The organism is Streptomyces sp. P9-A4, assembly GCF_036634195.1.
Classification (GTDB): Bacteria; Actinomycetota; Actinomycetes; order Streptomycetales; family Streptomycetaceae; genus Streptomyces.
Genome location: NZ_JAZIFY010000001.1, coordinates 2593928 through 2650395, shown reverse-complemented (window position 1 = coordinate 2650395; position 56468 = coordinate 2593928). Strand labels below are relative to the sequence as shown.

At 72.8% G+C, this 56468-nt stretch carries 52 protein-coding genes, 3 tRNA genes and 1 pseudogene (2 of these 56 running past the window's edge); 37 read left to right on the top strand and 19 right to left on the bottom strand.

What is annotated here, in order from left to right:
• Nucleotides 1-204: the 5' portion of a hypothetical protein gene (locus V4Y03_RS11900; RefSeq protein WP_332434900.1), read on the bottom strand. Its footprint begins 483 nt before the window's first position; only the first 204 of its 687 coding nucleotides appear in the window; it begins with the start codon at nt 202-204; the stop codon falls past the left edge of the window.
• Between the two features lie 394 nt (nt 205-598).
• Between V4Y03_RS11900 and V4Y03_RS11895 the strand changes: the two genes are divergently transcribed.
• From V4Y03_RS11895 to V4Y03_RS11885, 3 genes are all read left to right on the top strand, one after another.
• A complete protein-coding gene (locus V4Y03_RS11895) occupies nt 599-1267 on the top strand; it encodes a hypothetical protein (protein ID WP_332434899.1) in 669 nt (222 codons plus the stop codon).
• 144 nt (nt 1268-1411) lie between these two features.
• Nucleotides 1412-1615: a hypothetical protein gene (locus V4Y03_RS11890; protein WP_332434898.1), complete on the top strand. Its 204-nt coding sequence runs from the start codon at nt 1412-1414 to the stop codon at nt 1613-1615.
• 178 nt (nt 1616-1793) lie between these two features.
• Nucleotides 1794-2981 (top strand): DNA cytosine methyltransferase, encoded by a 1188-nt coding sequence (locus V4Y03_RS11885; RefSeq protein ID WP_332434897.1) that lies wholly within the window; start codon nt 1794-1796, stop codon nt 2979-2981.
• On the opposite strand, the gene V4Y03_RS11880 is transcribed toward V4Y03_RS11885, so the two are convergent.
• The 3 genes from V4Y03_RS11880 to V4Y03_RS11870 form a co-directional block, all read right to left on the bottom strand.
• A complete protein-coding gene (locus V4Y03_RS11880) occupies nt 2982-3473 on the bottom strand; it encodes a very short patch repair endonuclease (RefSeq protein ID WP_332434896.1) in 492 nt (163 codons plus the stop codon).
• Nucleotides 3474-3542: 69 nt separating this feature from the next.
• The gene (locus tag V4Y03_RS11875) at nt 3543-4502 is read right to left on the bottom strand and encodes a NaeI family type II restriction endonuclease (protein WP_332434895.1); all 960 of its coding nucleotides are present in this window, start codon (nt 4500-4502) and stop codon (nt 3543-3545) included.
• Between the two features lie 127 nt (nt 4503-4629).
• A complete protein-coding gene (locus V4Y03_RS11870; RefSeq protein ID WP_332434894.1) occupies nt 4630-5634 on the bottom strand; it encodes a hypothetical protein in 1005 nt (334 codons plus the stop codon).
• 63 nt (nt 5635-5697) lie between these two features.
• Between V4Y03_RS11870 and V4Y03_RS11865 the strand changes: the two genes are divergently transcribed.
• From V4Y03_RS11865 to V4Y03_RS11855, 3 genes are read left to right on the top strand one after another with little or no spacing between them, the layout of a single operon-like run.
• Nucleotides 5698-6516 (top strand): class E sortase, encoded by an 819-nt coding sequence (locus V4Y03_RS11865; protein WP_332434893.1) that lies wholly within the window; start codon nt 5698-5700, stop codon nt 6514-6516.
• 50 nt (nt 6517-6566) lie between these two features.
• Nucleotides 6567-6734 (top strand): hypothetical protein, encoded by a 168-nt coding sequence (locus tag V4Y03_RS11860; protein ID WP_317874370.1) that lies wholly within the window; start codon nt 6567-6569, stop codon nt 6732-6734.
• A 38-nt stretch (nt 6735-6772) separates the two neighbouring features.
• Entirely contained in the window at nt 6773-8239 is a 1467-nt protein-coding gene (locus V4Y03_RS11855; RefSeq protein ID WP_317874388.1) for a sodium:solute symporter family protein, read from the top strand.
• 163 nt (nt 8240-8402) lie between these two features.
• On the opposite strand, the gene V4Y03_RS11850 is transcribed toward V4Y03_RS11855, so the two are convergent.
• A complete protein-coding gene (locus tag V4Y03_RS11850) occupies nt 8403-9782 on the bottom strand; it encodes an MFS transporter (RefSeq protein WP_332434892.1) in 1380 nt (459 codons plus the stop codon).
• 84 nt (nt 9783-9866) lie between these two features.
• On the opposite strand from V4Y03_RS11850, the gene V4Y03_RS11845 reads away from it, so the two are divergent.
• The 5 genes from V4Y03_RS11845 (at nt 9867) to V4Y03_RS11825 (ending at nt 14190) form a co-directional block, all read left to right on the top strand.
• Nucleotides 9867-10400, top strand: a complete 534-nt coding sequence (locus V4Y03_RS11845) for a winged helix-turn-helix transcriptional regulator (RefSeq protein ID WP_332434891.1) — start codon at nt 9867-9869, stop codon at nt 10398-10400.
• A gap of 131 nt (nt 10401-10531) precedes the next feature.
• Nucleotides 10532-10828, top strand: coding sequence for a DUF6412 domain-containing protein (locus V4Y03_RS11840; protein WP_332434890.1), 297 nt, complete (start codon nt 10532-10534; stop codon nt 10826-10828).
• Nucleotides 10829-10931: 103 nt separating this feature from the next.
• A complete protein-coding gene (locus V4Y03_RS11835) occupies nt 10932-11651 on the top strand; it encodes a YidC/Oxa1 family membrane protein insertase (RefSeq protein WP_317874366.1) in 720 nt (239 codons plus the stop codon).
• A 137-nt stretch (nt 11652-11788) separates the two neighbouring features.
• The gene (locus V4Y03_RS11830) at nt 11789-12646 is read left to right on the top strand and encodes a fumarylacetoacetate hydrolase family protein (protein WP_332434889.1); all 858 of its coding nucleotides are present in this window, start codon (nt 11789-11791) and stop codon (nt 12644-12646) included.
• 80 nt (nt 12647-12726) lie between these two features.
• On the top strand, nt 12727-14190 hold the full coding sequence (locus tag V4Y03_RS11825) for a choice-of-anchor A family protein (protein WP_332434888.1): 1464 nt from the start codon (nt 12727-12729) through the stop codon (nt 14188-14190).
• Nucleotides 14191-14277: 87 nt separating this feature from the next.
• Here V4Y03_RS11825 and V4Y03_RS11820 read toward each other — a convergent pair whose 3' ends face one another.
• Entirely contained in the window at nt 14278-15423 is a 1146-nt protein-coding gene (locus tag V4Y03_RS11820; RefSeq protein ID WP_317874363.1) for a Gfo/Idh/MocA family protein, read from the bottom strand.
• Nucleotides 15424-15479: 56 nt separating this feature from the next.
• Here V4Y03_RS11820 and V4Y03_RS11815 point away from each other — a divergent pair, with 56 nt between their 5' ends.
• The 13 genes and pseudogenes from V4Y03_RS11815 (at nt 15480) to V4Y03_RS11755 (ending at nt 28495) form a co-directional block, all read left to right on the top strand.
• Nucleotides 15480-16541: an ROK family transcriptional regulator gene (locus V4Y03_RS11815; protein WP_332434887.1), complete on the top strand. Its 1062-nt coding sequence runs from the start codon at nt 15480-15482 to the stop codon at nt 16539-16541.
• 388 nt (nt 16542-16929) lie between these two features.
• Entirely contained in the window at nt 16930-17943 is a 1014-nt protein-coding gene (locus V4Y03_RS11810; RefSeq protein ID WP_332434886.1) for a hypothetical protein, read from the top strand.
• Nucleotides 17944-17993: 50 nt separating this feature from the next.
• Nucleotides 17994-18761: a GntR family transcriptional regulator gene (locus V4Y03_RS11805; RefSeq protein WP_317877001.1), complete on the top strand. Its 768-nt coding sequence runs from the start codon at nt 17994-17996 to the stop codon at nt 18759-18761.
• A gap of 147 nt (nt 18762-18908) precedes the next feature.
• A complete protein-coding gene (locus V4Y03_RS11800) occupies nt 18909-20030 on the top strand; it encodes a TIGR03364 family FAD-dependent oxidoreductase (protein WP_332434885.1) in 1122 nt (373 codons plus the stop codon).
• Entirely contained in the window at nt 20027-20722 is a 696-nt protein-coding gene (locus V4Y03_RS11795) for a phosphonatase-like hydrolase (RefSeq protein ID WP_332434884.1), read from the top strand. Before V4Y03_RS11800 ends, V4Y03_RS11795 begins: the two co-directional genes overlap by 4 nt.
• Nucleotides 20719-21780 carry an ABC transporter ATP-binding protein gene (locus tag V4Y03_RS11790; RefSeq protein WP_317877004.1) on the top strand — a complete coding sequence of 354 codons (1062 nt, stop codon included), beginning with the start codon at nt 20719-20721 and terminating at the stop codon, nt 21778-21780. The genes V4Y03_RS11795 and V4Y03_RS11790 overlap by 4 nt, the downstream gene beginning before the upstream one ends.
• 16 nt (nt 21781-21796) lie before the next feature.
• A pseudogene (locus V4Y03_RS11785) lies at nt 21797-22659 on the top strand (2-aminoethylphosphonate ABC transporter permease subunit).
• Nucleotides 22646-23461 carry an ABC transporter permease gene (locus V4Y03_RS11780; protein ID WP_332434883.1) on the top strand — a complete coding sequence of 272 codons (816 nt, stop codon included), beginning with the start codon at nt 22646-22648 and terminating at the stop codon, nt 23459-23461. The pseudogene V4Y03_RS11785 and the gene V4Y03_RS11780 overlap by 14 nt, the downstream one beginning before the upstream one ends.
• 24 nt (nt 23462-23485) lie before the next feature.
• Nucleotides 23486-24544: a 2-aminoethylphosphonate ABC transporter substrate-binding protein gene (locus V4Y03_RS11775; protein ID WP_317877007.1), complete on the top strand. Its 1059-nt coding sequence runs from the start codon at nt 23486-23488 to the stop codon at nt 24542-24544.
• Between the two features lie 151 nt (nt 24545-24695).
• Nucleotides 24696-26234, top strand: a complete 1539-nt coding sequence (locus V4Y03_RS11770; protein ID WP_332434882.1) for an alkaline phosphatase family protein — start codon at nt 24696-24698, stop codon at nt 26232-26234.
• Between the two features lie 79 nt (nt 26235-26313).
• Nucleotides 26314-27093: an HAD-IIA family hydrolase gene (locus V4Y03_RS11765; RefSeq protein WP_317877009.1), complete on the top strand. Its 780-nt coding sequence runs from the start codon at nt 26314-26316 to the stop codon at nt 27091-27093.
• Nucleotides 27094-27209: 116 nt separating this feature from the next.
• Nucleotides 27210-27824, top strand: a complete 615-nt coding sequence (locus tag V4Y03_RS11760; RefSeq protein WP_332434881.1) for a PT domain-containing protein — start codon at nt 27210-27212, stop codon at nt 27822-27824.
• The gene (locus tag V4Y03_RS11755; RefSeq protein ID WP_443079776.1) at nt 27821-28495 is read left to right on the top strand and encodes a class F sortase; all 675 of its coding nucleotides are present in this window, start codon (nt 27821-27823) and stop codon (nt 28493-28495) included. The genes V4Y03_RS11760 and V4Y03_RS11755 overlap by 4 nt, the downstream gene beginning before the upstream one ends.
• Before the next feature lie 54 nt (nt 28496-28549).
• Here the strand turns inward: V4Y03_RS11755 and V4Y03_RS11750 are convergent.
• Nucleotides 28550-28623 (bottom strand) — tRNA-Lys (locus tag V4Y03_RS11750).
• Nucleotides 28624-28808: 185 nt separating this feature from the next.
• Here V4Y03_RS11750 and V4Y03_RS11745 point away from each other — a divergent pair.
• The 4 genes from V4Y03_RS11745 to V4Y03_RS11730 all read left to right on the top strand — a co-directional run bounded on the left by V4Y03_RS11745 (nt 28809) and on the right by V4Y03_RS11730 (nt 34969).
• The gene (locus tag V4Y03_RS11745) at nt 28809-30164 is read left to right on the top strand and encodes a peptidoglycan-binding protein (protein ID WP_332434879.1); all 1356 of its coding nucleotides are present in this window, start codon (nt 28809-28811) and stop codon (nt 30162-30164) included.
• Nucleotides 30165-30189: 25 nt separating this feature from the next.
• Entirely contained in the window at nt 30190-32487 is a 2298-nt protein-coding gene (locus V4Y03_RS11740) for an SPFH domain-containing protein (protein ID WP_332434878.1), read from the top strand.
• A gap of 120 nt (nt 32488-32607) precedes the next feature.
• Entirely contained in the window at nt 32608-33201 is a 594-nt protein-coding gene (locus V4Y03_RS11735) for a lytic polysaccharide monooxygenase auxiliary activity family 9 protein (RefSeq protein ID WP_332434877.1), read from the top strand.
• A gap of 91 nt (nt 33202-33292) precedes the next feature.
• A complete protein-coding gene (locus V4Y03_RS11730; RefSeq protein WP_332434876.1) occupies nt 33293-34969 on the top strand; it encodes an AMP-binding protein in 1677 nt (558 codons plus the stop codon).
• An 86-nt stretch (nt 34970-35055) separates the two neighbouring features.
• Here V4Y03_RS11730 and V4Y03_RS11725 read toward each other — a convergent pair whose 3' ends face one another.
• Complete coding sequence (locus tag V4Y03_RS11725; RefSeq protein ID WP_317877948.1) at nt 35056-35691, bottom strand: TetR/AcrR family transcriptional regulator; 636 nt, start codon at nt 35689-35691, stop codon at nt 35056-35058.
• A 98-nt stretch (nt 35692-35789) separates the two neighbouring features.
• Here V4Y03_RS11725 and V4Y03_RS11720 point away from each other — a divergent pair, with 98 nt between their 5' ends.
• From V4Y03_RS11720 to V4Y03_RS11710, 3 genes are all read left to right on the top strand, one after another.
• Nucleotides 35790-36443 carry a CatB-related O-acetyltransferase gene (locus V4Y03_RS11720; RefSeq protein WP_332434875.1) on the top strand — a complete coding sequence of 218 codons (654 nt, stop codon included), beginning with the start codon at nt 35790-35792 and terminating at the stop codon, nt 36441-36443.
• Nucleotides 36444-36555: 112 nt separating this feature from the next.
• Entirely contained in the window at nt 36556-37857 is a 1302-nt protein-coding gene (locus tag V4Y03_RS11715) for a sensor histidine kinase (RefSeq protein ID WP_332434874.1), read from the top strand.
• On the top strand, nt 37794-38450 hold the full coding sequence (locus tag V4Y03_RS11710) for a response regulator transcription factor (protein ID WP_332437160.1): 657 nt from the start codon (nt 37794-37796) through the stop codon (nt 38448-38450). The genes V4Y03_RS11715 and V4Y03_RS11710 overlap by 64 nt, the downstream gene beginning before the upstream one ends.
• 60 nt (nt 38451-38510) lie before the next feature.
• On the opposite strand, the gene V4Y03_RS11705 is transcribed toward V4Y03_RS11710, so the two are convergent.
• Together V4Y03_RS11705 and V4Y03_RS11700 are read right to left on the bottom strand one after the other, a co-directional pair.
• Nucleotides 38511-38584: transfer RNA gene (locus V4Y03_RS11705), tRNA-Lys, on the bottom strand.
• 65 nt (nt 38585-38649) lie between these two features.
• Nucleotides 38650-39408: an IclR family transcriptional regulator gene (locus V4Y03_RS11700; RefSeq protein ID WP_317876878.1), complete on the bottom strand. Its 759-nt coding sequence runs from the start codon at nt 39406-39408 to the stop codon at nt 38650-38652.
• A gap of 393 nt (nt 39409-39801) precedes the next feature.
• Between V4Y03_RS11700 and V4Y03_RS11695 the strand changes: the two genes are divergently transcribed.
• On the top strand, nt 39802-40884 hold the full coding sequence (locus tag V4Y03_RS11695; RefSeq protein WP_332434873.1) for an LLM class flavin-dependent oxidoreductase: 1083 nt from the start codon (nt 39802-39804) through the stop codon (nt 40882-40884).
• Nucleotides 40885-41169: 285 nt separating this feature from the next.
• Nucleotides 41170-42876, top strand: coding sequence for a glycosyl hydrolase family 18 protein (locus V4Y03_RS11690; protein ID WP_332434872.1), 1707 nt, complete (start codon nt 41170-41172; stop codon nt 42874-42876).
• Between the two features lie 105 nt (nt 42877-42981).
• Here V4Y03_RS11690 and V4Y03_RS11685 read toward each other — a convergent pair whose 3' ends face one another.
• Nucleotides 42982-44997, bottom strand: coding sequence for a putative bifunctional diguanylate cyclase/phosphodiesterase (locus V4Y03_RS11685; protein WP_443079775.1), 2016 nt, complete (start codon nt 44995-44997; stop codon nt 42982-42984).
• Between the two features lie 326 nt (nt 44998-45323).
• Between V4Y03_RS11685 and V4Y03_RS11680 the strand changes: the two genes are divergently transcribed.
• Nucleotides 45324-46604: a M6 family metalloprotease domain-containing protein gene (locus V4Y03_RS11680; protein ID WP_443079774.1), complete on the top strand. Its 1281-nt coding sequence runs from the start codon at nt 45324-45326 to the stop codon at nt 46602-46604.
• A 68-nt stretch (nt 46605-46672) separates the two neighbouring features.
• Here V4Y03_RS11680 and V4Y03_RS11675 read toward each other — a convergent pair.
• The 7 genes from V4Y03_RS11675 to V4Y03_RS11645 form a co-directional block, all read right to left on the bottom strand.
• Nucleotides 46673-46746 (bottom strand) — tRNA-Lys (locus V4Y03_RS11675).
• Nucleotides 46737-47396 (bottom strand): hypothetical protein, encoded by a 660-nt coding sequence (locus V4Y03_RS11670; RefSeq protein ID WP_332434871.1) that lies wholly within the window; start codon nt 47394-47396, stop codon nt 46737-46739. The genes V4Y03_RS11675 and V4Y03_RS11670 overlap by 10 nt, the downstream gene beginning before the upstream one ends.
• 194 nt (nt 47397-47590) lie before the next feature.
• Nucleotides 47591-47947 carry a hypothetical protein gene (locus V4Y03_RS11665; RefSeq protein WP_317878833.1) on the bottom strand — a complete coding sequence of 119 codons (357 nt, stop codon included), beginning with the start codon at nt 47945-47947 and terminating at the stop codon, nt 47591-47593.
• Nucleotides 47948-48119: 172 nt separating this feature from the next.
• Entirely contained in the window at nt 48120-49457 is a 1338-nt protein-coding gene (locus V4Y03_RS11660) for an AAA domain-containing protein (protein ID WP_332434870.1), read from the bottom strand.
• The gene (locus V4Y03_RS11655) at nt 49454-51067 is read right to left on the bottom strand and encodes a hypothetical protein (RefSeq protein ID WP_332434869.1); all 1614 of its coding nucleotides are present in this window, start codon (nt 51065-51067) and stop codon (nt 49454-49456) included. The genes V4Y03_RS11660 and V4Y03_RS11655 overlap by 4 nt, the downstream gene beginning before the upstream one ends.
• Complete coding sequence (locus tag V4Y03_RS11650) at nt 51058-52188, bottom strand: hypothetical protein (RefSeq protein ID WP_332434868.1); 1131 nt, start codon at nt 52186-52188, stop codon at nt 51058-51060. The genes V4Y03_RS11655 and V4Y03_RS11650 overlap by 10 nt, the downstream gene beginning before the upstream one ends.
• The gene (locus V4Y03_RS11645; RefSeq protein WP_317878611.1) at nt 52124-52960 is read right to left on the bottom strand and encodes a phosphatase PAP2 family protein; all 837 of its coding nucleotides are present in this window, start codon (nt 52958-52960) and stop codon (nt 52124-52126) included. The genes V4Y03_RS11650 and V4Y03_RS11645 overlap by 65 nt, the downstream gene beginning before the upstream one ends.
• Before the next feature lie 156 nt (nt 52961-53116).
• On the opposite strand from V4Y03_RS11645, the gene V4Y03_RS11640 reads away from it, so the two are divergent.
• The gene (locus tag V4Y03_RS11640) at nt 53117-53719 is read left to right on the top strand and encodes a histidine phosphatase family protein (protein WP_317878612.1); all 603 of its coding nucleotides are present in this window, start codon (nt 53117-53119) and stop codon (nt 53717-53719) included.
• A 103-nt stretch (nt 53720-53822) separates the two neighbouring features.
• Here the strand turns inward: V4Y03_RS11640 and V4Y03_RS11635 are convergent, their stop codons facing one another.
• Nucleotides 53823-55109 (bottom strand): tetratricopeptide repeat protein, encoded by a 1287-nt coding sequence (locus V4Y03_RS11635; RefSeq protein ID WP_332434867.1) that lies wholly within the window; start codon nt 55107-55109, stop codon nt 53823-53825.
• Between the two features lie 225 nt (nt 55110-55334).
• Here V4Y03_RS11635 and V4Y03_RS11630 point away from each other — a divergent pair, with 225 nt between their 5' ends.
• Nucleotides 55335-55805 (top strand): hypothetical protein, encoded by a 471-nt coding sequence (locus tag V4Y03_RS11630; protein ID WP_443079773.1) that lies wholly within the window; start codon nt 55335-55337, stop codon nt 55803-55805.
• Nucleotides 55806-55838: 33 nt separating this feature from the next.
• Nucleotides 55839-56468, top strand: partial view of a spermidine synthase gene (locus V4Y03_RS11625; protein ID WP_317878592.1) — the 5' portion only. Its footprint extends 240 nt past the window's final position; only the first 630 of its 870 coding nucleotides appear in the window; its start codon is at nt 55839-55841; the stop codon falls past the right edge of the window.

Here is a 56468-nt window from a genome sequence, read left to right as displayed (position 1 = left end):
ATCTTCCCGGTTCGTGGCGATATTCCAGCCATGTACGCGGAGGTCCCGCATGCGGCGGTCGATCTGCGAGGTCTCCGGGAAAGCCTCACGCAGCTGGGTCTTCGTGAAGATCTCCCCCACGCCGACTTCGGTGACGAGCCACAGCGCACAGCGGATCATCGTCCCCTGCTTGCTGTTCTGCCACGAGGGAATGTCAGCGTTCATCGAGATTCTCTCCTTATTACCTGATTCGCGGAAGATTGCCGCTTACGGCTGCCGACGCCCCGCGTCGGGGGCTTCCATTGGACAGGTACGGAACCGAAGAGATCAAGCTGTCACGGGTGTTTGCGGCCCAACGCAAACACCCGTGACAGGAGCGGCCCGAAAGCGCAAACACCGGAACCCAGAACCGCCGTAACGCAAACATCAACTCGGGCGGAATGATGCGTTCCTGGTTGCGCGCCCAGTACTTGATCACGTCAGACTGATTTCCTGTCACATCCGCACGCCTCTTGGAGGTTCGGTGGCCGCTTTGGGCCAGGTTCGTGAGACGTTTTGGACGGGGTGCAGCCCCGAGCGCAGGGCCTTCGCGGGGCAGTTCCGCGCCCTCATCCGGGCGATGGGCTCCGAGAAGCAGGGGGCCCGCGCAAGCCAGTTGGCGGTCCCGCTCAGCACGTTGTCCAACTACTGGAGCGGGCGCCGTATGCCGCGCGTGCACAAGCTCCGTGAGATCTACCACGTGGTGCGGCGGCACTCTGCTTCCGCGGAGCTGCCGGTCGGCCTTGCCGAGCTTGAGGGGCTTCGGGCGCGGGCGCTGACGAAGGGCGACCGTGACCAGCGGGCCGCGTCGGTCATCGCCGATTCCAGCCCCGTGAGGCCGGTTCCGCAGGAGCCCTTCCTGCTGCCCGGCACCGTTCCGGCAACGGGACCGGCGGGGGACCGGCACAGCGGCGAAAACGACAAGGCGAACGACAAGGCGAGCGACAGGACGAGGGAAGCGCTGGCGGTCCTGAGGGCGGCGCGGTCGTCCGGCGACCTGCGGCACCTCATCGGGACGGCCTGGTCTGCCAGCCGGACGCTGAGCGAGGCCGAGTTCTGTGACGCGGTGAGCGCGTTGCACGTCACCAGCGACCTGGACTTGGCCGAGACGCTTCTGCTCGCCGACGGTCAGCGCAGCGCTGACGGCACCATGCGGCTAGCCCTCGCCTTGATGGGCGCCGGTCTCGCGAGTTCGGCCGAGCTGATCATGCGGGCGAGCCTGCCCCGGGGAGGGGATGAGCGGGGGTAGCACCCCGTGCGGCCCTCGCGGCATGCCCGGGGAACAGCCGAAGAGAGCACCAGCACGGGGTGAGACGCGCCTGTCCGCCCCGGTTACCGTGGCGCCCGGCTGAGGGCTGCCTGCCATTCACCTCTCGCTTGGAGTCACTGCGTCATGCTGCACATCTCGCTGACCGTGGTCGTCGCGGCCTGTGTCGCCGTTCTCGTGGCACTCATCGCCGCCGCGGGTACTGTCGCGCTCGCACGGTGGGACCAGCGGTCCGCGCCGGCGTCGATCATGCTGGGGTTCGTCGCGTTCGCGGGCGCGCTCACGCTGATGATCGTGTTCCTGACGTTCCTGGCGGGGGCGGGAGACTAGCGGGACATTCCGGAGTCCGCCGGGAGCGGACGCGCCGCACTCCGCTTCTCACGCATGCGGGGTAAGGAGAAGCCCGCGGATGCCGCACACTTGTGGGGCGTTGTCAGTGGGGCATGTCACCCTCTGTGATGGCTGGTGGTACAGGATGCCAGCAGGGTTCGGGTTCGAAGGAGGGTGCATGGCCAGCACTGAGTCGGAGTTCACCTCGGTCGAGATCTGTGCTGGAGCCGGCGGGCAGGCCATCGGGCTGCACCAAGCGGGTTTCAGGCATCTGGCGCTCGTCGAGATCGACCCGCACGCGGCGGCGACGCTGCGGAAGAACATCGACACGCAGAAAGCGTGGCGATGGGAGAAGGAGAACTGCGATGTTCTCCATGCGGATGTAAAGAAGTTCGACCCGGCCAAGCACTTGGAAAAGGCTGGGGAGAAGTGGCTGCGCGATGGCCTTGACCTGTTGGCCGGAGGCGTGCCGTGCCCTCCTTTCTCGCATGCGGGCAAGCAGCTCGGCAAGGATGACGAGCGCGACCTCTTTCCTCGCATGCTGGAACTCGTCGAATTGCTCAACCCCAGGGCAGTCATGATCGAGAACGTGCGGGGGATCATGGATCCCAAGTTCTCGGACTACCGCGACTACATCAGGGCGCGGCTGCAGAGTGGTGATTACCGGGCAGAGAACGGGACAGTCACTTACGATCCGGGGCTCGGCTACAAGGTGTGCGCGTGGGATGTCCTGGAGGCGAGTGATTTCGGTGTCCCGCAGCTCCGCCCGCGAGCCATTCTCGTTGCTCTGCGTAATGACGTGGCTGAGGACCTGAAGTACGAATGGCCCACGGCTACGCACGAGGAGCCGGTCAGCATCGCGAAGGCGCTCCAGCCGACGATGCACGACCGCTACAAGCGCTACTTCGGCGGCGTTCACGGCCAGCGGGCGAAGGACGCCTATGCGGCCTGGCTGGACACGGCGACGCGCCGGGAAGCCGAGCTCAAGGGCAAGGGCGGAGGTATCGCGCCCACTCTTGTCGGCGGCTCGAAGAAGCATGGTGGCGCTGATCTCGGGCCTAGCCGAGCCAAGGCTGCCTGGAAGCAGCTCGGCGTTTCCGGCCTGGGTGTGGCCAACGACATGGAGACCTGCGAGACGAAGCAGTCCGAGGAGCGCGACCTCTTCGGCGCGGACGGCCCGATGCTCACGGTCCAGCAGGCGGCGATCGTCCAGGGCTTCCCTGAGGACTGGATTTTCGAGGGCGGCAAGACCGCGCAGTACCGGCAGGTGGGGAATGCATTCCCGCCGCCCGTCGCGGCCGCCGTGGGCAAGTCGATCATGGAGGTACTGAAGGCGGCGCGGGAGCGCGACGCCCAGCAGCGCTGATCAGCCCGGTTCGGCGTCCGTGCCCTCGCCGTGAGCGGGGGCACGGCGCTGTGCGACTTCGTGCGCGATCCGGGCGGCGCATGCCTCTGCGGATTCGTGCTCCCAGAACCGGAGCACCGTCCAGCCGGCGTCCTTGAGACGCTGGTCGGTGTCACCGTCACGGGCCATGTTCCGGGCGACTTTGCCGGACCAGTAGCCGGGGTTGGTCTTGGGGGCGACGTAATGCTCCGGGCATCCGTGCCAGTAGCAGCCATCGATGAACACAGCCACCTTCACCGGCCGGAAGACGATGTCCGCAGTGCGCCGGAGATCCGGCAGAGGCCGGGCCGAGACGCGGTAGCGCAGCCCCTGAGCGTGCAGGAGTCTTCGTACCAACTGCTCCGGCTTGGTGTCACGGCTGCGGATCGCTTGCATGTTCCGGCGCCGGGCGGCTGACGACGCCCACGAGCCTTCCGGCGGTGACCAGTCTGACGTGGGGCTCGGCTGAGGCATACGGCTATGGTCCTCCAGTTCGCCACCCCGTGGTCTGACTCCGGTCGTGCTCTTGCGGACGAGGTACCCCTAGGCGGTGTGAGCCGGGAGGGAAGGACCGGCTGCCGCGGCCTCGTCCGCCGTAGCGCATGCCCACAGACGGCCGTCCAGTGCGACGCTGCGGCGGTCCGTACCGGGCGGCACTTCGACAACGCGGGTGCTGACGAATTCGCCTTCCTGAGGGACGGGTACGCCAAGGCCGACAGCGATGCGCCGGTGGCTCTCGTAGTCCCCCATGATGAGGAACCCGTGCTCACGCAGTGCCGAGCGGGAACCGCCGTTCCCGCGGACGCGCTTCATGTAGTCCTTCTGCTGGGCAACGGTACGGATCACGTTCCGGCCGATCCTGCGGTTCTGTACGCGCCGGAAGAGTTCGTTGAGCTTGGACTGCCCGGACTTGTGAGCGAAGACGGCTGCTCGGTCGGCCGGATCCATGTGCAGCAGGACGTTCTCGGGCAGGTCCGCGTCACGCCAGAGCCAGACGATCTTGTCGCGGTGCTCGGCTTTCACGGTGAGCTTCAGATCGCGGTTGTTGCCCTGGTTCAGCCATTCGTCTCTGATCCGGATGACGCCCGCGCTCCACAGGCTCTTCTGGTCGTTGGCCCACACCAGGAGGCAGAGGTGGCCCCGGGCCTCCGGCGGAATCATCCACGCACCGAACTGCTGTGAGTACTTGCAGTCCACGTCGATGCCGGCGATGCGGTAGTCCATGTCGATGCCGTCGTCGAACCTGAACTCGCGCTGGAGCTTGATCTCCACCAGCGTGCCGGCGTGCGTCTTCTCGGTTTTGTAGAGCGACTTCCAGTCGTAGCGCCCCGTGTCCTCGCCGTTGAGCAGCTGGTCGATCGTGTCGCGGAGGGCACGGGCGAAACGCCGCTCGGCGGAGTCCATCTGGCGGAGATGGTTCCAGACGGCGGCGAGTTCGACGTCTTCATCTAGCTGGGTCTGTGCCTGGATGTTCAAGGCGGCGGTGACATCGAAGGGGAGCAAGCGCCAGGTCCTGTCTGCGAACAACTGATGAGGGAGGGAGCATGACGTGGCCGTTGCCGGATGTCATGGGGCCGGCAAGGACATTGTCATCTGCTGTGCTGACCCCCGGCTGTGCGACCTCGCTTCTCTACCCCTGCTCCGGACCTCCGTGGCACTCCCCATAACTCCGCGCAGCCCCGCACCAGCACTCCGCCCCCCACCCCGGCGGCCACGCCGTCGCTCGGCCCCTGGCCGCCAGTGTTGTTGCGTACTGGGGGAGGAGGTCCGGGTGGGAGGGGTGGGTGGATTCCGAGGCTGCGAAGGCTTCGTAGGAGGGGACCGTGGCTTTTACGATGCCCAGGTTCGGGGTGCCTGCCTGGGCGAGTTCTCGGAGGGAGGCTTCCAGGTCCGTGAGGTGGGCCGTGTATGTGGGGTATTCGGCTTCCAGTTCCGGGTACGCCGCCAGCAGCTCGTCCAGTTCGCGTTCCGGCCAGTGGAGGACCGCCACCGGGAACGGGCGGGAGAGGGCCGTGCGGTACGTGCCCAGTTCCGAGCGGAGGCGGGCGATCTCCGCCCGGAGTTCCGCCGGGTCCGAGGAGCCCAGTGACCACAGGCGCTTCGGGTCGTGGAGTTCGTCCAGGGGTACCGCCGCCGTGTGCAGCCGGTCCGCCAGCTCGTCCCAGTCGTCGTGCGGGAGCGCCAGCATCCTGCGGACCCGGTGGCGGGTCATCAACAGGGACTGCGTCGCGTGGGGGAGTTCCGCCGAGCCGGCCAGCAGCGTCGCCGCCTCCGTCAGGGTCGACTCCGCCGCCTCCAGCTCGTCGTGGGCCTCCAGCGTCTCCGCCGTGATCTCCCACGGCGCCGCGTCCGTCGGCCTGGCCCGCCGTACCCCGTCGATGATCGCGCGGGCCTCGGCCTCGTGGCCGTACTCCCACAGGTTCGCCGCCTTCAGCGCCCTGATCAGGAGCGGGTTCGCCGGCGTGCCGGACAGCAGGGCGTCGTAGAGGGCCGTCGCCGCGGGGCGGTCGCCCGCCAGTTCCAGGTGGGCCGCGGCCCGCAGGGACAGGGCTTCCCTGTCCCCGGGGTACTGCCCGGCGGTGCGCAGCAGGCGCTCGGCTTCGGTGGTGTGGGCGGCAGGCGTGTCGGGGCGCATGCTCTCCACCGTACTGCTGTACGGGCCTGGAGAGTTGGCGCCCCAGCGCATATCGTGCCCCGCGTGCGGGCCAGGGTGGGGCAGCGGATACCGGTCGTCGTCCAGTCGCGAGGACGGCGCCGTTCGGGTGCCCGCGTGCTGTTCGTGTGCGCCGAGACCGTCGTCACCTGTGGGGTTCTCGTCCTGCTCCTTGTCGTCCATCAGCTCTGGTGGACCAATCTGGAGGCCCGCGCCGAGGCCCTCGACCAGGTGCGCGCCCTGGAGCAGGAGTGGGCCGTGCCGCTGCCCGAGCAGACCCTGGGAGATCCGACCGTCGGCGGGCAGACACCCGGTGGGGATCCGGCCGACGAGGACTCGGTCGTCGGCGATCGTCCGGACGACGGTGCGTCGGCAGGCGCCTCCGCCGGATCCGCCGGCGAGCCCGCCTCTCCCGGCACCTCCCGCTCCGACGCCTTCGCCGTCCTCCGTATCCCCCGGCTCGGCCTCACCGTTCCCGTCGCCCACGGCGTCTCCAAGCGTTCCGTCCTCGACAAGGGGTACGTCGGGCACTACTCGGGCACCGGCGACCCCGGGCGCGTCGGGAACTTCGCGCTCGCCGGGCACCGGAACACCCATGGCGAGCCCTTCCGGTACATCAACCGGCTGGAGGAGGGGGACGAGATCTCCGTACGCACGCGCGCGCGTACGTACGTCTACCGCGTCGACCAGGTCCTGCGGCAGACCGCTCCCCGCGACGTGGGCGTCATCCGGCCCGTGCCCCGGTCCCTCGTCAAGCCCTCGTACGGGTACGACGCCCCCGGCGCCTATCTCACCCTCACCACCTGCACCCCCGAGTTCAGCAGCACCTACCGGCTCGTCGTCTGGGCGAAGCTCGTCCGGTAGCCGGGCCCGTGGCCGGAGCCCCAGCCGGACCCGTGGCTAGTCTCGACCGGGTGATCAGACGCCGGCCCCAGCTGTTGTGGCTCCTCGTTCCGTACCTCCTGTTCGTCGTCGCGCTGCCGTTCGTGAACCGGGTGCCGTTGTTCGTCCTCTGGCTGTTCGGGGCGACCCTCCTCACTCCCGTCGCCGTCGGCCTCGCGCGGCGGGGTGACCGGTCGTGAGTTCCGCCGCCGTCGCCGTCTCCGTCTTCGCGGTCTTCATGGTGCTGACCGTCGCCCTCGGGCTGCTCGCCGTCCGCCGGCACCAGACCGGCGGGCTCGACGCCTGGTCGGTCGGCGGGCGTTCGCTCGGCCCCGTCTTCATCTGGGTGCTGATGGCCGGGGAGGGGTACACCAGCTTCAGCTACCTCGGCGCCGCCGGGTGGGGGTACAACTACGGCGCCCCGGTGCTCTACGTCGTCGCCTACATGTCCTGCGGCTACGCCGTGGGTTACGTCGTCGGGCCCATGCTCTGGGGGTACGCCCGCAAGCACGGCCTCGTCGCGATCAGCGACATGGCCGCCCACCGCTACCGCCGGCCCTGGCTCGGCGCCGCCGTCGCCGTCCTCGCGACCGTCTTCCTGCTGCCGTACATCCAGCTCCAGATCACCGGCATGGGCGTGGTCGTGTCCACGATCTCGTACGGCACGATCGGCCTGAACCCCGCCTACTTCCTCGCCTTCGCCGTCACCACCGGCTTCGTCGTGGTGAGCGGGCTGCGCGGGAGCGCCTGGGTGTCCGTGCTCAAGGACGCGCTGGTCATCCTCACCCTGGGCTTCCTCTTCGTGTACGTGCCGCTGCACTACTTCGGCGGGTTCGGGGAGTTCTTCGGGCGGCTCGTCGACGAGAAGAGCGAGTGGCTGAAACTGCCCGGACACGGCGGCGAGGAGAGCGGGTACGGCGTCGGCTGGTTCGCCTCCACCACCGTCCTCAACTCCCTCACCGTCGTCATCTTCCCCACCACCGTCGCCGGCTACCTCGGCGCCCGCGACGCCGACACCCTGCGCCGCAACGCCGTCTGGCTGCCCGCGTACAACGTGCTGCTCTTCGTCCCCATGCTGCTCGGCATGGCCGCGCTCTTCGTCGTCCCCGGGCTCGTCGGCGCCGAGTCGAACCTCGCGCTGTTCGAGCTGGTCACGGACTCCCTGCCCGCCTGGGCCGTCGGGCTCGTCGGGGTCGCGGCGGCGCTCTCCTCGATCGTGCCGATGGCCGTGTTCATGCTGGTCATCGGCACCATGTGGGGGCGGAGCGTGCTCAGCCTCGCGCCACGGCTGCGCGCCCGCGAGAAGGGGCTCTCGCAGTTGGTGGTCGTGGTCGCGGGGGCGCTCGCCCTCCTCATGACGTACACCGCCCCCAACACCCTCGTACGCCTCTCCCTCATCTCCTACGAGGGGATGGCCCAGCTGCTTCCGCTGGTGCTGCTGGGTCTGGTGTGGCGGCGGATGACCCTGGTGGGCGGGGTGTGCGGGCTCGCGATGGGCGTCGCGCTCGTCTGCGCGCTGGTCTTCTCCGGGAACGATCCGCTCTGGGGCGTCAACGCGGGGCTGCTCGCCCTCGTCGCCAACCTCGCCGTGGCCGTCCCCGTCAGCCTGTACGGGCCTCCGGACCGCGGCGACGAGCGCCCCGACGACGAGGTGCTCGCCCTGGAGGAGTTCACCGAGGCGGCGGTCGGTGGTGTGCGGGCCTGATCCCGGGGCCGGTCAGTGCGGGTGCGGCCGTCCGCCCCGTGCGGGCCTGATCCCCGGCGCCCGTCACCGCTCGGGCCGCCGTCCGCCCCGTACGGGCCTGATCCCGGCGTCGGTCAGTGCGGGTGCGGCCGTCCGCCCCGTGCGGGCCTGATCCCGGCGCCCGTCACCGCTCGCGCCGCCGTCCGCCCAGTACGAGCGTGAGCGCCGCGCCCGTGAGCGCCAGCCCCGCCGAGACCAGGAGCGTCGTGTCCGGGCCCGCCGGCACCAGGGCCAGCGTCAGGGCCACCCCGGCCGAGGAGCCGATGTAGCGGGCGGTGTTGTTGGCGCCCGAGCCCATCGCCGCCCGCTCCGGCGGTACGGAGTCGACCGCGAGCCGGGGGAGCGCGGCGTTCAGGAGGCCGCTGCCCACGCCCGCCACCACCAGCCCGGGGAGCAGGCGCGGCCAGGGGCCTTCGAGCCCGCCGAGCAGAGCGAGGACCCCTGACGCCGACAGGGCGAAGCCCAGCGCCAGCTGGTACGCGGCGGAGAGCCGGCCCGCGAGGCGGCGGGCCTGGAGGGCCGCCACGAACGCCGTGCCCGACCAGAGCAGGAACAGCGACGCCGCGCCGAGCGGCGACATTCCGGCCCCGCCCTGGAGCAGCGCGGGCACCACGCTGAACAGCCCGATCACCGCCAGGCCCGTGAACAGCGCCCCCAGCGTCGACGCCAGGAACGTGGGCCTCCGCAGCAGGGCCAGGTCCACCATGGGCGCCCGGCTCCGATGCTCGACGACCACGAAGAGCGCCGTCAGGGCGGCCGATGCCAGGAGCAGGAGACCCACCGGGGCCCGCAGCCAGCCGTCCCGGCCGAGAGTGAGGGCGGTGAGCAGGGCCGCCAGGGCGAGGCCGAGAGTGACCGCTCCGGTGATGTCGGGGCGGGAACGGGACCGCTCAGGTGCCGGTCCGTCGGCGGTCAGCGTCCGCGCCCCCACCGCCGCCGTCGCCAGCGCCGCCGCGCCCAGTACCCCGTACGCCAGCCGCCAGTCCGCCAGGCTCAGCGCGCCCGCGAGCAGGGGGCCGAGTGCGATGCCGCCGCTGACCGAGGCCCCCCAGATGCCCGTCGCCCTGATCCTGTCCCGGCCCGCCGGGTACGCGTGGGCGAGCAGGCCCAGGCTGCCCGCGAGGACCGCCGCGCTCGCCGCGCCCTGGGCGATCCGGGCGGCGGTGAAGGTGAGCGTGGAGCCCGCGAGGGCGCCGAGGGCGGTGGTGAGGCCGAGGGTGAGGGTGCCGAGGAGGAAGATCCGGCGGCGCCCGTGCGCGTCGGCGAGGCTGCCGGCCACGAGGAGGAGTACGGCGAGGCCGAGCGGGGTGCCGTTGAGCAGCCAGGCCTGGGCCGAGGCCGGGGTCGCGAAGGCGGCGGCCATGTCGGGGAGCGTGAGCATCGGGGCCGTGTAGTTCATCAGCGCGACGGCGGTGGCGGCGGCGGTGACGGCGAGGGCGGCCCCGGGCCGGCCGGCGCGGCCGGGTGACCGGGGGGCGGCCTCGGTGGTGGCGGGCTGGAGCATGACAGGGACCTCCACCGTCGGTCGGTTCGGTGACTGAACTCACCGTACCAGTTAGGTTCGTTCATTGAACCTTGATTGGGTACGATGGATCCCATGGCTCTCGGCAAGGACTACGCCCACCAGCAGTGCTCCATCGCCCGCGCCCTGGAGGTCGTCGGGGAGCGCTGGACCCTGCTCGTCGTGCGCGACGCCTTCTACGGCGTCCGGCGCTACAGCGACTTCCTCGTCCACCTCGGCGCCCCCCGCGCCGTCCTCGCCGCCCGCCTCCAGGCCCTCGTCGAGGCCGGCGTCCTCGGCCGGCGGCGCTACCAGGAGTCGCCCCCGCGCGACGAGTACCTGCTCACCGAGCGCGGCCTCGCCCTCTGGCCGGTCCTGCGCTCCCTCGGTGCCTGGGGCAGGACCGAGGCGCCCGGGGCCGTACCCGTACGCCACTTCCACCACGCCGACTGCGGCACCGAACTCGGCCCGTACGGCGAATGCCCCGCCTGCCGTGTCGCCGTGCCGCCCGCCGACGTCGAGATGCGGCCGGGATCCGGGCTCGACCGGGACCCCGCCGACCCCGTCAGCCGCGCCCTGCTCCACCCCCGCCGCCTCCTGGTCCCGCTGGAGCAGAACTGACGTCGGGCGGAGCCCGGCCGGCACGGCGGGTACGGGAACTCTCGGGCCTCCCCGCGCGTCCTCACCGTGAGACCGAAGTCGACGGACGCTGTACCGTCGAGGGGAACGGAACGCCGAGAGGGGGTGACGGGATGACGATCAGGGCCCTGGTCCTGCGCATCGTCGCGCCACTGTTCTTCCTCCTCGCCGTCGCCGACCTCCTGCTCTCCGACGGTGCGAGCGTCTCCGCCGCCGTCGCCCTCGCCGCGACCGGCGTCGTGTGCGCCCTCTTCGGAGCCCGTACGGCCCTGGCGGTGCCGCCCACCGCCGTCCGCACCGCCATACGCGACCGCGAGCGCCGCACCGCCTTCCTGCCCCAGCGCGATCCCGACGCCGCAGGGCGGCGCAGACCCCGCGCTCCCGGCCGTCCCCTCCTGACGGCCGCGTAGGGAGCTCCCGCACCACCCCATCACCCGGACACCCCTCACGCGGATCCGTCATGCCGAGACCCGAATCTCCCCGGCACGACGAGACCCCACGGAGGGCTCCCCCTTGTCCGTCTTCGCTTCCCTGGTCGAGCGGCTCGCCGACCTGCTCCAGCCGCTCTTCGCCGGCACCGCCACGGCCGCCGCGATCATCCTCTTCACCCTGCTCGTACGGCTCGCGATCCACCCGCTCTCCCGGGCCGCCGCCCGGGGCCAGAAGGCGCGCACCCGGCTCGCCCCCCAGCTCGCCGCGCTCCGCAAGAAGCACGCCAAGAACCCCGACCGCCTGCAGAAGGCGATCATGGAACTGCATGCCGAGGAGAAGGTCTCGCCGCTCGCGGGCTGCCTGCCGAGCCTGCTCCAGGCACCCGCGTTCTTCCTGATGTTCCACCTCTTCTCCAGCGGGCGGATGGCCGGGCACAGCCTCTTCGCCGCCCCACTGGGCGACCACTACGCCGACGCCCTCTCCCACGGCGGGGTCTTCGGCCCGGCCGGCCTCGTCTACCTCGTGCTCTTCGCGATCGTGGCCACCGTCGCCACGTACAACTACCTCCGGGCCAAGCGGCAGCCGGTGGCGGTCGCGGTGGAGCCCGGCCAGCCCGGCGCGGGGGTGGCCGCGGGCATGGCCAAGTTCCTGCCGCTGCTCTCCTTCGCGACCCTGATCTCGGTCGCGGCCGTACCGCTGGCCGCCGCGCTCTACATCGTCACCAGCACCACCTGGACCGCCGTCGAGCGGACCTTCCTCTACCGGGACATGCCGGGGGCGGCCCTGGTTACTCCCGCGTAAGGGTCCAGTGCGTGAACGGGGTCTTGCAGAGTGACCTGTTCTCTTGGAGGATCGACCAATCCTCCGATGGCCGCACTCCATCGGCCGGGGTACCCCAGGGCCTTTCCCGGGCCCGCCTCGACCACAGGGAGAAGTCCATGAAGCTGCTGCGTGTCGGCCCGCCCGGAGCCGAGCGTCCCGCCCTGCTCGACCAGGACGGAAGGCTCCGCGACCTGTCCGCGCTGGTCGACGACATCGACGGCAGTCTGCTCGCCGACGCCTCCGCCCTGGACCGCGTCCGGGCCGCCGCCGGCGCCGGAGTGCTGCCCGCGCTCGACGCCACCGGGCTGCGCGTCGGCCCGCCGGTCGGCCGGATCGGCAAGGTCGTGTGCATCGGGCTGAACTACCACGGGCACGCCGCCGAGACCGGTCAGGCCACCCCCGCCGAGCCCGTCGTCTTCCTCAAGGCCGCCGACACCGTCGTCGGCCCCGACGACACCGTGCTCGTACCGCGCGGCTCGGTGAAGACGGACTGGGAGGTGGAGCTGGCGATCGTCATCGGCCGCACCGCCCGGTATCTGGAGACCGACGAGGAGGCCCTCGCGCACGTCGCCGGGTACGCCGTCGCGCACGACGTCTCCGAGCGCGAGTTCCAGATCGAGCGCGGCGGCACCTGGGACAAGGGCAAGAACTGCGAGACCTTCAACCCGCTCGGGCCCTGGCTGGTCACCGCCGACGAGGTGCCGGACCCGCAGGCGCTCGGCATGCGGCTCTGGGTCAACGGCGAGCTCAGGCAGGACGGTCACACCTCGGACCAGATCTTCCCGGTCGCCGAGGTCGTGCGGTACGTCAGCCGGTTCATGACCCTCTACCCCGGCGACATCATCAACACCGGCACGCCCGCCGGTGTCGCCATGGGGCAGCCGGAGCCCAAGCCGTACCTGCGGCCCGGCGACGTGGTCGAGCTGGAGGTCGACGGCCTCGGCCGCCAGCGCCAGGAACTCAAGAGCGCCTGATCCCGGTGATCTGAAGCGAAAGGGCGGCGCCCCGCGTGGGGCGTCGCCTTTTTTGTGCTGGTTTTTGCATATTGCCTGATATGGAACGAAACGCCTATGACCGCCGCCGTGACCGACGCCGTCTCGCCCTCATCGCCGCGTCCACGGTCGGAGCCACCGCCCTGGTCGGCGCGCTGGCCGTGACCGGCTGGGCCGAGCCGCTGCCGGGCGGCCTCGGCCCCTGCAAGCCCGGCAACTGCCCCACCGGTCCCTACCCCGGCATCGGCAGCGGCGACGTCGTGTACCGCGACAACAACATCAACATCTTCGTCGGCGGCGACTTCCTCGTCCGCGAGGCGGCGGCCGAGGCCGAGGGCAAGGTCGTCGTCCTCGGCGCCTTCGACCAGAACAAGAAGGCCGGGGTGTCGGCCGTCTACAACGTCGGCGTCGCGGGCGTCGGCTCCCGCGTCCCCCCGGACAACGGCACCGACTTCCTCACCGTCGGCAAGGACCTGACGGTCGCCTCCGGGCAGCGGCTGCTCGCCGAGGAGGGCTCGGTCAGCGGCGTCGTACGGTACGGGGGCACGCTCTCCGGCACGGTGGCGCCCACCCCGGTGCACGACGCCGACGCCGCCGCCCCGTACACCGCGCTCCGCGACCAGCTCACCGACGCGAGCCAGTGCTACGCCTATGTGAACGGGGCCTCCCGCACCCCCACCGGGACCGCCGTCAACAACGGCTCCGAGACCCTCTTCACGGGTGACGGGACCTCGTCGCTCCAGGTCTTCAACGTCGACTTCGACCTGGAGTCGGCGAGCGGCGGCCAGCAGGGAATCGCCTTCGCCGGGATTCCGGCCGACGCGACCGTCCTCGTCAACGTCCTCGGCGGCGAACGCGTCGTCGACTCGTACATCGCCGGGCTGCCGGACGGGCTGCGCGACCGGGTGCTGTGGAACTTCCCGGACGCGAGCCGGGTCAAGTTCGAGGGGACGGCCCAGTTCGCGGGCGGTGTCCTGATCGGCAACCAGGCCAGCACGACGACGATCACCATGCCGGGCATGAACGGCCGCTTCTTCACCACCGGAAACCTGACGCACTCCTCGGAGACCACGGGCGGCGGTGGCCAGGAGATCCACGCGTATCCGTTCAACGGCGACCTGCCCGACTGCACGGATCCCACGCCGACCCCGACGCCCACGGAGCCGACGCCTACACCGACGGAGCCCACTCCCACTCCGACCGAGCCGACGCCGACACCCACGGAGCCGACCCCGACACCGACCGAGCCCACCCCGACACCCACCGAGCCGACCCCGACCCCCACGCCCACCGACGACACGACCGGCGGTTGGACGGCCGGCGGGAGTGACGGCGGGAGCGACGGTGGTTACGGGGAGAACGGCGGATACGGCAACTCCGGCGGCGGCAACCACGGGCCGATGGGCCAGCTCCCCGAGACCGGCGCGGGCACCGGGAAGATCGTCATGGGCGCCACCGCCGTCGGTCTCGCCCTCGGCGGCGGCGCGCTCGTGGCCTTCACCCGGCGGCGGAGGCGTATGAGCTGAGCGACCGCCCCGCCCCGACCCCGAGACCCCGACCCCGAGACCCCGACCGGGACCGGGCCGCCCCGCGCGGTCCCGGTCGGGTGTCGGTCAGAGCCTCACCGTGACGCCCTCGCGGGCGGACCTCCTCGCCGCTTCCAGCACGTCGAGCGCGGCGGCGGCCTCGTGGGCCGTGACCGGGTTCTCGCCCGTGCCGCGCAGGGCGGCGGCGACGGCCGCGTAGTACGCCGGGTAGTCGCCCGGCAGCGACTCGACCGGGGTTCCGCCGCCGGTCAGCGGGGACTCACCGGCACCGATGCGGCCCCACAGGGCCTCCGGCTCCACGCCCCACACGGCCCCCGGCACCGGCCGCAGCCCCTCGCGGAGTGCGGCCTCCTGCGGGTCGAGCCCGTACTTCACGAAGCCCGCGCTCTGCCCGAGGACCCGGAAGCGGGGGCCGAGCTGGGCGGTGGTGGCACTCACGTACAGATGGGAACGGACGCCGCCGGCGTGGGTGAGCGCCAGGAAGGTGTCGTCGTCGGCCTCGGCGCCGGGCCGCCGTACGTCCGACTCGGCGTACACCGAGACCACCGGCCCGAAGAGCACGAGCGCCTGGTCGACGACATGGCTGCCCAGGTCGTAGAGGAGGCCACCGATCTCCTCGGGTGCGCCCGACTCACGCCAGCCGCCCTTGGGGTACGGGCGCCACCGTTCGAAGCGGGACTCGAAGCGCTGGACCTCGCCGAGCGCGTCCTCGTCGAGGAGGCGGCGGAGCGTACGGAAGTCGTTGTCCCAGCGGCGGTTCTGGAAGACGGAGAGCAGCAGCCCCCGCTCCTCGGCGAGGGCGGCGAGGCCGCGCGCCTCGGCGGCGGTCCCGGCGAGGGGCTTGTCGACGACGACGGGGAGGCCGGCCTCCAGGGCGGCCGTGGCGACGGCGACGTGCGTCTTGTTGGGGGAGGCGACCACGACCAGGTCGAGCGCGGGGGAGCCCTCCGCCCAGAGTTCCTCGGGGGCGGCGACGACCCGGACGCCCGGGTGGGCGGCGCGGGCCTCGGCGGCCCGTTCGGGGTTGCCGGTGGTGACGGCGGCGAGGGTCAGGTCCTCGGAGGCGGCGATCAGCGGGGCGTGGAAGACGGAACCCGCGAGGCCGTAGCCGACGAGCCCGACGCGGAGGGGGGTGCGGGGGGCGGTGCCGGGAGCCCGCGTGCCCGTGGGATCCGTACGCGTGCCCGTGCCGGTCGTGTCCGTGCCAGTCATGCGTCTCACTTAAGCAACGGTGTTGCCGAAGTGCAAGCGGCAGCGACAATGGACGGGTGAAGAGGGACCTGGGTGGAGTCAACGTGCCGGCACTGCGCAGCCACAACGCCGCGCTCGTCCTCGACCTGCTGCGCGCGGCGGGCGCGGCGGGCATCAGCCGTCTGGAGCTGGCCGAGCGCACCGGGCTCACCCCGCAGGCCGTCAGCAAGATCACGGCGCGGCTGCGCGCGGAGGGCCTCGCCACGGAGGCCGGCCACCGGGCCTCGACCGGCGGCAAGCCCCGTACCGTCCTGCGGCTCGTCCCCTCCGCCGGGTACGCCGTCGGCGTCCACCTCGACCGCGACGGGCTGACCACCCTCCTCGCCGACCTCGCGGGCACCACCGTCATCCTCCGCCGCCGCCCTCTGGGCCTGGGGGAGGGGGCGGGGCCCGTCCTGGACGCGGTGACGGAGGAGGTCCGGAGCGTCCTGACCGAGGCCCCCGGGCCCGTCCTCGGGGCGGGCGTGGCCATGCCCGGCCCCCTGGACCACCGTGCGGGCGTGCCCGGCCGGGTGACGGGCTTCCCGCAGTGGGCGGGGCATCCCGTCCGCGAGGAACTGGCCCGCCGCCTCGCCCTGCCGGTCGTCCTCGACAAGGACACCAACGCCGCCGCGCTCGGCCTCGCCCTCCGCCCCGGCGCCGCCGGCTCGTTCGCTTACGTCCACCTCGGTACGGGGCTGGGCGCGGGCCTCGTCCTCGGCGGGGCGCCGCTGCGCGGGGACAGGACGGGGGCCGGTGAACTCGGCCACCAGACCGTCCAGCTCGACGGGCCGCCGTGCGACTGCGGCGGGCGCGGCTGCCTGGAGGTCCTCTGCCTGGCGGCGGTCCGGCGCGGCGAACCCGCCGAGGCCGCGCGGATCCTCGGCGCGGGCGCGGCGAACCTCGTACGGCTCCTCGACGTCGACCAGGTGCTCCTGGGCGGCCGGGTGGTGCTCGCCGCGCCGGAGGTGTTCGAGGCGGGGGTGCGGGAGGTGCTGGCCGGCCTGGGCCTGACGGCCCCGGTGACGGTCGCGGGGGAGCGCGACGCGGTGGCACGGGGCGCGGCCTGGCTGACACTCGCCCCGGTCTTCGGGAAGTAGCGAGCCCGGAAGCCCGGAAGCCGGAAGCCCGGAAGGCCCGCAAGTCCCGAAGCCCGCAAGCCCGCAAGCCCGCAAGCCCGCAAGCCCGCAAGCCCGCAAGCCCGCAAGCCCGGAAGCCCGGAAGCCCCGAAGCCCGGAAGCCCCCAAGCCCCGAAGCCCCGAAGCCCCGAAGCCCCCAAGCCCGCAAGCCCCCAAGCCCCCAAGCCCCCAAGCCCCCAAGCCCCGAACATCCGAAGGTCTGAACATCGGACCATCGGAAGGTACGCCGATCGGGCGGATCGACCAGTCCGTCCGGGTGGTGCCTCCGGTGTCGCTCCCCGGCCCGCCCCTCCCGGCATGGCAGCGTCGCGGCCGTCCCGTACGTCCGCGAGCAGCAAAGGTCCGGCCCATGGCATCCGCCCCCCTGCGACCGCGCGGCGGCCGCGCACTCACCACGGCAGCCGCGCTGGCGGCCACCGCCACGGCCCACCTGGCCGTGGCGTCCCCCGCTCTGTCGACCCCCGCGACGGCATCCCCCACCCCCGCCCCGGCCGTCCCGGCCCCCGCGATCCCCGCCCCCGACCCTCCCGCCCCCACCTGCGGAACCCCGTCAGGATCCGGCTTCCCTCTCGACACCAAGATCCACGGCGGGCCCGCCGAGTACCCCGCCGGCGGGGCTCCTCAGGAGTGGAAGCTCGACCTCACCAACACCACCGACGCTCCCTGCTCCGGCATCCATCCGGTGCTCGTCCTCACCGACCGCGACCGGGTGCTGCGGCCCGAGCAGATCCGGTTCGAGTTCTACGACGAGGGGTCCGCGCGCTGGTGGCCCGTGGCCTTCGAGGCGACCGAAGAGGCGGAGAACGTCGGCGCGTTCACCGACTTCGGCGGTTTCGCCGTCCCCGCGGGCCGTACCCTCACCGTCCCCGTACGGCTCGCCTTCCGCGCGGGGACCGCCCCCGACGAGGTCGTGGTGAACGCGGCGATCGTGCAGCGCCGGGGCGCCGACGGCGAATGGGTCGGCGAGTCCGGCGACTACCGGCTGACCGTGGGCCCCGCCGGTCCCGACGGCTCCGCCGACCCCACCGCCTCCCGGGACCCCGCACCTGACACATCCGTCGCCCCCCGGTCCCCGGGGACCGCCCCCCGGTCCCCGGGGACCGCCCCCCGGTCCCCGGGGACCGCCCCCCGGTCCCCGGGGACCGCCCCGCGCCCGCCCGCCGCCACCGCCCCCCGCGACCGGGAGCAGGCCGCTCCGGTCGCCCCCGACGCCCCCGCCGGCCGCCCCGAACTCGCCCGTACCGGCGGCGAGCCGGAGGATCGGGCCCAGCTCCTCGCCCGGCGCCTCGCGCCGCTCGCCGCCGGGCTCGTCCTGCTCGGCGCCGTCCTCGTCCGGACCGGCCGGCGCGCCCGGCACCGCTGAGTCACTTCGCGTACACCTTCCCGTTCATCCCCGTCTGCGACCATCCCCCGGTGAACTACCAGAACACCCCCGCCGCCCCCGGCGCCCCCGTGAACTCCGGCATCCCGGAGCACGGCCGCGTGCCCAAGTACTACGCCGTGAAAGCGAAACTCGCCCTGATGGTCGACGAGTTGGGGGAGGGCGGGCTGCTGCCCACCGAGCGGGATCTGGCCGTGCGGTACGAGGTGTCCCGCGAGACCGTCCGGCAGGCGCTGCGCGAACTCCTCCTGGAGGGAAGGCTGCGCCGTCAGGGCCGGGGCACGGTCGTCGCGGGCCCGAAGCTCGAACAGCCCCTGTCGCTCGCCAGCTACACCGAGGGCGTCCGCCGCGCGGGCCGCCGCCCCGGCCGCAGTCTCATCTCGCTCGACCGCTTCCCCTGCCCGGAGGCGCTCGCCCCCGAGGTCGGCGCCGAACGCGGTGAGCCCGTCTGGCACATGGAGCGGGTGCTGCTCGCGGACGACGAGCGGGTCGGCCTGGAGAGCACGTACGTCTCCGAGGCCCGCGCCCCGCACCTGGACACCGAGTTCGACCCGGACTCCTCCTTCTACTCCTACCTCCACGACCGTCTCGGCATCTCCTTCGGCGACGCCGACGAACGCATCGAGACGGTCCTCGCGACCCCCCGTGAGGCCCTGCTCATCGGCACCCCGCCCGCGCTGCCGATGCTGCTGCTCCACCGTGTCTCCCGGGACACCGCCGGGCGCCCCCTGGAGCGGGTCCGCACCCTCTACCGGGGTGACCGCTTCAGCTTCACCGCCCACCTGGGGCGGCAGGGCTGAGCCGCCCGCACCACCGAATCGCCACTGACGGCCGACCGGAGAACATCACGGAACGATAACGGGTCTGGTCCAAGCTTGTCGGGCCGTTCACCGTCCCGTCGCCCACCGGCCCCGCCCGGGTCACCCGCCCCCGCGACCGTCGACGGCATGAAGGTGATCGTCGTAGGAGCCGGCGTGGTGGGAACCACGCACGCCTGGCACGCAGTGGAACGCGGCCATGAGGTCGTACACATCGAGCGCGAGGCCGAGGCGCGCGGGGCGTCCCTCCGCAACTTCGGCCAGATCTGGGTGAGCGGACGGGCGGCCGGAGAGGAGCTGGACACCGCCCTGCGCGCCCGCGAACTCTGGGAGGCCATCGGGGCCCGCGTCCCCGGGCTCGGCTTCCGGGCCATCGGCTCCCTCACTCCCGTGCGGAACGAGCTCGAACTCGCCGTCGCCGAGGCCGCCGTGGCCCGCCCCGACGCCGCCGCACGCGGCTACGAGCTGCTCACGGCCGACGAGGCCCGCGCGGTCAACCCGGCCCTGCGCGGGACGTTCGAAGCCGCGCTCCGGTGCGAGCGGGACGCCGCCGTCGAGCCGCGCCTCGCGCAGCTCGCCCTCCGCGAGGCCCTCCTCGCCACCGGGAAGTACACCTTCCTGCCGAACCGCGAGGTCCGGGACGTCGTCGGAGAGAACGCCGTCCGCGACGACCACGGGGACGTCCACACCGGCGACGCCGTCGTCCTGTGCACCGGCGCCGCGCTCTCCGGCCTCGTCCGCGAGGTCGCGGGCGAGATACCCGTCCGCCGCGTCCGGCTCCAGATGATGCAGACCGAACCCCTCGGCGAGCGGCTCACCACCTCCGTCGCGGACGCCGACTCCTTCCGCTACTACCCGGCGTACGCGTCCCCCGCCCTGGACGCCCTCAACGAGCGCCAGGCGCAGGACCCCACCGCCGCCGCCCACAAGATGCAGCTGCTCATGGTGCAGCGCCTCGACGGCGGACTGACCATCGGCGACACCCACGAGTACGAGCACCCCTTCGCCTTCGACACCCTCGAAGACCCCTACGAGCACCTCACCCGTGTCGTCGAGTCCTTCCTCGGCCGCCCGCTGCCGAAGATCAGGCGCCGCTGGGCCGGGGTGTACGCGCAGTGCGTCGACACCAGCCGGGTCGTGCACCGCCAGCGGGTCCGCGACGGCGTGTGGCTGGTGACCGGGCCCGGCGGCCGGGGCATGACCTGCTCGCCCGCTATCGCCGAGACGACCGCGAACGAACTGGGCTGGTGAACACCGTGACCGAGAACCCCAAGCACGACCTCGTCGTACTGGACATGGCCGGGACGACCGTCGCCGACGGCGGCCTCGTCGAGCAGGCCTTCACGGCCGCCGCCGAGCGCCTCGGCGAAGACCCCGCCACGATGATCGACTACGTCCGCGCCACCATGGGCGAGTCCAAGATCTCCGTCTTCCGGCACCTCTTCGGCGGCGACGAGACCCGTGCGAAGGAGGCCAACCTCGCCTTCGAGGCGGCCTACGGAGAACTGGTCGACGGCGGTCTGATCGCCCCGCTCCCCGGCGCGGCCGAGGCCGTCGCCGCGCTCAGGGACCAGGGCCGGACCGTCGTCCTCACCACCGGCTTCGCCCGGGTCACCCAGGACGCCATCCTCGACGCCCTCGGCTGGCGGGACCTGGTCGGGCTGACCCTCTGCCCGGCCGACGCCGGCGGCCGGGGCCGCCCGTACCCGGACATGGTCCTCGCGGCCTTCCTCCGCACCGGAGCCGTGGACGACGTCCGGCGGATCGTGGTCGCGGGAGACACCTCGTACGACATGCTCAGCGGGGTCCGCTCGGGCGCCGGGATCGTGGCGGGCGTCCTGACGGGCGCGCACGACGAGGCGGCGCTCCGGGCGCACGGCGCCACGCACGTCCTCGCCTCCGTCGCGGAACTCCCCACGCTCATGCAGGAGTTCGAGGCATGACCAGCGGCATCCGCTTCGACGCCGTGTCCGTCGCGTACGGCGGCACCACCGTCCTCGACCGCCTCGACCTGACCGTCGAACCCGGCGAGGTCATGGCCCTCCTCGGGCCCTCCGGATCCGGCAAGACCACCGCGCTGCGGGCCGTCGCCGGATTCGTGCGGCCGGCCTCCGGGCGGGTGCTCATCGGCGACCGTGACGTGACCGGCCTCCCGCCGTACAAGCGGGGGATCGGCATGGTCGTCCAGCAGTACGCCCTCTTCCCGCACCTGCGGGTCGACGCCAACGTCGCCTTCGGCCTGAAGGCGCGGAAGGCGCCGAAGGGCGAGATCCCCGGCCGGGTCGCCGAGGCCCTGGAGATGACCGGCATGGCGGCCTACGCCCACCGGTACCCCCGGGAGCTGTCCGGCGGCCAGCAGCAGCGCGTGGCCATCGCCCGCGCGCTCGCCATCCGCCCCAAGGTCCTCCTCCTCGACGAGCCGCTGTCCGCGCTCGACGCCCAGCTGCGCTCCGGGATGCTGGCCGAACTGGCCCGGCTGCACCGCGAGTTGCCCGAGGTGTCGATCCTGTACGTGACCCACGACCAGGTCGAGGCGCTGACCCTCGCGGACCGGATCGCCGTCATGGACAAGGCCCGGCTCCAGGACTGCGGCACCCCGCAGGACCTGTACCGCAGGCCCCGTACGGAGTTCACGGCCTCGTTCGTCGGCAACGCCAACCTGCTGCCGGTGACGGTGGGCGGGGGCGGGGTCGTCTTCGAAGGGACCGAACTGAAGGTCGCCGTGGACGACGTGACCGGTCCGGCCCCCGGCGCCGCCGCCACCCTCTGCGTCCGGCCGCACCTGGTCGGGCTCGGCGACGGGCCGAACGCCCTGCGCGGCCGTATCACCGAGGTCCAGTGGCGCGGCTCCACCCACCGGCTGTACGTCGAGGTGGGCGGCCACCGGGTCAAGGCGGACGTGCGGGAGCTGCGGGAGACGCCGCTGCTCGGCACCGAGGTGACGCTGCACTTCGCGCCCGAGGACGCGGTGCTGCTGGGTGCGGGGGTGAGCGATGAGTAGCGGGGCGCGGAGCGTCATGGAACGGCGGCCCGCACCGAGCGTGGCGCCGCCCGCCCCGCCCGTACCCGCGGCGCGCGTGCGGACGACGCCGACCTGGATCTGGGCCCTGCCCCCCGTCGCCGTCCTCGCCGTCGTCTTCCTCTACCCCCTCGCGCTCGTCGTCCAGGAGTCCCTGGCCCCGGCGCGTACGCCGACGTCTTCGCCTCGGCGTCCTTCCGCGAGGCCCTCGTCACCACGGTGTGGCTCGCCGTCGCCGCCACCGTCGGCTGTCTGGTCCTCGGCTTCGTGCTCGCCGTCGTGATCGCCTTCGTCCCCTTCCCCGGCGGGAAGGCGGTGTCGAAGTTCATCGACGTCTTCCTCTCCTTCCCGTCCTTCCTGATCACCCTCGCCCTGCTGTTCCTCTACGGCACGGTCGGCATGGCCAACGGCGTCTGGACGGACGTCACCGGCGACCCGACGGGACCCTTCCGGTTCCTGACCACCCCCTGGGGCGTCCTCCTCGCCGAGATCACGTACTTCACCCCGTTCGTGATGCGGCCGCTGCTCGCCGCCTTCTCGCAGACGGAGACCGCCCAGCTGGAGGTGGCGTCCTCGCTCGGCGCCCGGCCGCTGCGGATCGTCCGGCAGGTGATCCTGCCCGAGGCGCTGCCCGCGCTGGCCGCCGGCGGCAGCCTCGTCCTGGTCATGTGCCTCAACGAGTTCGGGATCGTCCTCTTCACCGGCGCCAAGGGCGTCACGACCCTCCCGATGCTCGTCTACAGCAAGGCGATCCTCGAATCCGACTACGCCGCCGCCTGTGTCGTCGCCGTCGTCAACGTCGCCCTCTCCGTGGGCCTCTACGTCCTGTACCGGGGGGTGAGCCGACGTGCTGGTGCATAGCCGTACGGGCCGATGGACGGCCTGGGTCACATTCGCCGTCCTGTTCGTCCCGCTCTTCGCCCTTCCCCTCCTGGTGATCGTCGCCGCCTCGTTCGCCACGAACTGGTCCGGCGCCTTCCCCTCCGGGCCGACCACCGGGCACTACGCGGCGGCCGTCCGCGGGGAGTCCCTCCAGGCGCTCACCACCAGCCTGGTCACGGCCGTCACCGCGAGCCTGATCGCGCTGACCGTCGGCACCTGGGCCGCGCTCGCCGGGGCCGCGCTCGGGGCGAGCGGCAAGGCGGGCGCCCGGGGCAAGAAGGTCCTCGACGCCCTGTTCATGCTGCCGGTCGCGGTGCCCTCGGTGGTCGTCGGCCTGGCCGTCCTCGTCGCGTTCTCGCAGCCGCCGGTGCTCCTCAACGGCACGCGCTGGATCGTGATCCTCGCGCACACCGTGCTCGTCACGGCGTTCGCCCACCAGTCGGTGTCGGCCGCGATCCGGCGGCTCGACCCGATGTACGAGCAGGCGGCGGCCAGTCTCGGCGCCCGCCCCTCGTACGTCCTGCTCCGGGTGAGGCTCCCGCTCCTGCTGCCGTCCCTGAACGCGGCGGCCGGGCTCTGCTTCGCCCTGTCCATGGGCGAGTTGAGCGCCACGATGATGCTCTACCCGCCGGACTGGATGCCCCTTCCGGTCCTCATCTTCACCGCCACCGACCGGGGCTCCCTGTTCACCGGCTCGGCGCTCGCCGTGGTCCTCATGGGGGCGACCCTGCTGGCCCTGCTCGCCGTCTCCCGTATCCGTACCAAGGCCTCCTTCCGCTAAAGACCTTCAGGAGAGAACGACGTTATGCGTACGTACGCCAAGCCGATCGCCGCCCTCACCGGCTCCCTCGTCCTCGCCGCCGGCCTCACCGCCTGCGGTGGTTCCTCCGCCGCCTCCGACGAGAAGACCGTCACCGTCTACAGCGCCGACGGCCTCAAGGGCGAGGCGGGCGACGGCTGGTACGACAAGGTCTTCGCCGACTTCGAGAAGAAGACCGGCATCAAGGTCAAGTACGTCGAGGGGGGCTCCGGGGAGATGGTGCAGCGCGCCCTCCGCGAGAAGACCAACACCCAGGCCGACGTCATCGTGACCCTGCCGCCCTTCATCCAGCAGGCCGGTTCCAAGGGCCTCCTCCAGGCCTACACCCCGGCGGGCGCCGACCAGGTCGACGGCGGCGACAAGGCGAGCGACGGCACCTGGACCTCCGTCGTCAACAACTACTTCGGCTTCGTCCACAACAAGAAGGAGCTGCCCGCCGCCCCGAAGACCTGGGAGGAGCTGCTCGACGCGAAGTACAAGAACAGGCTCCAGTACTCCACCCCCGGCGTCGCGGGCGACGGCACCGCCGTCCTCATCAAGGCGATGCACGACTTCGGCGGCAAGGACGCGGCCCTGGAGTACCTGAAGAAGCTTCAGGCCAACAACGTCGGCCCGTCCTCCTCCACCTCCAAGCTCGCCCCCAAGGTGGACAAGGGCGAACTCCTCGTCGCCAACGGCGACGTCCAGATGAACTTCGCGCAGTCCAAGTCCATGCCGAACCTCGGCATCTGGTTCCCGGCCAAGGGCGCGGGCAAGCCCACCACCTTCGCCCTGCCGTACGCGGCCGGCCTGGTGAACAAGGCCCCGCACACCGAGAACGGCAGGAAGCTCCTCGACTTCATGCTGAGCGAGGGCGCCCAGCGCGAGGTCAGCGCCATCGGCGGCGGCTTCCCGGCCCGCAAGGACGTCAAGGCCACCGACGCCAACGCCATCGCACTGGCCGAGCTGATGGAGGGCGTCGAGGTCTTCGAGCCGGACTGGGCCGACATCGACAAGAACCTCAAGACGTACGTGGACGCGTGGAAGTCGGCCACCGGCAGCTGACGGGACCGATCGGCACCAAGAGTTCACCGTACGACTCTGGAAAGCCTCCGAACATCGCGGAAAGATAACGGGTACGGACCAACGCCCCTGAGATATCAGGGGCGTTGCCATGCCCAGGCCCTTTCCACGGAATTCCACGGAGGACTCCGACATGCCGATCACCGGCATCTCCCGCCGCACCGTGCTCGCCGCCGCCGGCGCCACCGCCGCCGTCGCCGCGACCGGAACGGTCACCGCCCCCGCCGCCCAGGCGGCCGCCTCGCCCACGCTCCCCGACGGCACCAGCCAGGACAAGGTGCTCGTCGTCGGCATGGACGGCCTGCGCTACGACCGGATCGACGCCGCCAAGGCCCCGAACCTCAAGTCCCTGATGGCGAACGGCACCTACGGCCGCTCCCTGCTCTACGCCAACCCGATGGCCGCAACCTCCTCCGGCCCCGGCTGGTCCACCATCTCCACCGGTGTCTGGCCCGACAAGCACGGCGTCAAGGACAACACCTTCACCGGCAAGAACTACGGCCAGTACCCCGGCTTCCTCGCCCGCCTGAACCAGGTCCGCCCGGCGCTCTCGCTCTTCGCCGCCGTCGACTGGCCCGAGCTCGACACCCACGGCACCGTCACCCCCGGCGCCGACGCCAAGCTCGTCTACAACAACGACTACGTCGTCAACGACCTCCTCATCACCGACATCACCGAGGACGTCCTGCGCAACCAGAACCCCGACGTCCTGTTCGTCTACTTCGGCGAGACCGACGAGATCGGCCACAACAACGGCGCCGCCAGCCCCAAGTACACCGACGCCATCGACGTCCAGGACGGCTACCTCGGCCGGCTGCTCGCCGCGATCAAGGCCCGCCCCGCCTATGCCTCCGAGCGCTGGACCGTCCTCGTCGCCACCGATCACGGCCACACCGACGCCGGCGGCCACGGCGGCTCCTCCATCGAGGAGCGGCGCACCTTCGTGCTCGCCCAGGGCCCCGGCATCGCCGCCGGCGCCCGCCCCATCGACACCCGGCTCGTCGACGTCGCCGCCACCGTCTTCCGCCAGCTCGGCATCACCCCCGACCCGGCGTGGGGCCTCGACGGCAAGCCGATCCAGGAACGCTCCACCGACCCCTTCGACAGCCTCCACGGCTCGCTCACCGGCCGTGTCGACGAGACCGGCATCCCCGCCGGGATCCTCGGCTTCACCCACACCGCGCCCAGCGGCTGGTCCGTCATCAACAACGCCATGGGCACCGGCGGCATGACCGAGTGGCGCGGCTGGTCCTTCGCCACCGACGAGTTCTGGTCCCGCTCCCAGCGCGACCAGTCCCGCGAGCTGAACGTCCGCGCCCGGGGCGTCTTCGCCGTCGCCGACTCCGACGAGTGGGCCGACAAGAGCTTCTCCGGTACGTACGACTCGACCCTGGTCACCCCCGCGTACAGCGTCTCGGGGGCGAGCCGGGTCACCCTGGACTTCATCACCTTCTACCGCCAGGAGGGCGCGCAGACCGCCCAGGTCCAGGCGGTCTTCAACGGCGGCACCCCGACCGTGGTGAAGAACTACACCGCCGACGTCGTCTCGCAGCCCCAGTCGCTCGCCGTCCCGGTCCCCGCCGGGGCCACCAGCGTGAGCTTCCGCTTCCGCTACACCGGCGCCAACAACTGGTACTGGACGATCGACGGGGTCAAGATCACCTCATCCTGATTAGGCTGGGGGCGTCGCCACAGCGCTGTCGCGGCGCCCCCAGCACACCGCACGCCCGTACGGCAGGAGTCCCGCACCCATGGCAGAGCGCAAGCCGATCGAATCCTGGCTGACCGACATGGACGGCGTCCTCATCCACGAGGGCGTGCCGATCCCCGGCGCCGACGCGTTCATCAAGAAGCTGCGGGAGACCGGGAAGCCCTTCCTGGTCCTCACCAACAACTCGATGTACACGGCCCGCGACCTGCACGCGCGGCTCGCCCGGATGGGCCTCGACGTCCCCGTCGAGAACATCTGGACCTCGGCCCTCGCCACCGCCAAGTTCCTCGACGACCAGCGCCCCGGCGGCACCGCGTACGTCATCGGCGAGGCCGGTCTCACCACCGCGCTGCACGACATCGGCTACGTCCTCACCGACCACGACCCGGACTACGTGGTGCTCGGCGAGACCCGTACGTACTCCTTCGAGGCGATGACCAAGGCCGTCCGGCTCATCAACGCCGGCGCCCGCTTCATCTGCACCAACCCCGACGAGACCGGCCCCTCCCTCGAAGGCCCGCTCCCGGCCACCGGCTCCGTCGCCGCGCTCATCACCAAGGCCACCGGCAAGGACCCGTACTTCGCGGGCAAGCCGAACCCGCTCATGATGCGCACCGGCCTCAACGCCATCGGCGCCCACTCCGAGTCCAGCGCCATGATCGGCGACCGGATGGACACCGACATCCTGGCCGGTCTGGAGGCCGGGATGCAGACCTTCCTGGTGCTGACCGGTCTGACCACCCAGGCGGAGATCGACCGCTTCCCCTTCCGCCCGTCGAAGATCGTCCCGTCGATCGCGGACCTCGTCGACCGCGTGTAGCGAGCCCCCTCGCCGGCCCCTGCGGATGCGAAAAGTCCCGATCCGGGTGAACCTGCCAGTACCAGGAGGTCACGATGCGTTCAGGTCCCATTGCTCTCCGTGCCGCAGGGGCGGCCTTGGTACTCGTACTGGCACCCACGGCCGGTAGCGCGTACGCCCACGACGGGGTCAAGGCCACCGTCACCCCGTCCACCGCCTCGCCCGGAGCCGACGTCGATGTCCGCGTCCAGGGCTGCAAGGGCACGACCGGTGCCGCGAAGTCCCAGGCGTTCGTCGCCGACGCGGATCTCACCGGCCGGGACGGCGGGGGAGCCCCGCTGTTCGGCGACACCACGATCAGGTCCGGTCTCGAGAACGGTACGTACAAGGTCAGCGTGACCTGCGACGGCCACGATCACCCGGACGTCGGCACCGTGGAGGTCCGGCACCAGCGGCCGACCCACAAGCCGACGCATGAGCCGACCCACAAGCCGACGCATGAGCCGACCCATGAGCCGACCCACCACCCGAGCCCGGTCGCCCCGGTCCGCGCGGGCGGCGGCGGCACCGCCGCGTTCGCCGCCCCGGCCGCCCCCGGCGTCGCCCAGACGGCGACCGAGAGCGGCCTCGGCACCCCGTACACCCTGCTCGGGCTCGGCATGGCCGCCGTCGCCGCCGTCGCGGTCGCCTTCCGCAGCTCCCGCCGCCGCGCCGCCGGGTCCGGTACGGGCTCGGGCACCGGCGCGGAGTGACGGTGCCGTCCGGAACCCGCCCGGCGGGCACCGGGCGACTCGTCACCGGTGTCGCCTGGGCGGTCCTGCTGCTCGGGCTCTGGCTCTGGGGCCGCGAGGCCACCGAGGGCCTCGGGGGCAGCTCCGCGCCGACCACCGGCGACATCGCGGCCGTCGGCCGCCCGCTGGGGGTGGAGCTGCCGCCCGCCCACGCCCCGATCGCCGAGGCCGAGCCCCGGCGGGTGGAGATCCCCTCCCTCGGGATCAGCGCGCCCGTCGTGGCACGCGGCCTGGACGCCACGGGCGCGATCGACCCGCCCCCCTTCGAGATGGCGCACACGGTGGGCTGGTTCGGTTCCGGGGCCCGTCCGGGGGCGGCCGGCGCGGCCCTGCTCGTCGGCCATGTCGACACGGACACCCGCCCGGCCGTCTTCTACGGCCTGAGCGCGGCCCGCCCCGGCGCGAAGGTCCGGGTCACCCGGACGGACGGCTCGGTCGCCGAATTCACGGTGGACGACGTCCAGGTCCACCCCCGGGACCACTTCGACCCGAGCAAGGTCTACGGCGCCCGCGACCCCCGCCGGTCGGAACTCCGCCTGATCACCTGCGGCGGCACCTTCGACCGCACGTCCAACACGTACACGGCGAACGTGGTGGTCTCGGCCTACCTGACGGCGGCGGAGCGCCCCTGAGCCGGAGAACGATCAAGACCCCCTCACCATCGGTGAGGGGGTCTTGACTTTGCGTGCGCCGCCAGGGACTCGAACCCCGGACCCGCTGATTAAGAGTCAGCTGCTCTAACCAACTGAGCTAGCGGCGCCTGCTGACAGAGAGAACTCTACCCGACATGCGGGTGTGCTCCCGACCAATACCGGTCGCCACCGGCCTGTCGGATGGTCGTATCAGGTCTTCGATCCGTCAAAATGCGATTTGTCCAGACAGTTGAGACACTGACGCCCGAAACCAAGGGTCAAAAAGATCTTGACGAGTGTGGAGGGGAATCGCATGAGCGTGCCGGTCTTCGAGGAGTTCGAACCCGCGGCCGACTGCGGCTGCCCGGGGTGCGCCCAGCGGCGGCGTGACCTCGCGCTGGGGCTGCCGGTCCGGGCGGGCGGCCATCCCGCGGCGCACGGCGCCCGCCGGGCCCTGGTCCTGGTGACGGCGGCGGGTGTGGTGCTGGGCGGGGGAGGGGCCGGGATGGCGGCGGCCCTGCCCCCGCCGGCGGGACCGTTCGTCCCGGCCGACCTGACGGAGGGGACCCCCCGGGCCGCCGAGCCGGGGCCCGACACCCCGCAGGGCGGCCGCGAGCCGCTGCACGGAGCACCCGGCCCCGGGGCCTCGCCGATCTCGACCCCGACGACCAGTCAGATCTCGACCGGCACCCTGCGGCAGACGACCCGGGCCGAGATCATCAACCGCGCCAAGCTGTGGGTGGCCGCCCAAGTCCCGTACTCCATGGAGAAGTACTGGTCGGACGGCTACCGCCAGGACTGCTCCGGCTACATCTCGATGGCCTGGAACCTCCGCAGCAACGAGTGGACCGGCAGCCTCGACCGCTTCGCCGACCGGATCGACCGCACCGAGCTCCAGCCCGGCGACATCCTCCTCTTCCACAACCCCGCCAACCCGACGCGCGGCTCGCACGTCACGATCTTCGGCGGCTGGACCGACTACACCCACACCTCGTACGTCGCCTACGAGCAGACCAAGCCGCGCACCCGCAAGCAGGCGACGCCGATGGCGTACTGGGAGAACTCCAGCCAGTACGTGGCCTATCGCTACAAGGGCGTGGTCAGCGGCGGCAGCACCGGCGGCGGCGCGACGCCCACGGCGACCCCGTACCCCGGGACGGCCATGTTCGGTCCGGGCGCCGACAACGCGTACGTCACCCAGCTCGGCAGGCTCCTCCTCGACCGCGGCGCCAAGAAGTACTACAGCAAGGGGCCCGGCCCGAAGTGGGGCGAGGCGGACCGGCGCGCGACCCAGGCGTTCCAGCTGGCACAGGGCTGGAAGGGCAAGGAGGCGGACGGTCTGCCCGGCCCCCAGACCTGGCGGCTCCTCGTGTCCGGCGGGGGCAAGTCAATCGGCGGTTCGAGTGGTTCGAGCGGCCCGAGCACGAACGTGACGGACTATCCCGGGCGTGGCGCCTTCCGTCCGGGCCAATCCAGCGCATATGTGGAGAAGCTGGGCAAACAACTGGTGAAGCGGGGCTTCGGCAAGCACTACCTGTCGGGACCCGGTCCGCGCTGGACGGAGGCGGACCGCCGCAACGTCGAGGCGTTCCAGCGGGCACAGGGCTGGCGCGGCGCAGCGGCCGACGGCTACCCGGGCCCGGAGACCTGGCGGCGCTTGTTCCGATGACCCCGAGAGCATGAGGTGGACCCGAATGACGGCATCGACCCCGAACCCCGCGGACTCCGGCGCGGCGGCCTCACGTGACGCGGCACGCACAGCGAGACGCCTGACGGACGGCACCCTCCCGAGGACACCCCCGGACACCCCGCAGAACGCACCGGAACACGGCCTGCGGGCAGGGGTGATGGGCGAGGGCGCGACGGCGGGCCCGCCGACGGGCCCGCCGCCGACGGCGGGGCAGCCGACGGCGGAGGCGGGGGACGGCGCGTCGCCCGTGCGGGACGGCGGTGTGGTCGTGCGCGGCGGCGCGTTGCCCGTGCGGGACGGTGCTGTGGTCGTGCGCGACGGCGCCTCGGTCGTACGGGACGGCCTGTCCGCGCCCGCGCCCGCATCGGCGGTTCCGGCGCCGGGCCGGGATTCGGCCCTGCCCTCGGCCTCGGCTCCGGCTCCGGCTCCGGCTCCGGCTCCGGAGCCGGTGTCGGTTCCGGGTCGCGAGTCGGCGCTGACACCGGCACCGGCACCAGCGCTGACACCGGCACCGGCACCGGCGCCGACGCAGGCGCCGGTAGCGGAGCCCGCAGCCACAGCCGCTCCGTCACCGGCAGCGTCGCGCAGCGACGTACCCGCGCCGACGCGCAGCGACGTACCCCCGCCGGGCTCGGCCGCGGGTACGGCCGCCTCGCCCGTACCCGCGCCCGGCGGCGAGTCCGTACCCGCGCCGCCGGGCGACGGGGCTCGCCCCCCGGCGGCCCCCGCGTCGTCGGCCGCGCCCGGCGGTACGCCCGTACCCGCTTCCGGCGGAGCCCCCGCCGCGTTGCCGGTGCGGCCGGCCGGGGCCCTTCCCCGTACGGTGCCCGCCACCCCGGCAGGGGACCCCGCGCCGGTCCCGGCCGCCTCCACGCCCACCGGGGCACCCCCCGCGCCCCCCGCTCCCGCCGAGCGCAGCGCCCCCGCCTCCGCGCCCGACTTCGGGCGGATCGCCGGTGCCGGGGTCGGTGCGGTCGCCGTGCCCGTCGCCGCCGTCGTGCGCGTGGCGCGGCGGAAGAACGTGATCGGGGCCGAGACCACTGGTTCCATCCCGGTGCACCTGCTCTTCCGGGACGAGCCGGAGGGCGCCGTGCCCTTCGTGGTGGGCGACGACGACGGGGGCCCCGACACCGTCTCCATGGCCCCGCCCCAGGCCCCCACCACACCCCGGAAGGGCGGCGGCCCCGCCATCCCCGCCCCGTCGAAGGTCCAGGGGCAGGCCGAGCCGGCCAGGGACCTCGCACCCGATCCCACCCGCAAGGCCACCACGACGCCGCACCCCAAGGTCCGGCCCCAGCCCAAGTCCCCGCCGAAGTCCCGGCCCAGATCGCAGCCCAAGCCCCCGTCCGACGGGCGGCGGACCCCGGTTTCCCTCTCCCGTCCCGCCCCCACCGCCGACCCCGGGCTCGTCGAGCGGCCGGGGCCGGTGCTGCCGGGGTGGGTCGGCGTGGTCGGCGGCGCCCTCGCGCTCGCCGGGTGCGCGGCCGTCGTGTGGTGGGCCGGGGCCGTACCGGCGGAGGCGGCCCGGATGCTGCGGCTGCCGGTACGCCCGTACCACGGCATCCATCTCGGCCAGTGGGCCCTGCTCGCGCTCGGCGTCGTGCTCGCCCTGTTCGCGCTCGGCGGCCTCGGCCGGGGCCGGGTCGGCTACGCCTGGGTGCTGACCTTGTTCGGCGACTACCGGGGCACGGTCCGCCGTACCGGTCTGGTCTGGGTCAGTCCGCTGCTGCTGCGCCGCCGGGTCGACGTACGGCTTCGGCACTGGCGCAGCGAGCCGCTGTCGGCGGTCGACGCGAAGGGGACGGCGCTGGACGTCGTCGTGCTCGTGGTGTGGCGGGTGCGGGACACCGTCCGCGCGGCGCTCGGGGTCGACGGCCACGAGGAGTATCTGCGGGAGCAGGTGGAGGCGGCGATGGCCCGGGTGCTCTCGCAGCTTCCGGCGGACGCGTTCCACGAGGACGCGCCGACGCTCCGGGACGCGGAGGCGGTCGGCGAGGCGCTGACGCGGATGCTGTCGGCGGAGTGTGTGCCGGTCGGGGTGGACGTGTTCTCGGCGCAGCCGACGCGGATCGAGTACGCGCCGGAGGTGGCGGCGGCGATGCGGCGGCGACGGATCGCGGCGATCGACGCGAAGCACCGGGACAGTGTGCTGACCTCGGTGGTGGACGCGGTGGACGACGTGGTCCACCGGCTGACCAGTCGTGGTCTGGTGGAGCTGGACGACTACGAGCGCAAGGCGCTGGTCAAGGACCTGACGGTGGCGTTCTACACGGGCAGGACGGGTCCTGTGGAGGGTGTCTGAGGGGATGGACAGCTTCAACTTCCGTCCATACCTTGGTACTTGGTCCAGACCAAAAAGAAGCATCCGCACGCGTGCGGCACGACCCAACGGAACTCCCCCACGTTCTCCTGGAGCGACAGCATGCGCAAGAAATCAGTCGGGGCGGCGGTGGTGGCGCTCGGCGTCGCCGGTGCCACCCTCCTCGCCACCGGCAGCGCCGGCAGCCACGGCTACACCGACGCACCGATCAGCCGTCAGAAGCTCTGCGCCAACGGCACCGTGACCAACTGCGGCCCCATCCAGTGGGAGCCGCAGTCGGTCGAGGGCCCCAAGGGCTTCCCCGCCTCCGGTCCCGCCGACGGGAAGATCTGTTCGGCGGGCCTCACCCAGTTCGCCCAGCTCGACGACCCCCGGGGTGGTGCCTGGCCCGCCACGCAGCTCACGGCGGGGCAGAGCTACAGCTTCCGCTGGCAGTTCACGGCCCGGCACGCCACCACCGACTTCAGGTACTACATCACCAAGAACGGCTGGGACCCGAACCAGAAGCTGACCCGGGCCGCGCTCGACCCCCAGCCGTTCCTGACCGTCCCCTACAACAACCAGCAGCCGCCGGCGACCCTCTCGCACTCCGGGACGATCCCGGCGGGCAAGACGGGCCGCCATCTGATCCTGGCGGTGTGGACGATCGCGGACACCGCGAACGCCTTCTACGCCTGCTCGGACGTCAAGTTCTGACGGGCGGCCCGAAGGGCAAGTCCTGAACGGGCCTCCGAAGGGCCTGATCCGACGGTTCATTTCTGACGAGCCGTCAGTTACAGTCCGGCTCATGAGGGGTGCGGACACCGTCGCGGAACTCGTACGGCGCCAATGGGGCGACCACCGGACCGGGCTGAGGGACGAGCACCACACCCTCACCCACCACCAGGTCGCCGCCGGCGCCGCCGCGCGGGCCGCCCTGCTCGTGGACCTGATGCCACCCCTGCCGGGGGGCGAGCCGCACCTCGGCATCCTGCTCGACAACACGCCGGAGTACCCGCTCTGGCTCAGCGCGGCGGCCCTCGCGGGGGCCGCCGTCGCCGGGATCAACCCCACCCGGCGCGGCGCCGAACTCGCCCGGGACATCCGGCACACCGAGTGCCGGGTCCTGGTGACCGAGCGCGCCCACCTGCCGCTCCTCGACGGCCTGCCGCTGCCGGGCGTGCGCATCCTGGTCACGGACACCGACGCGTACCGGGAACTCCTCGCCCCCTACGGGAACGCCCGGCCGGGAGACGCCACCCTCGGCCCCGTACGCCCCGACAGCCGCTTCCTGCTCTCCTTCACCTCCGGCTCCACGGGGGCACCCAAGGCGGCCCTGTGCAGCCAGGGGCGCCTGGCTGCCGCCGGCGCCTCGCTCGTCTCCCACTTCGGGGTGGGCAGGGACGACGTCCACTACATCTGCATGCCGATGTTCCACGGCAACGCGGTGATCGCGGACTGGGCGCCCGCGCTCGCCGCCGGGGCCGGGGTGGCGCTGCGGGCCCGCTTCTCCGCCTCCCGGTTCCTGCCCGACGTACGCCGCTACGGCGCCACCTACTTCACCTACGTGGGCCGGGCCGTGCAGTACCTGCTCGCCACCCCGCCCGGACCGGACGACCGCGCGCACCCGCTCCGCCTCGGCTTCGGGACGGAGGCGGGGGCGGTGGACGCGGCCCGCTTCCGGGAGCGCTTCGGGGTCCCGCTCGTCGAGGGGTACGGCTCCTCCGAGGGCGGCGCGGCGATCCAGCGGACCCCCGACACCCCTACGGGGGCGATCGGGCGGGCCGCGCCGGGCGACGACCTGGCGGTGATCGACGGGGAGTCGGGGGAGGAGTGCCCCCGGGCCCGCTTCTCGCCCACCGGCCGGCTCCTCAACGCGGCCGAGGCGGTCGGCGAGCTCGTCAACCGGGGCCGGTCGCCCTTCGAGGGCTACTGGCGCAACCCGGAGGCGGAGGCGGCCCGGCTGCGGGACGGCTGGTACTGGACGGGCGACCTCTTCTACCGGGACGCGGACGGGTACCTCTACTTCGCGGGCCGTACGGACGACCGGCTGCGGGTCGACAGCGAGAACCTGGCGGCGGCGATGATCGAGCACATCCTCGCCCGCTGGGACCGGGCGGCGGGGGTCGCGGTCTACGCGATACCGGACCCGGTGGCGGGGGACCAGGTGATGGCGGCGCTCGCGCTGCGCGAGGGGGAGGCCTTCGACCCGTCGGCCTTCGCGGCCTTCCTCGCGGACCAGGCGGACCTGGGCACGAAGATGCCACCGCGCTTCGTCCGCGTGATGCGGGAACTGCCCCTCACGGCCACGAACAAGATCCACCGTGTGGCCCTCCGCCGAGCGGCCTTCCTCTGCGAGGACCCCGTCTGGTGGCGCCCGACGCCGGGCGCGCCGTACGAACTCCTGACCCCGGAGAAGTCGGCCGCCCTCGGTGCGGAGTACACCCGCCGGGACCGCTCCCCGATGGGCGAACACCACGCGTAGGCAGACCCGTTCTCGTACGGCTACGGCTACGGCTACGGCTACGGCTACGGCTACGGCTACGGCTACGGCTACGGCTTCCGCTTCCGCTACGGCGAACGGACCTCTGATTCCCCGTGGACGGTGAAGGCGCCCGCCGTGGCCGCCAGAACCGCCGCCTCCGCGGCCCGTTCCGGGAGCCGCGGGTCCGGGTCGACGCGCAGGAGCATCAGCCGGTGGTAGAGCGGCGCCGTGGCGGTGATCAGCAGGCTCCGCGCGTCCGTGTGCCGCCCGGGGAGTTCACCGCGCTCGGCGGCGCGCTCGACGATGACCTCGCACTGGGCGTACCGGTCCGCCCACAGCCGTGTCTGGGCCCGCGCGGCCTGTTCGGAGTGGAACGAGGCGGCCATCAGGGCCACGGCGAACGACGGCCGGACGACCAGGGATTCCTGGATCTCCCGGTTGAGGGCCGTCAGGTCGCCGCGCAGTGAGCCGGTGTCCGGCGGCTGCCAGTCGGTCTCACCGGCCGCGTCGATGACGTCGACGAGCAGGCCGCCGACATCGCGCCAACGCCGGTAGACCGTGGCGCGGTGCACTCCGGCCCGGGTCGCGACCCCCTCCATCGTGAGCCCTTCGTGGCCGCCCTCGGTGAGTTCGGCGCGCACCGCGTCGAGAACCTGGGCGCGGACGCGGGCGGTCCGACCGCCCGGGCGGCGGTCCGGCGTCGTGTCCGGCGGGTCTGTCATCGGTGGTCGCCATCCGGTTGATCGAGGCGGCGGGACGTGCCAGCATCTTAACGCGACAGTCGTCGCTCTAGGTTCACCGGAGAGGAACCGCCGCCACGATGCCGCTCATTCCCGCCGACCCCACCGTGCTCCACCCGATGCCCGAGCACCCTCGCGTGGTGCTGCTCAAACCGCTGGTGAAGTCGCCGCTGATCGAGGCCGGTGACTTCTCGTACTACGACGATCCGGACGACCCGACCGCGTTCGAGACGCGCAACGTCCTCTACCACTACGGGCCCGAGCGGCTCGTCATCGGCAAGTACTGCGCGCTGGGGACGGGCACCCGCTTCATCATGAACGGCGCCAACCACCGCATGGACGGTCCCTCCACCTTCCCGTTCCCCACCATGGGGGGCTCCTGGGCGGAGCACTTCGACCTGATCACCGGCCTGCCCGGCCGCGGCGACACGGTCGTCGGCAACGACGTGTGGTTCGGGCACGGCGCCACGGTCATGCCCGGCGTGCGCATCGGGCACGGCGCGATCATCGCCGCGGGCGCCGTGGTCACCGGCGACGTCCCCGACTACGGCATCGTCGGCGGCAACCCCGCCCGGCTCATCCGCACCCGCTACGACACCGCGGACATCGCCCGGCTCCTCGCCGTGGCGTGGTGGGACTGGCCCGTGCGGCACATCACCCGGCACGTACGGACGATCATGTCCGGGACCGTCGCCGACCTGGAGGAGGCCGCCGCGCGGCTCGACGGCCCCTGACGAAGAGTCCCCGCCCCCGTACACCCGCCGTCGCGGTAGCCCCAGCCCTACCCCCGGGCCCCCCTCCAGCACCATCGCCCCGCCCCCGTCCCACCCCCTACCGTGGGGCCCCATGGACCCCCGTAATCCCTGGCAGGCCCTGACCTGGCCCCGTTTCCCGCGTAGCTCCTGGCCCTGGCGGTCCGTCGGCTATCTGGTCACCGGCGGGCTCCTCGGCGCGCTCGCCTGCCTCGTGTTCCTGGTGCTCGGGCTGTTCTCCCTGTTCCTCGTCGGGCTGCCGCTCCTCCTGCTGTCCGGACCCGCGCTCGCCGGGATCGAGCGCCGCCGTCTCCGGCTCGTCGACCTCGACCCGGCCCCCGACCCGCACCGCGTCCCCGACGCCCCCGGCCTCGCCGCCTGGCTCCGGCTCAGGGCGGGGGAGCAGGCGACCTGGCGCGAACTCGGGTACGCCCTGCTCCTCGCCACCGTCCTGTGGCCGCTCGACCTCATCGCGGTGGCCGTCGCGATCGGCCTGCCCGCCGCCCTCCTCGGCACCCCCGTCCAGCTGGCGGTGGACGGCCGGGAGGCCAAGGCCGTCAAGGCGTATCTGGTGACCTCCTACCCGGAGGCCTTCGCCGCGGCCCTCCTCGGCGCCCTCCTCCTGGTCGCCCTCGCCTACCCGCTCGCCGCCGTCGCCGGCGCCCGCGCCGCACTCGCGCGGGCCCTCCTCTCGCCCCGCGAGGGCGACCCCCCGGCCGGGATCGGCGAGGTCATCGCCTCCCGCGCGCGACTCGTCGACGCCTTCGAGGCCGAGCGCCGCCGTATCGAACGCGATCTGCACGACGGCGCCCAGCAACGCCTGGTCGCCCTCACCATGACCCTCGGGCTCGCCCGGCTCGACGCGCCGCCCGGCCCGCTCGCCGACCAGCTGGCGAAGGCGCACACGGAGGCCGGGCAGGTCCTGACCGAGCTGCGGGAGCTCATCCACGGCATCCACCCCCAGGTCCTCGCCGACTACGGTCTCGGCGCGGCCCTCGCCGACGCCGCCGACCGGTCCGCCGTCCCCGTCGACACGGACGTCGACCTGCCCCGGCTGCCCGCCGCCGTCGAGAGCGCCGGTTACTTCGCCGGCTGCGAGGCGCTCGCCAACGTCGCCCGGCACAGCGGCGCCCGCCGGGCGCGGATCACCGCGCGGGCCGAGGGCGGGGTGCTGCGCCTGGAGGTGTCGGACGACGGGCGCGGCGGCGCCGACCCGGCCGGGGGCTCCGGGCTCACCGGACTGGCCGACCGGCTGGCCGTCCTCGATGGCAGACTGACGATCATGAGCCCGCCGGGCGGGCCGACCCTCCTCCGAGCGGAGATCCCGTGCCGATCGCTGTCCGAAAGCTCCGTGTCGTCCTCGCCGAGGACAGCGTCCTCCTCCGGGAGGGGCTGATCGGGCTGCTGGCCCGTTTCGGCCATGAGGTCGTCGCCGCCGTCGGGGACGCCGACGCCCTGCGCGAGGCGGTCGCCGCCCACGGCCCGGACGTGGTCGTGACCGATGTGCGGATGCCGCCGGGGTTCCAGGACGAGGGGCTGCGCGCCGCCGTCGCGCTCCGGTCCGAGCGGCCCGGCCTGCCGGTCCTGGTGCTCAGCCAGTACGTGCAGCGCAGCTACGCCGCCGACCTCCTCGACACGGGCGACGGCACCGGCGTCGGCTATCTGCTCAAGGACCGGGTGGGGCAGGTGGAGGAGTTCGAGGACGCCCTCCTGCGGGTCGCCGCCGGTGGCACGGTCGTCGACCCGGAGGTCGTACGGCAGCTGCTGCGGCGGCACCGCGATCCGCTGGAGGCCCTCACCCCGCGCGAGCGCGAGGTCCTCGGCCTGGTCGCGGAGGGGCACTCCAACGCGGAGGTCGCCCGGCGTCTGGTGGTGAGCGAGGCCGCCGTCGGCAAGCACATCGGCAACATCCTGGCGAAGCTGGACCTGCCGCCGGCGGAGGAGACCCATCGCCGGGTCCTGGCGGTCCTGACGTACCTCAGGGCGTGAAGAACCCGAGGTGCGGGCACGAAAAAGCCCCCCGCTTCCGCGAGGGGCCTCTTCTGTCTGTGCGCCGCCAGGGACTCGAACCCCGGACCCGCTGATTAAGAGTCAGCTGCTCTAACCAACTGAGCTAGCGGCGCTTGCTGACAGAGAAAATACTACCCGGTCCCGCGGGGTGGTGGTGACCACCCCGCGGGAGGGGTGGTCAGATCGCCAGCGCCATGACCACCGGAGCGGCCCTGCGGTTCAGCGTGTCGGCCGCCGAGCGCAGCCGGTGGGCGTGCTCGATCGGCAGGGAGAGCGCCAGACAGCCCACGGCGGAGCCCGCCGTCAGCGGGACGGCGGCGCAGACCGTGCCCACCGCGTACTCCTGGAGGTCGAGCACCGGGACGGTCGGCGGCTGGCTGTCCAGCTTGGAGAAGAGGATCCGCTCGTTGGTGATCGTCCGGGAGGTGAGCCGGGCGGTCTTGTGCCGCGAGAGGTGGTCGCGGCGGCCGTTCTGGTCGAGCTGGGTGAGCAGGCACTTGCCGACCGCGCTGGCGTGCGCCGCCGAGCGGATGTCCACCCACTCGTTGACCCTGGGCGTGCGCGGGCCGTCGGCGAACTGGGTGATCTTCACCTCGCCGTCGATGTACCGGCTGATGTAGACCGCGGCGCCGACGGAGTCGCGCAGCTCGGTCAGGGTCTCCTGGAGCTTCGTCTCCAGGGCCTCGCGGCGGGTCATGCCGGAGCCGAGGAGGACGAGGGAGTCCCCGATCACGTACGCGCCGTCGGCGACCTGCTCGACGTATCCCTCGCGGCGGAGCATGAGGAGCAGCGGCGAGAGGTGGGCGACGGGCAGGCCGGCTTCGCGTGCGATCTGGACGTCCGTCACACCGCCACCGTGCCGTGAGATCGTCTCCAGGACGCGCAAGGCGTATTGCACCGAGTGGAACGGCGCGGTGGGCTCGGGCTTCAGCGCCACGGTTTCCCCCTACCAGGTTGTGACCGCAAGCTTTCGCACCACGATAGCCGCCAAGCACCCTTTAAGGGACGGCTGTTGGCGAGAATGATGCGGAGCGTCCTGGCCCTGTGCTGGGGTTCGCCACTCTGGCATATGCCGATGTCATGAGTGCCGCGCAGAGTCTCAGGTCAGAGCCGTGCATGAGAGCGCTCGCCCATATGTTCGGCCCTTGGGGGACAGAAGATTATTTACGGAGAAGCGGACGCGTTCGGACCTCCTCCGGTGGCGTGGAGCCGCCGGAATAAACGGAGCCACCCTCCTGTTGTCGCCCTGTCGAAGCCGATCCACGGGTCCGGGCGCCGCGCCGGGAGCCGATCGAACGATTCCGTACGTGTGCCGAGGAGGGTCCCGAAGGTGACCGACGCTATTCGAGGAGAGGCGCGGGGCTCCGCGCCCGTGCCGCTGTCCGTGCTGGACCTGGTGACCGTCGGCAGCGGCAGGACCGCCACCCAGGCGCTCGCCACCAGCGTCGAGCTGAGCCGGCTCGCCGAGCGGCGCGGCTTCCACCGGCACTGGGTGGCCGAACACCACTCCATGCCCGGCGTCGCCTCCTCCTCCCCGGCGGTGATCCTCGCCCACCTCGCCGCCCACACCCGTCGCATCCGGCTGGGCTCGGGCGGCGTCATGCTGCCCAACCACGCCCCGCTCGTCATCGCCGAGCAGTTCGGCACCCTGGAGGCCTTCGCGCCGGGCCGGATCGACCTCGGCCTCGGCCGCGCCCCCGGCACGGACGGCGCCACGGCGGCGGCCCTGCGGCGGTCCGACAGCCTCAATGAGGGCGCCGACGACTTCCCGGAGCAGCTGGCGGAGCTGACCCGGTTCCTCGACGACGACTTCCCCGACGGTCACCCCTACGCCCGCATCCACGCGGTGCCCGGCCCGGTCCAGGGTCCGAAGGGGCGCCCGCCGGTCTGGCTGCTGGGCTCCTCCGGCTTCAGCGCGCGGCTCGCCGGCCTGCTGGGCCTGCCCTTCGCCTTCGCCCATCACTTCTCGGCCAGGAACACGATCCCGGCGCTCGACCTCTACCGGGACTCCTTCCGGCCCTCGGGCGTCCTCGACGCCCCCTACGCGATGATCGGCGTCTCGGCGCTCGCCGCCGACGAGGCGGCCTCGGCCCGCCGGGAGGTCCTCGCCGGAGCGCTCGCGATGCTGCGGCTGCGCACCGGCCGCCCGGGTCTCGTCCCGACGCCGGAGGAGGCGGAGGCGTACGGATTCAGCCCGGCCGAGCGGGAGTTCGTGGACGGCTGGCTGGCGAACGTCGTGTACGGCACGCCGGACGAGGTCCGTTCGGGCCTGGACGACCTGCGCAAGCGCACCGGCGCCGACGAGCTGATGATCACGGCGAACGGCCACGGCGGCGAGGCCCGGCTGCGCAGCTACGAACTCATCGCGGACGCGTACGAACTCCCGGAGCTGCCGGAGCTGCCGGAGCAGTAGAGCCGGCGGGGCCGGCGGAGCCGGGTGAAAACCCCGTTTCTCAGGGATGGTTGGTTCATTGTCGAACCACCTCCGCCTCACCCCTAAGTGAACCTTAAACCGCTCGTCACCGATGGTGGCGGGCGGTTCCGTTTTGTGCTGCACGCCTCTGACAAGGCCTTTCTTCCTCCAATTGGTCTAGTCCTCAATCTGGTTCAGACCATTGACGCACTGTTCACGCGCCGGTTATCACTGCTCCAGCTCCTGTACGGCATCACCCCCGCACTCCCCCCATGGAGGCCGCACGTGCACCCCCGTAAGCCATTGATCGCCGCGCTGCTCAGCACGGCCCTCGCCGCCGGCGCGCTTGCCGCGACCGTCGGCCTCGGCTCCGCCCAGGCGGCCGACACGACGACCACTGCCTCTGCGGGCAACGTGCGCATCGCGTACTACGACCAGTGGAGCGTCTACGGCAACGCGTTCTACCCCAAGCACCTCGACACCCGGGGCATCGCGGGCCGGCTGGACGTCATCAACTACTCGTTCGGCAACATCCACCCCACCAACCTCACCTGTTTCGAGGCCAACAAGGCCGCGGGTGACGACAACAACCCCAACGCGGGTGACGGTGCGGGCGACTCGTACGCCGACTACCAGAAGTCCTTCAGTGCGGCGGACAGCGTCGACGGCATCGCCGACAAGTGGGACCAGCCGATCGTGGGCGTCTTCAACCAGTTCAAGGAACTGAAGGCGAAGTACCCCAACCTGAAGATCAACATCTCGCTCGGCGGCTGGACCTACTCCAAGTACTTCAGCGACGCGGCCAAGACGGACGCGAGCCGCAAGAAGCTCGTCTCCTCCTGCATCGACCAGTACATCAAGGGCAACCTGCCCGTCGAGGGTGGCTACGGCGGCCCCGGTACCGCGGCCGGCATCTTCGACGGCATCGACATCGACTGGGAGTACCCCGGTTCCTCCGGCGGCCACCTGGGCAATCACTACGCCCCCGAGGACAAGCAGAACTTCACGCTGCTCCTCGCCGAGTTCCGCAAGCAGCTCGACGAGTACGGCACCGCCAACGGCGGCAAGAAGTACCTGCTCACCGCCGCCCTCCCGGCCGGCCAGGACAAGATCAAGTACATCGAGACGGACAAGATCGGCGCGTACCTCGACTACGCGAACATCATGACGTACGACATGCACGGCGCCTGGGACGGCGACGGGCCGACGTACCACCAGTCCCCGCTCTATTCGGGCACCGACGACCCGACCGACCCCATCGCGCCGGGCACCGAGAAGTACTCGATCGACAACGCGATCGACTCCTGGATCGACGGCAAGCCCGCCTACGGCATCGCAGGCGGCTTCCCCGCCAACAAGCTGACCCTGGGCTACGAGTTCTACTACCGCGGCTGGAAGGGCGTCCCGGCCGGGACCGCCAACGGCCTCGCGCAGCCCGCGACCGGCGGCTCCAACGTCCGCCCGCTCAGCCAGCAGGCCGGCATCGCGCACTACAAGGAGCTCGGCGGCATCGTCGACAACGCCGCGACCACCTTCTGGGACGAGCAGGCGAAGTCCTCGTACTTCTACAAGGACGGCGAGTTCTTCACCGGGCTCAACCAGAAGTCCATCCAGGCCCGGGTGGACTACGGCAAGCAGCGCGGCCTGGCCGGCGCGATGATGTACTCGCTCCTCGGCCTGGACGACAACGCCACGCTGCTGACCCAGATCAACACCGCGCTCGGCGGCACCACCACCCCGCCCACGACGCCGCCGACGACCCCGCCGACGACGCCCCCGACCACCCCGCCCACGACGCCGCCGACGACCCCGCCGACGACCCCGCCCACGGGCAGCTGCACCGCCCCGGCGTACGTGGCCGGCACGATCTACAACACCGGCAACCTCGTCTCCCACAAGGGCCACACCTGGAAGGCCCAGTGGTGGACCCAGAACGAGGAGCCGGGCACGACCGGCGAGTGGGGCGTCTGGAAGGACCAGGGCGCCTGCTGAGGCCCTGACCCGCTGACCCCCTCATGAACCACTGCCCCCGCCCGGAATGTCCCTCCGGTCGGGGGCAGTCCCATGCCCGGACTCCCCACGGTCCCGGTCCCGGTCTCACACTGGCAGCGGCTCCGTGCCGATCAGTTCGGCGATGCGGTCCGGGGCCACCGCCCGTGAGTACAGCCAGCCCTGCCCCGTGTCGCAGCCGATCCTGCGCAGCCGGCTCGCCTGCCCCGAGGTCTCCACGCACTCGGCGGTGACGGTGAGCCCCAGCCGGTGCGCGAGCTGCACCAGCGCCTCGACGATCAGCTCGTCCGCCGGGTTGGCGTGCTCCTCGTCCTGGAAGCCGCGGACGAAGGAACCGTCCAGCTTGAGCACCGAGACCGGCAGCCGGCTCAGATAGGCCAGGTTCGAGTAGCCGGTGCCGAAGTCGTCGATCGCGATCCGCACCCCCATGTCGCTCAGCGCCTGGAGCGCCTGGAGCGGCCGTCCCGCCGAGCCCATCACGGCGGACTCGGTCAGCTCCAGCTGGAGGAGGTGCGGGGCGAGACCGGTCTCGGCGAGGATGCCGGCCACGTCCGCGACCAGGTCGGAGTCCCAGACCTGACGGACCGCCACGTTGACGCTCACGAAGATCGGGCGCTCGCGCGGATGGTCCTTCTGCCACTGCCGCGCCTGACGGCAGGCGGTGTTCAGGACCCACCGGCCCAGCTCCACGATGGAGCCGTCCTCCTCGGCGATGGCGACGAACCGATTCGGCGGGAGCGTGCCGAACTGCGGGTGGTTCCAGCGCACCAGCGCCTCCACCCCGCGCACCGCCCCGTCCGCCAGGTCCACGAGCGGCTGGTACTCCAGGGCGAACTCCCCGCGCTCCACGGCCGGGCGGAGGGTGGAGGAGAGCGCCTGCCGGGTCATCCGGTGCGCGTTGCGCTCCGGGTCGAAGAGCGTCCAGCGGGCCTTGCCGTCGGCCTTCGCCCAGTACAGCGTGGTGTCGGCGGCCTGCATCAGGGCGGTCGCCGTCGTGCCGAACCCCGAGCGCTCGACCACACCGATCGAGGCGGAGACCGAGAGCCGCTGGCCGCCCAGGTCGAAGGGCTGCTGGAGCGCGGTGAGCACCGAGCGCGCCAGATCGGCGAGTTGCTCCGTACCGGTGGAGTCCTCGACCAGGACCGCGAACTCGTCGCCGCCGAGCCGCGCCACGAGATGGCCGCCGCTGCGGGTGTATCCGTCGCTGTCCGCGCACTCCGTCAGCCGGGCGGCGACGGCGGCGAGGAGGCGGTCGCCGACGCGGTGGCCGAGGGTGTCGTTGACCGCTTTGAAGCCGTCGAGATCGAGGTAGCAGAGTCCGATCCGCCCTGTTCTGCCATACCTGTACGACTCGTAGGACGAACGGACCGGCCCCCGGGGCTCCGCCGCGCGTCCGGTCGTCCCGGTGCCGTGGACGCCCTCGGTGTACGGGGTTTCCTCGGCGTACGGGGTGTCCCCGGCGTCCTGGGGCGAGGCCTCAAGGGCCGCCGAGAGGCGCTCGAAGAACAGCGCGCGGTTGGGCAGCCGGGTCACCGGGTCGTGCATCTGGAGGTGGCGCAGCCGCGCCTGCAGTTCGCGCCGGTCGCTGATGTCCGCGATCGACAGCAGCACGCGCCGGCTGTCGGGCACGGGCGCGACGGTGACCTCGGCCCACAGCGAGCGCCCGTCAGCGTGCTTGAGGCGGCGGGTGCAGCGGAAGCGGGAGCGCCGGCCGCGCAGCACCTCGCGGTACGCGTGCCAGGTGCGCCCGTCGGAGGCGAGGTCGACGAGGTCGGCGGCGGCCTGCTCGCACAGCGCCCCGGGGTCGGAGCCGAGGAGGGAGCCGAAGGAGTCGTTGGCCGAGACGACCACGCCGTCCTGGTCGACGACGGCCATGGCGAGCTGGGCGACCCGGAAGGCGGCGCCGTAGTCGCGGAGTTCGGCGGCGCGGCGGTCGGCGGCGGGCGCGGCGCGATGGTCGGCGGCGGGCTCGGCGCGGCGGTCCGCCAGGGGCTCGGGGCGGCGGTCGGCGTGGGCCTCGGGGTGACGCTCCGTGAGTGCGGGGTGCGTCGTGTGCGTCTCCGGCGGCTCCGGGTGCACCGGTTCTTCGGGGGTTCCGCTCACCGCTCGCTCCCGTAGTGCAGTCGGGCCGGTCACATGTGGTCGGGACGGTCGGCCAAGGAAGAGTGAGCCGATCATAGAGCCAGCGCGGGGGAGCCTTCCAGCTCCGGGGGGCTCTCGGGGGGCGTGCGGAGCTGTGAGGCCGACCACCGCGGGACTCCGGACGATCGTTTCTGCGCGGGTCTGACACGGGTCGTTGAGGTCGTGACCGAATGTGACTTTCCGTGAGGCGAAACGTGCTCGTGTCGCGTCGCCCCCATGGCGCCCTCTCACCCGACCGGGGCAGTGGAAACGTGCGAAACACCGCAAACCATCACAAGGTGGGTGGGGTGTCCCGCATTCCCGAACCGGAGGTCCACGTGAGGGGTCAGCAGCCACCCGGGGGAGTGGAACGCTCGCGGCTGCGTGCCGGGGCCGCGGCCTTCACCTCGCTCGCCGCCCTGGCCGCCACCGGGCTGGTCGCAGGCCCGGCCGTCGGCGCCCCGGCGCCGAACCCGTGCGCCCTGCCCCGTACCTCGGCCCATCACTCGCTCGGCCTCGACACCTGGAACAGGTCGTACCCGCGGCCCGACCGCACCCTCGACGCCGTCATGATCTTCCTGTCCTTCCCGGACGCCGAGCCCCTCACCCAGCCGGCCGAACTGGCCGCCGACCACTTCCCGGCCACCAGCCAGTTCTTCAGCCGCGCCTCCTACGGGCGGTTCACCCTGCGCCCGCACCCCCAGCGCACCTGGACCCCGATGCCGAAGCCGTCCAGCGCATACGGCATAAGGCGTGACTGGGACGTCGGGAAGCGCGCCGTCTACCTCCGCGACGCGATCGCCGCCGCCGACGCGGACGTCGACTTCTCCCGGTACGACATCGTCTACCTGGTCGCCGATCCGGACGCGCCCGGCGTGGACTCCGACGCGACCAAGGTCGTCAACCTCGAACGCCCGCTGGAGGTCGACGGCACCGAGATCAACCGGGTCGTCACCGTCTTCGAGCGGCACCCGCCCGACCGCAACGTCCTCGCCCACGAGACCGGCCACGTCTTCGACCTGCCCGACCTCTACCACCGCCCGGAGGACGGCAAGGGCGACTGGGACACCCATGTGGGCGACTGGGACGTCATGGGCAGCCAGTTCGGGCTGTCGCCCGACCTGTTCGGCTGGCACAAGTGGAAGCTCGGCTGGCTCTCCCGCGCCCAGGTGACCTGCGTCCAGGGGACCGCCCCCCGGATGGTCAGCCTGGAGCCGACCGACGCCCCGGTCACGGCCGGCACCACCCTCGGCACCCGGCTGGCCGTGGTCCGCACCGGCCCCGACAGCGCCCTCGCCGTCGAGGCCCGGAGCGATGCGGGCAGCGACGCCGACACCTGCGTCGAGGGGGTGCTCGTCTACCGGATCCGGAGCGGCACGGCCTCCGGCGACGGCCCGGTCGAGGTGGTCGACGCGCACCCGCGCACCGAGGCCTGCTGGGACCGCTCGGTCTATCCGCCGCTCGCGGACGCCCCCCTCGAAGAGGGCGAGACCCTCACCGTGCCCGGTACGGGGGTACGGGTCGAGGTCACGGACCGCACGGAGTCGGGCGCCTGGACGGTACGGATCACCCCGCCGGCCGTGGGCTGATCCTCGGCCCGCGCCCGGCCCGGAACACGAAGAAGCCCCTCGCTTCCGCGAGGGGCTTCTTCTGTCTGTGCGCCGCCAGGGACTCGAACCCCGGACCCGCTGATTAAGAGTCAGCTGCTCTAACCAACTGAGCTAGCGGCGCCTGCTGACGTCGTAGACATTAGCATCCGGATCGGCGGGAGGAAAAATCGATACCCGCACGTCGGCGGCGGAGTACGTCCGAACGGCCCGCACATAGGCCCAGAGCACGACCTCGGGCCCCGGCAGCCACGGGCTCCGGGTGTCGGGGGCCACCACCCAGCGGGGGCCGGAGGTGCCGGACGGCACGAGCGGCGGCACGGTGACGGCGTCCCCGACGCCGTGGCAGAGCGGCCGGGGGACCTGCTCCCCCCTCCCCCGAGCACTTCGCGCAGGGGGGACCCCCACCTCCCAGTCGAGCAGGGCGGGCAGCCGCTGGGCCGTCCCCGGTGCGGTGAACAGCATCATCCGGCCCCGGTGGACGGCGACAGGCCCCGATCCCGGGCCCTCCTCCCACAGCCGGTCCAGCATCCGGCGGCCGAAGACCGGGTCGACGTTGACGACGTCGAAGACCCGGCCGCAGGGCAGCGCCGCCGGCGAGGCCGGCCGGGCCTCCCAGCGGGTGAGCGCCGACTCGCCGCGGCCCCCGGCGGCCGAGGCCAGCCAGGCGGCTCCGTCGGCGGTCACCCGGGCCGTCTGGTGCCGCACCTCGTCGCCCTCCCGGAGGAACCGGAAGATGTCGTGCGGGGTCTCTTCGCGCAGCCACGTCGTCATGTCTCCAGATGTACCGGGAGTGACGGCGCGGTAGCCGAGTGTTCGCGGAATCCCGGACAGGAGGGGAGGGGGAGGAGTATCGTGCCTCCTCGGCATATGCCAGACGGCGATTCCAGGCCACCCGGAGGCACTTCGAGCCGCCCGAGGGCCCCGCGAGGCCCCGAGATTCCCCGCCCGGGATCATCCCCCCCGGATCAGTCCTCCGCCGGGCGCCCGTTCGTCCTGATCAGGTCGCGGCCGAACTCGATCATTTTCAGCGCGTAGTCCTCGGTCCACTGCGCCCGTTCGGCGACGTCCGCCGTCGTCAGCCGGTCGAACCGGCGCGGGTCCGCCAGCTGCGCCGCCGCGATGGCCTGGAACTCGGTGGCCCGGTCCGTCGCCGCGCGGAACGCGAGCGTCAGCTCCGTCGCGCGGGCCAGCAGCTCCCTCGGGTCCTCCAGCGACTCCAGGTCGAAGAAGTGCTCCGGGTCGGCGGTCGCCTCGGCAGGCTCGAAGATCAGCGGTGCCGGCCTGAGCCGCCGCTGTCCGCTCCGTTCCGCGGGTTCCGCCATCGTTCTTCTCCTCCTCGCACAGGCACGGCCCGGAATCCCGGGCCGTCTTCCATTGTCCCGCGCCCCGCAAGGGCGCGAACCCTCCCGCGTACGCCCCCGGTGTCCCCCGGGCCCCGGTTTGAGCCCGGCGGGCGGGCCCGGGGCCGGGCTCGGGCGGGCGACGGGCCCGGGATCACGGCGTCCAGGTCACCCGGTGTTCCTCCAGATGGGACAGGACCGTGTGGTTCGCCTCCCAGCCGTCGGGGAACGACACCGCGACCCCCAGCTGGACCGGCTCCGTCGACGGATGCGCGTCGAGCAGGTCCGCCACGCCCGCCCGGCAGACCACCACGCACGCGTGCCGGTGCCGGGAGGCGAGGACGCACAGCCGCCCCGTCTCCAGGTGGAAGGCCGTCGCGTCCGGCCGCCCGGACAGAGGGTGCAGGACGACCGTCACGTCGTACTCGCGCCCCTGGAGCCGGTTCGCGGTGTCCACCGTCACGCCCGTCACGCCCAGCTCCGCGAGCGCGGCCCGGACCGCCGCCGCCTGGTCGCGGTGGGCGGTGCCGACCGCGATCCGGTCCGGCGTCAGCGGGACGGCGGCCTCCGACCGCTCCGAGACCGCCGTGCCCTCCCGGTCCAGCAGCCGGCGCACCACCAGCGCCACCGCGCCGACCGCCTCCGGGTCGGTGCGCGGGGTGTGCGCGGCGGGCAGTTCGAGCAGGCCCCAGCCGGACTCCGCCGCCTCGTCGAGGACCCGGTCGGGACCCGAACCGTCCGACGCCACCCCGAACGACAGCTTCCGGTCCCCGTGCCCGGTGCCGCTGCGGAACGGAGTGAACGGGTAGAAGGCGTCCGACACCAGCGGCGCCGCCGAGGCCGGCAGCCGCCAGGACACCGGCAGCCGGTGCTGCGGCAGCTCCGGGTTGTGCGCGAGCAGGGTCGCGACGGCGCTCGCCGAAGGGTCGTACGACAGCCCCGCCCACTGCTCCGCGCCCACCACGGAGAACGGGTCGAGCTGTCCGGGGTCACCCACGAACAGTGCCCGCTCGAAGAGGCCCGCCACCGCGAGCAGCGCGTCCGAGCGCATCTGGTACGCCTCGTCGACGATCGCGTGCGCCCAGGGCTCGACGTTCTTCACGTGCCCCCACTTGGCGGCCGTGGACAGCACGACCGGCAGCCCGGCCAGCTCACCGGCCTTCGCCGACTTCCGTACGTTCTCCAGGTCGTCGAGCGCCTTGTCGTACGGGTCGGAGTCGTTCGAGTGCAGCCGGCCCACCTCAAGGTCGGGCTCCTTCTCGGCGAGCCGCAGCACCAGGTCGTCCACCTGCGCGTTCGTCTGCGCCACCACCATCAGGGGGCGCCCGGCGGCGGCCAGTTCCAGCGCGGCCCGGACGACCAGGGTCGACTTCCCGGCCCCGGGCGGGGAGTCCACCACGACACCGCGCGCGGTGCCGTGCAGGGTGTCCGCCAGGATGCCGGCCGTCGCCCGGCCGGCCTCCGCCGAGGGGTCGAAGGGTTCGGGACTCACAGCACGTCCTCCGGGGTCACGGCGTCGGGCAGTTCCACGGCGTCGGTCCGGGGCGGACCGCCGTGCGTCCAGGGGGTCTCCTCCGCGTCCGGCAGCTGCGGCCCGACCCGCTGGTCGTGCTCGAACAGGGTCCAGGAGATCCGCTCGCCCTTCTCCGGCACCGAGCCCGGCGCAGGCTCCTTCGACCGGCCCATCCGGTCGAGCAGCCGCAGCAGCAGCGCCCCGTCCTCCTCGTACCGCACGAACTCCGCCGCCTGCGGCTTCCCGTCGAGCGACCGGTACACCCTCACCCTCCCCCAGCCTTCGGCCGGGGGGACCCCCACGCCCAGGTGCGGCCGGTCCTCCGTGCGGACCGTGAGCAGGGGGCGCGGCGCGGGCCGCTTCGACTCCGTCCACGCCATCGTCACCTCGACGACCTCCGCCGCGAACGCCTCGCCCGCGAGCCGCCGCCCGGCGAGCACCAGCGGATCGTCGAGCGCCTCCTGCGCCTCCAGCTGGCCCTGCGCCTGCTCGCGCGCGGCGAGCTTCCGGGCCGCCGTCACGGCGTCGTCCCGGCGCGGCTGCGGCGGCTCACCGGCCGTGACCCGGTCCCGGTGGGCGGTGAAGGACCAGCGGTCGCGGGTCCAGCGGTCCTCGACCCTGGTGCCTTCCGGCAGCTCCCGCAGCAGGCCGACCGCCCGCCAGACCGCGTCCCAGGTCGGTTTCAGCTGGGAGACGACGAGCCGGCGCAGCTCCCGCTCGGCCGCGTGCAGCTCACCGAGGCCCGAGTCGGCGCTCTCGCCGTCCTCGGCCGCGCCGAGCCGCTGCCGGGCCCGGTCGTACCGCTCGATCGCGGGCGCGAGCAGCCGGTTGTCGAAGGCGGGGTCGGTGGCGGGCCCGGCGGGCGGGCAGAGCAGCTGCCCCTGGGAGTCCCGGCCCGTCTCCGCCCGCAGCGCCGCCTCCGCGCCCGGTGCGTCGGACGGGTCGATCCAGGCGAGCAGCGCGCCGAGGTGCTGGTCCTCCAGGGAGGACTGCCCGGTCGCCCAGTGCCGGTTGAGCAGGTCGGTCGCCGACAGCAGCAGCGAGGAGCCGGGCACCCGGGCCCGGTCGCCGAAGTGCGTCAGCCAGCGCCCGAGCAGCGGGACGCGCGGCGGCGCGGGGAACGGTGTCTCCGGGTCCTGCTCGGCCGTCCACCGGAACCGCGTCGACCGCCCCAGCAGCCGTACGTACTCGATGCCGGCCCGGCTCGGCACGATCAGCTGCGGCGCGTCCGCGCACAGCTCGACCTCGACCTTCACCTTCTTGCCGGTCTCGGGGTCGACCTCGCTCTTCTCCGCCGTCTCGACGACGTCCGCGAAGGAGTCGATGTACGGCAGGACCTCCTCGGCCAGATCGGCGAGGAACGCGAACCGCAGGTCACGGTCCCGGGGCTGCGGCACCACGAGCAGCCGCGGCTCCTCGGGGCCGGTGCCGACGAGGGCGCCCAGAGGGGCGCCCGCCTCACCGGCCGTCGTCAGCGGTACGAGGACGAGGGGCCGCGCGGAGAGCCGCCGGTGCCGGACGGTCGCGAGCGGCTGCGCCCGGCCCGACTCGACGGCCTCCATCCGGGCGAGCGTGGAGATCAGCGACATGCCACACCCCCCGAACCCGCCGCCAGCGCTTCCTGCCGCAGCGCCCGCGCCCTGCGCAGTGCCGCCACCGCCGGGTCCTGAGGGTCGCCCTCCTCGCCGCGCGCCGCCGCCAGGACCGCGCCGACGGTCGTCAGACCGCCCAGCTCACCGCGTACCGAACGGCCCAGGGTCTCCACCGCGCCCGTCTCCCGCGACCGCGACCGGCAGTGGAAGGCCAGCTCGCAGGCGGCCAGGCACTCCGGCGCGTACTGGTGGGGCACCGACTCCACCGCCGCCGTCAGCTCCTCCGCCGAGCGCTCCGCCACATCGAAGCTGGTGCCCTCGGGCAGCGCCCGCGCGATCTCGTCGATCCGGGTCAGCCGGGCCAGCTGGCGCCGGGTGACCGAGCGCTGCTTGCGCACGTCGACGACCGAGGCCGTCGGCACGTTCGAGAAGTCCTTCGGGCAGACCAGGAGCACCGACTGCGCGACCCGCGCGCCCTCCGTCCTGGCCGCCACCCGCTCGAGCGCCAGCACGTACACGGCGGCCTGCCGGGCCGCCGCGCCCACCTTCGACGCGTCCGCCGCGCCGTCGACCATCGGGAACGACTTGATCTCCACGACCGTCCACCCGCCGTCGGGGCGGACCACCACCGCGTCCGGCTCCAGGTACACCGGCGAGCCCGCGACCTCCAGGGCGAGCAGCGGATGGTCGAGCAGCGACCACGCCCCCGCGTCGGTCGCCTCCCGCAGCGCGAGCGCCGTCCTGGCCACCCGCCCCTCGGGTCCGGCCGCCGCGAGATCGGGCACGGACACCGCGCCCGGCTCCTCCACGCCGATCAGGCGCAGCAGCTCACGGCCGCCGTCCGCCTTGACCTTCGCCTCGAAGGAGTTGCCCCGCACGATCGCGAACTGCGACTGCCCGAACGGGGCGGGCGAGCCGAGCTTCGCGGCGAGCGCGGACTTGTCGACCCCGGCGCCGTCGAGCAGGGCCCGCCGCCGGCAGCCGGGATTGGCGGCCAGCGCCGCGAGGGCCCGCGCGTCCAGTGGACGCGGTGGGGTGGCCGGGCCGCGCAGCTCAGCGAGTTGTCGACGGGTGGTCCGCGGGGGTTGGGGCAGACCGCTGTCCAGGGATGCGCTCACCCGGGGAAGTCTCGCATCCGCCACTGACAACCGGGGGAGCTTCCGCCGTCCCGCGCAGCCGCCCGGCGAGCCGCAGCGCGTACGGGGTCAGCAGCAGCCCGGCGCCCATCACGGCGGCCCCGCCGACCGCGTCCAGCAGGTAGTGGTTGGCGGTCCCCATCACGACCACCGCGGTGACCAGCGGATACGCCACTCCGAGGGCCTTCGCGAGCGGTGTCCGCCCGTACCTCCAGAGCATCACCCCGCACCACAGCGCCCAGCCGACGTGGAGGCTCGGCATCGCCGCGTACTGGTTGGTCATCCCGCCGAGCCCGCGCGGTGCGCTGGCCTCGCCGCCCCACCAGCCGTACGCGCTGAAGTGCGCCATCGTGTCCGTGAAGCCGTGCGCCGCGTCGAGCAGCCGGGGCGGGCAGGTGGGCAGCAGGGTGAAGCCGACGAGCCCGAGCAGGGTGGAGACCATCAGCCAGGTGCGGGCGGCCCGGTAGTGGGCGGGGCGGCGGCGGAACAGCCACACCAGGATCGCCGGGGTCACCAGGTAGTGCAGGGAGGCGTACGCGAAGTCCGCCGGGACCCCGAGCGCGGGCACGTCCGTGAACAGCCGGTTCAGCGGGTGCTCGGCGTCGATCCCCAGCCGTTCCTCCAGGCGGAGGATCGCGAGCCCGTGGCCGACGGCCGAGTCCTCGTCGCCCCGGGCCAGGAGCCGTCCCGCGGAGTAGCCCGCGTAGACGACGCCGACCAACGACAACTCCAGCCACCAGCGCGGCTTGCGCATGCGAAAGATCCCCCCGACGTGTCCTGCCCGGGGAGGGGGACGCCGTGGGCCGCCCCGGGGTTGCCCGGACGTCACCCCGAATCCCTCTGGGCGATGATGGGAGAGGCACGCCCGCACCGTGAATCCGCACCGTGAAACCCCTGGAGAGTCCTTCCCATGGCACCGCGCATCCTGCTCGCCCGGCACGGCCAGACCGAGTGGTCACTTCTCGGCCGGCACACCGGCAGGACCGACATCCCGCTGCTCGACGAGGGCCGGCGCGGCGCGAAACTGCTCGGCGAGCGCCTGCACCGCGGCCCCTGGCAGGGCCTGCCCGGCGTGGAGGTGCGCACCAGCCCGCTGGTCCGCGCGAGCGAGACCTGCGAGCTGGCCGGCTTCGGCGACCGGGCCGAACCCTGGGACGCGCTGATGGAGTGGGACTACGGCGCGTACGAGGGGCTGACCCCGCCGCAGATCCAGGACATCCGCCCCGGCTGGTTCATCTGGCGCGACGGGGTCCCGGACGGCGAGACCCTGGCGCAGCTCTCGGACCGCGCCGACACGATCGTGAACTGGGCCCGCTCCGCCGACCGTGACGTCCTGGTCTTCGCGCACGGGCACATCCTGCGCTCGATCGGCGCGCGCTGGCTGGGCGAGGACGTCTCCTTCGCCTCCCGCATCCGCCTCGACCCGACGAGCCTCTCGGTCCTCGGCTGGGCGTACGGCGCCCCGGCGATCGAGCGCTGGAACGACACGGGGCACCTGGAGTCACCGGCGTAACGACGGGGCGGTGGCCGGACGGCGGTCGGCCGGGGCGGCCGGGGCCGGCCGAGTCCAGCCGGGGCCGGCAGCCGGCCCGGCCCGGACCGGGGTCCACCGCGCGTCAGTACGCCGCGAGCACCTGCCGCGTCTCCGCGAGCATCCCCCGGACGCGCGCCGAGGCGATGCCCTCCAGGGAGTCCACCACCCGCTTCGCCTCCGCCGCCGCCTCGTCCGGGCGCCCGGCGTGCGCCAGGTCCTTCGCGAGATGGGCGCGGTAGAGCGCCAGGTTCCGGGCGAAGTGCGGGTTCTGCAGCACGGTGGCCCGGTGGGCGTGCCGGGCGGCCCGGCCCCAGTCGCCCAGGGCCGACCAGCACTGGGCCTCCAGGGCCTCCCGCTCCGGCTCCCCGAAGAACGACATCCACTCTGGGTCGCCGCCCGAGGGCCCCCGGTCGAAGTGGCCGTGGGCGCGGCCGAGTGCCTGCTCGCAGGCGGACCGGTCGCCGAGCCCCGCCCAGGCGCCCGCCTCCCGCAGCGACAGCAGGGACAGCAGCCGGGCCGAGTCCAGCGGCTGCGCGGCCCGCTGCCCCGCCTGCGCCGCGCGCACCGCCTCGCGGAACCGGCCGGTGTCCCTGGCGAGGAAGGACGTGTTGCAGAAGGCGTGCGCCTCCAGGGCCGCGTTCCCCGCCACGCGCGCGGTGGCGAGGGCCTCGGCGTAGTGCGAGCGGGCGTCCTCGTGGCGGCCGGAGTCGTGGGCCAGCCAGCCGACGGAGAGGGCGAGTTCGCCCGCCCCCGCGTGCAGCCGGTCCTCGGTGGAGCGGCGGGTCATGGTGCCCGTGTCGAGCAGCGCGTAGGCGGCGCGGAGCGGCTGGGCGGCGACCTTGTAGAGCCCGTCGGCGCCGTGCCGGTCGTCGAGCAGCCGGATCTGCCGTACGGCGTCCTCGACCGCCCGTACCTCGGCGTCGCCGATCCGGTGGGTGCCGCGGGGGGAGGGGATCGCGACGGCGGGGCCGCCGAGTCCCAGCGAGGCGACCGCCAGGGTGGCGGAGCCGCTCGTCATGAATGCGCGACGCAGCACGTCGCTCTCCTCATCGTTCCGGGTCGTGACGGCCGCGGGGGGCGGAGCCCCGGCCGGGACGGCCTGCCGCCGTCCACGCACCGTCTCCCGCGCGGAGAAGCCCAGGTCGGAGAGGCCCAGACCGGGGAACATATGCAGGAAGACCCGCTCGTACGCGTAGTTGGGGCAGCGGATCTCGCCCGCTTCCACGCGCCCGATGTAGCGGGCGTCGCACGCGACCTGTTCGCCGATCTCCCGCGCCGCCCGGCGGACCGACGCGGCGAACTCCGCCGGGGAGTGCTGTCCGCGGAGCCGACGGAAGGCGAGATTGGGAACTGCCCGTGACATCGCCATGGCCGAGCCCTCTCCTGGTGCTGCCGGGTGTCCGGCGGCAAGAACGTACCTGCTGTGACCGGACGCACGCGCTGAGTTTGGCTACAAATCGGATATCTCGCCTGCGATCTGCCATGAACTGCCATCCTTTGCGGCGGCATCCCGCCGTAGCCGTTGACGCGCACGGGCGTTGAACCGTAAGGGAGAGACGGCACGTGTCTCCTCAGGAGCCAGGAGGGGTCCCCCATGTCGGAGATCGGTTCGCAGTCGGCCACGTGGCACGCGCCCGCCCCGGAGGCCATGCGCCACACATCCGCCCCGGAGGCCGACGGGCCGCAGCCCGCCGCCGGAGCCTGGGACCTGGTGACCGTGCCGGTCCGGCAGGGCCTGGAGGCCGTGGACATCCTGCGGCGCGGCGCCACCCCCGCCGTCGGCCCCGTCGTGCACGACGGCACCTGCGACACCCTGGGCTTCCTCGTCCCGCCCGGCACCGCCGCCGCCTGGGACGTCCCCGGCAGCGCCTGTACGCGGACCTCGGGGCGCGGGCTCCGCCTCCCCGAACTGCCCGAGCTCCCGGAACCGGCCGGGGACGCGCCCCGCCCGGCCGGCTGGCTGCTGCCGCCCGGGGACGCCGACCCGGTCACCGACCCCGCCGTGCTCCGCGAGGCCCTCGGCGAGGCGGCCCGGCTCATCGAGGCGGCCGACGGCTGCCACTGAGCCGCCCGCCGCCCGTGCCCGGATAATGGGCACGTGGCCAGGAACAAGCAGCGTGACCGGGCGGCGTCGGCCGCCGCCCCCGTCGTCGAGAACGTCGACGGCGGACTCGCCGAACTCATACCCGACCGGGAGCGCCCGCGCGCCTGGACGCTCCTCATCGACGGCGCCCCGCAGTCCCATGTGGACCTCGACGACCCGGCGCACCTCACCTTCGAGTACCAGCGGCGGCTCGGCCACGTCATCGACCTCGCCGCCCCGCCGAACCGCCCGCTCCAGGTGGTCCACCTCGGCGGCGGCGCCTTCACCCTCGCCCGGTACGTCGCCGCGACCCGGCCCCGCTCCACCCAGCAGATCGTGGAACTCGACGGGCGCCTCGTCCAGCTCGTACGCCGGGAACTCCCGCTCGACGCCAACGCCCGCGTCCGGGTCCGCTCCACCGACGCCCGCGCCGGGCTCGGCAAGGTCCAGGACGGCTGGGCCGACCTGGTCATCGCCGATGTGTTCAGCGGGGCCCGCACCCCGGCGCACCTGACCAGCACCGAGTTCCTCGCGGAGGTACGGCGGGTGCTGCGCCCCGACGGCTGCTACGCGGCGAACCTGGCCGACGGCCCGCCGCTGACCCATCTGCGCGGCCAGATCGCCACCGCCGCCGCCGTCTTCCCC

Bases quoted from the DNA above. Each gene is read 5' to 3' on its own strand.
- V4Y03_RS11895 (WP_332434899.1), top strand. From the start codon at position 599: ATGGGCTCCGAGAAGCAGGGGGCCCGCGCAAGCCAGTTGGCGGTCCCG.
- V4Y03_RS11890 (WP_332434898.1), top strand. From the start codon at position 1,412: ATGCTGCACATCTCGCTGACCGTGGTCGTCGCGGCCTGTGTCGCCGTT.
- V4Y03_RS11885 (WP_332434897.1), top strand. From the start codon at position 1,794: ATGGCCAGCACTGAGTCGGAGTTCACCTCGGTCGAGATCTGTGCTGGA.
- V4Y03_RS11880 (WP_332434896.1), bottom strand. From the start codon at position 3,473: ATGCCTCAGCCGAGCCCCACGTCAGACTGGTCACCGCCGGAAGGCTCG.
- V4Y03_RS11870 (WP_332434894.1), bottom strand. From the start codon at position 5,634: ATGCGCCCCGACACGCCTGCCGCCCACACCACCGAAGCCGAGCGCCTG.
- V4Y03_RS11855 (WP_317874388.1), top strand. From the start codon at position 6,773: ATGGTGCTGACCGTCGCCCTCGGGCTGCTCGCCGTCCGCCGGCACCAG.
- V4Y03_RS11850 (WP_332434892.1), bottom strand. From the start codon at position 9,782: ATGCTCCAGCCCGCCACCACCGAGGCCGCCCCCCGGTCACCCGGCCGC.
- V4Y03_RS11845 (WP_332434891.1), top strand. From the start codon at position 9,867: ATGGATCCCATGGCTCTCGGCAAGGACTACGCCCACCAGCAGTGCTCC.
- V4Y03_RS11840 (WP_332434890.1), top strand. From the start codon at position 10,532: ATGACGATCAGGGCCCTGGTCCTGCGCATCGTCGCGCCACTGTTCTTC.
- V4Y03_RS11830 (WP_332434889.1), top strand. From the start codon at position 11,789: ATGAAGCTGCTGCGTGTCGGCCCGCCCGGAGCCGAGCGTCCCGCCCTG.
- V4Y03_RS11825 (WP_332434888.1), top strand. From the start codon at position 12,727: ATGGAACGAAACGCCTATGACCGCCGCCGTGACCGACGCCGTCTCGCC.
- V4Y03_RS11820 (WP_317874363.1), bottom strand. From the start codon at position 15,423: ATGACTGGCACGGACACGACCGGCACGGGCACGCGTACGGATCCCACG.
- V4Y03_RS11810 (WP_332434886.1), top strand. From the start codon at position 16,930: ATGGCATCCGCCCCCCTGCGACCGCGCGGCGGCCGCGCACTCACCACG.
- V4Y03_RS11800 (WP_332434885.1), top strand. From the start codon at position 18,909: ATGAAGGTGATCGTCGTAGGAGCCGGCGTGGTGGGAACCACGCACGCC.
- V4Y03_RS11790 (WP_317877004.1), top strand. From the start codon at position 20,719: ATGACCAGCGGCATCCGCTTCGACGCCGTGTCCGTCGCGTACGGCGGC.
- V4Y03_RS11775 (WP_317877007.1), top strand. From the start codon at position 23,486: ATGCGTACGTACGCCAAGCCGATCGCCGCCCTCACCGGCTCCCTCGTC.
- V4Y03_RS11770 (WP_332434882.1), top strand. From the start codon at position 24,696: ATGCCGATCACCGGCATCTCCCGCCGCACCGTGCTCGCCGCCGCCGGC.
- V4Y03_RS11765 (WP_317877009.1), top strand. From the start codon at position 26,314: ATGGCAGAGCGCAAGCCGATCGAATCCTGGCTGACCGACATGGACGGC.
- V4Y03_RS11745 (WP_332434879.1), top strand. From the start codon at position 28,809: ATGAGCGTGCCGGTCTTCGAGGAGTTCGAACCCGCGGCCGACTGCGGC.
- V4Y03_RS11740 (WP_332434878.1), top strand. From the start codon at position 30,190: ATGACGGCATCGACCCCGAACCCCGCGGACTCCGGCGCGGCGGCCTCA.
- V4Y03_RS11735 (WP_332434877.1), top strand. From the start codon at position 32,608: ATGCGCAAGAAATCAGTCGGGGCGGCGGTGGTGGCGCTCGGCGTCGCC.
- V4Y03_RS11730 (WP_332434876.1), top strand. From the start codon at position 33,293: ATGAGGGGTGCGGACACCGTCGCGGAACTCGTACGGCGCCAATGGGGC.
- V4Y03_RS11725 (WP_317877948.1), bottom strand. From the start codon at position 35,691: ATGACAGACCCGCCGGACACGACGCCGGACCGCCGCCCGGGCGGTCGG.
- V4Y03_RS11720 (WP_332434875.1), top strand. From the start codon at position 35,790: ATGCCGCTCATTCCCGCCGACCCCACCGTGCTCCACCCGATGCCCGAG.
- V4Y03_RS11715 (WP_332434874.1), top strand. From the start codon at position 36,556: ATGGACCCCCGTAATCCCTGGCAGGCCCTGACCTGGCCCCGTTTCCCG.
- V4Y03_RS11670 (WP_332434871.1), bottom strand. From the start codon at position 47,396: ATGACGACGTGGCTGCGCGAAGAGACCCCGCACGACATCTTCCGGTTC.
- V4Y03_RS11665 (WP_317878833.1), bottom strand. From the start codon at position 47,947: ATGGCGGAACCCGCGGAACGGAGCGGACAGCGGCGGCTCAGGCCGGCA.
- V4Y03_RS11655 (WP_332434869.1), bottom strand. From the start codon at position 51,067: ATGTCGCTGATCTCCACGCTCGCCCGGATGGAGGCCGTCGAGTCGGGC.
- V4Y03_RS11645 (WP_317878611.1), bottom strand. From the start codon at position 52,960: ATGCGCAAGCCGCGCTGGTGGCTGGAGTTGTCGTTGGTCGGCGTCGTC.
- V4Y03_RS11640 (WP_317878612.1), top strand. From the start codon at position 53,117: ATGGCACCGCGCATCCTGCTCGCCCGGCACGGCCAGACCGAGTGGTCA.
- V4Y03_RS11635 (WP_332434867.1), bottom strand. From the start codon at position 55,109: ATGGCGATGTCACGGGCAGTTCCCAATCTCGCCTTCCGTCGGCTCCGC.
- V4Y03_RS11630 (WP_443079773.1), top strand. From the start codon at position 55,335: ATGTCGGAGATCGGTTCGCAGTCGGCCACGTGGCACGCGCCCGCCCCG.